The organism is Brevibacillus sp. 7WMA2 (assembly GCF_010748895.1).
Classification (GTDB): Bacteria; Bacillota; Bacilli; order Brevibacillales; family Brevibacillaceae; genus Brevibacillus_B; species Brevibacillus_B halotolerans.
On record NZ_CP048799.1, the window covers coordinates 4,956,200 to 5,013,870 of the forward strand.

General features: G+C 42.6%; 52 protein-coding genes, 1 riboswitch and 1 other annotated feature (2 of these 54 running past the window's edge). Of the genes, 38 read left to right on the forward strand and 14 right to left on the reverse strand.

The window, feature by feature from the left end:
• The 6 genes from thrS to GOP56_RS21410 form a co-directional block, all read left to right on the forward strand.
• A protein-coding gene (thrS, locus tag GOP56_RS21385; protein WP_022584098.1) for a threonine--tRNA ligase crosses the window boundary here: on the forward strand, nt 1–1,360 show its 3' portion. It extends 554 nt beyond the left edge of the window; the window shows 1,360 of its 1,914 coding nt (coding positions 555–1,914); its start codon lies beyond the left edge, outside the window; its stop codon occupies nt 1,358–1,360.
• Nucleotides 1,361–1,426: 66 nt separating this feature from the next.
• Nucleotides 1,427–1,579 (forward strand) — a sequence feature (ribosomal protein L20 leader region).
• Between the two features lie 126 nt (nt 1,580–1,705).
• Nucleotides 1,706–2,215, forward strand: a complete 510-nt coding sequence (gene infC, locus GOP56_RS21390; protein WP_003335043.1) for a translation initiation factor IF-3 — start codon at nt 1,706–1,708, stop codon at nt 2,213–2,215.
• Nucleotides 2,216–2,239: 24 nt separating this feature from the next.
• Nucleotides 2,240–2,437 carry a 50S ribosomal protein L35 gene (rpmI, locus tag GOP56_RS21395; protein WP_003335042.1) on the forward strand — a complete coding sequence of 66 codons (198 nt, stop codon included), beginning with the start codon at nt 2,240–2,242 and terminating at the stop codon, nt 2,435–2,437.
• A gap of 101 nt (nt 2,438–2,538) precedes the next feature.
• Nucleotides 2,539–2,898, forward strand: coding sequence for a 50S ribosomal protein L20 (rplT, locus tag GOP56_RS21400; RefSeq protein ID WP_003335040.1), 360 nt, complete (start codon nt 2,539–2,541; stop codon nt 2,896–2,898).
• 129 nt (nt 2,899–3,027) lie between these two features.
• Nucleotides 3,028–3,136: riboswitch (SAM riboswitch) on the forward strand.
• Nucleotides 3,137–3,233: 97 nt separating this feature from the next.
• Complete coding sequence (locus GOP56_RS21405) at nt 3,234–4,397, forward strand: PLP-dependent transferase (RefSeq protein ID WP_003338960.1); 1,164 nt, start codon at nt 3,234–3,236, stop codon at nt 4,395–4,397.
• Nucleotides 4,394–5,560, forward strand: a complete 1,167-nt coding sequence (locus GOP56_RS21410) for an aminotransferase class I/II-fold pyridoxal phosphate-dependent enzyme (protein ID WP_163246586.1) — start codon at nt 4,394–4,396, stop codon at nt 5,558–5,560. Before GOP56_RS21405 ends, GOP56_RS21410 begins: the two co-directional genes overlap by 4 nt.
• Before the next feature lie 160 nt (nt 5,561–5,720).
• Here GOP56_RS21410 and GOP56_RS21415 read toward each other — a convergent pair whose 3' ends face one another.
• Both GOP56_RS21415 and GOP56_RS21420 read right to left on the reverse strand, forming a co-directional pair.
• Complete coding sequence (locus GOP56_RS21415) at nt 5,721–5,927, reverse strand: DUF3906 family protein (RefSeq protein ID WP_003335037.1); 207 nt, start codon at nt 5,925–5,927, stop codon at nt 5,721–5,723.
• Nucleotides 5,928–6,018: 91 nt separating this feature from the next.
• Entirely contained in the window at nt 6,019–7,644 is a 1,626-nt protein-coding gene (locus GOP56_RS21420; protein WP_163246587.1) for a nitrite/sulfite reductase, read from the reverse strand.
• 297 nt (nt 7,645–7,941) lie between these two features.
• Between GOP56_RS21420 and GOP56_RS21425 the strand changes: the two genes are divergently transcribed.
• From GOP56_RS21425 to leuB, 7 genes are all read left to right on the forward strand, one after another.
• Nucleotides 7,942–8,634, forward strand: a complete 693-nt coding sequence (locus GOP56_RS21425; protein WP_163246588.1) for a phosphoadenylyl-sulfate reductase — start codon at nt 7,942–7,944, stop codon at nt 8,632–8,634.
• A gap of 54 nt (nt 8,635–8,688) precedes the next feature.
• Nucleotides 8,689–9,861, forward strand: a complete 1,173-nt coding sequence (sat, locus tag GOP56_RS21430) for a sulfate adenylyltransferase (protein WP_254068502.1) — start codon at nt 8,689–8,691, stop codon at nt 9,859–9,861.
• An 853-nt stretch (nt 9,862–10,714) separates the two neighbouring features.
• Complete coding sequence (ilvB, locus tag GOP56_RS21435) at nt 10,715–12,439, forward strand: biosynthetic-type acetolactate synthase large subunit (protein WP_163246590.1); 1,725 nt, start codon at nt 10,715–10,717, stop codon at nt 12,437–12,439.
• Nucleotide 12,440: 1 nt separating this feature from the next.
• Entirely contained in the window at nt 12,441–12,941 is a 501-nt protein-coding gene (ilvN, locus tag GOP56_RS21440) for an acetolactate synthase small subunit (RefSeq protein WP_163246591.1), read from the forward strand.
• Between the two features lie 75 nt (nt 12,942–13,016).
• Nucleotides 13,017–14,039: a ketol-acid reductoisomerase gene (gene ilvC / locus GOP56_RS21445; protein ID WP_003335031.1), complete on the forward strand. Its 1,023-nt coding sequence runs from the start codon at nt 13,017–13,019 to the stop codon at nt 14,037–14,039.
• Between the two features lie 79 nt (nt 14,040–14,118).
• Complete coding sequence (locus tag GOP56_RS21450) at nt 14,119–15,654, forward strand: 2-isopropylmalate synthase (RefSeq protein ID WP_163246592.1); 1,536 nt, start codon at nt 14,119–14,121, stop codon at nt 15,652–15,654.
• Between the two features lie 110 nt (nt 15,655–15,764).
• The gene (leuB, locus tag GOP56_RS21455) at nt 15,765–16,862 is read left to right on the forward strand and encodes a 3-isopropylmalate dehydrogenase (RefSeq protein ID WP_163246593.1); all 1,098 of its coding nucleotides are present in this window, start codon (nt 15,765–15,767) and stop codon (nt 16,860–16,862) included.
• 62 nt (nt 16,863–16,924) lie between these two features.
• Here leuB and GOP56_RS21460 read toward each other — a convergent pair whose 3' ends face one another.
• The gene (locus GOP56_RS21460) at nt 16,925–18,271 is read right to left on the reverse strand and encodes a TrkH family potassium uptake protein (protein WP_163246594.1); all 1,347 of its coding nucleotides are present in this window, start codon (nt 18,269–18,271) and stop codon (nt 16,925–16,927) included.
• A gap of 282 nt (nt 18,272–18,553) precedes the next feature.
• A complete protein-coding gene (locus tag GOP56_RS21465) occupies nt 18,554–18,925 on the reverse strand; it encodes a hypothetical protein (protein WP_003338947.1) in 372 nt (123 codons plus the stop codon).
• A 263-nt stretch (nt 18,926–19,188) separates the two neighbouring features.
• On the opposite strand from GOP56_RS21465, the gene GOP56_RS21470 reads away from it, so the two are divergent.
• The 6 genes from GOP56_RS21470 (at nt 19,189) to GOP56_RS21495 (ending at nt 24,801) form a co-directional block, all read left to right on the forward strand.
• Nucleotides 19,189–19,890: a pirin family protein gene (locus tag GOP56_RS21470; RefSeq protein WP_003338946.1), complete on the forward strand. Its 702-nt coding sequence runs from the start codon at nt 19,189–19,191 to the stop codon at nt 19,888–19,890.
• 241 nt (nt 19,891–20,131) lie between these two features.
• Complete coding sequence (locus GOP56_RS21475) at nt 20,132–20,644, forward strand: MogA/MoaB family molybdenum cofactor biosynthesis protein (RefSeq protein ID WP_003338945.1); 513 nt, start codon at nt 20,132–20,134, stop codon at nt 20,642–20,644.
• Between the two features lie 33 nt (nt 20,645–20,677).
• Entirely contained in the window at nt 20,678–22,453 is a 1,776-nt protein-coding gene (locus GOP56_RS21480) for a B12-binding domain-containing radical SAM protein (protein ID WP_121473587.1), read from the forward strand.
• A 229-nt stretch (nt 22,454–22,682) separates the two neighbouring features.
• Nucleotides 22,683–23,309 (forward strand): DedA family protein, encoded by a 627-nt coding sequence (locus tag GOP56_RS21485; protein ID WP_121473588.1) that lies wholly within the window; start codon nt 22,683–22,685, stop codon nt 23,307–23,309.
• Nucleotides 23,306–23,686, forward strand: a complete 381-nt coding sequence (locus tag GOP56_RS21490) for a DUF1294 domain-containing protein (protein ID WP_022584108.1) — start codon at nt 23,306–23,308, stop codon at nt 23,684–23,686. Before GOP56_RS21485 ends, GOP56_RS21490 begins: the two co-directional genes overlap by 4 nt.
• 32 nt (nt 23,687–23,718) lie before the next feature.
• Nucleotides 23,719–24,801, forward strand: coding sequence for a M42 family metallopeptidase (locus GOP56_RS21495; RefSeq protein WP_163246595.1), 1,083 nt, complete (start codon nt 23,719–23,721; stop codon nt 24,799–24,801).
• A gap of 136 nt (nt 24,802–24,937) precedes the next feature.
• Here GOP56_RS21495 and sspI read toward each other — a convergent pair whose 3' ends face one another.
• Nucleotides 24,938–25,174, reverse strand: a complete 237-nt coding sequence (gene sspI, locus GOP56_RS21500; protein WP_003335017.1) for a small acid-soluble spore protein SspI — start codon at nt 25,172–25,174, stop codon at nt 24,938–24,940.
• A 136-nt stretch (nt 25,175–25,310) separates the two neighbouring features.
• Between sspI and GOP56_RS21505 the strand changes: the two genes are divergently transcribed.
• The 5 genes from GOP56_RS21505 to zapA all read left to right on the forward strand — a co-directional run bounded on the left by GOP56_RS21505 (nt 25,311) and on the right by zapA (nt 31,129).
• The gene (locus tag GOP56_RS21505; protein WP_003335016.1) at nt 25,311–25,964 is read left to right on the forward strand and encodes a potassium channel family protein; all 654 of its coding nucleotides are present in this window, start codon (nt 25,311–25,313) and stop codon (nt 25,962–25,964) included.
• A 4-nt stretch (nt 25,965–25,968) separates the two neighbouring features.
• A complete protein-coding gene (locus GOP56_RS21510) occupies nt 25,969–26,796 on the forward strand; it encodes a TrmH family RNA methyltransferase (protein WP_163246596.1) in 828 nt (275 codons plus the stop codon).
• Between the two features lie 437 nt (nt 26,797–27,233).
• Nucleotides 27,234–28,268, forward strand: a complete 1,035-nt coding sequence (gene pheS / locus GOP56_RS21515) for a phenylalanine--tRNA ligase subunit alpha (RefSeq protein WP_003335014.1) — start codon at nt 27,234–27,236, stop codon at nt 28,266–28,268.
• Between the two features lie 33 nt (nt 28,269–28,301).
• On the forward strand, nt 28,302–30,743 hold the full coding sequence (gene pheT / locus GOP56_RS21520; RefSeq protein ID WP_163246597.1) for a phenylalanine--tRNA ligase subunit beta: 2,442 nt from the start codon (nt 28,302–28,304) through the stop codon (nt 30,741–30,743).
• Between the two features lie 95 nt (nt 30,744–30,838).
• A complete protein-coding gene (zapA, locus tag GOP56_RS21525) occupies nt 30,839–31,129 on the forward strand; it encodes a cell division protein ZapA (RefSeq protein WP_003335012.1) in 291 nt (96 codons plus the stop codon).
• A gap of 167 nt (nt 31,130–31,296) precedes the next feature.
• Here zapA and GOP56_RS21530 read toward each other — a convergent pair whose 3' ends face one another.
• Complete coding sequence (locus tag GOP56_RS21530) at nt 31,297–31,650, reverse strand: phage holin family protein (RefSeq protein ID WP_003335011.1); 354 nt, start codon at nt 31,648–31,650, stop codon at nt 31,297–31,299.
• Nucleotides 31,651–31,853: 203 nt separating this feature from the next.
• Between GOP56_RS21530 and GOP56_RS21535 the strand changes: the two genes are divergently transcribed.
• The 3 genes from GOP56_RS21535 (at nt 31,854) to GOP56_RS21545 (ending at nt 36,234) form a co-directional block, all read left to right on the forward strand.
• Entirely contained in the window at nt 31,854–34,211 is a 2,358-nt protein-coding gene (locus tag GOP56_RS21535) for an endonuclease MutS2 (protein ID WP_003338937.1), read from the forward strand.
• An 18-nt stretch (nt 34,212–34,229) separates the two neighbouring features.
• Nucleotides 34,230–34,640 carry a DUF350 domain-containing protein gene (locus tag GOP56_RS21540; protein WP_003335008.1) on the forward strand — a complete coding sequence of 137 codons (411 nt, stop codon included), beginning with the start codon at nt 34,230–34,232 and terminating at the stop codon, nt 34,638–34,640.
• A gap of 295 nt (nt 34,641–34,935) precedes the next feature.
• Nucleotides 34,936–36,234: a nucleotide sugar dehydrogenase gene (locus GOP56_RS21545; RefSeq protein WP_003338936.1), complete on the forward strand. Its 1,299-nt coding sequence runs from the start codon at nt 34,936–34,938 to the stop codon at nt 36,232–36,234.
• 116 nt (nt 36,235–36,350) lie between these two features.
• On the opposite strand, the gene GOP56_RS21550 is transcribed toward GOP56_RS21545, so the two are convergent.
• Nucleotides 36,351–37,178, reverse strand: coding sequence for a M55 family metallopeptidase (locus GOP56_RS21550; protein ID WP_163246598.1), 828 nt, complete (start codon nt 37,176–37,178; stop codon nt 36,351–36,353).
• A gap of 179 nt (nt 37,179–37,357) precedes the next feature.
• On the reverse strand, nt 37,358–38,500 hold the full coding sequence (locus GOP56_RS21555) for a glycosyltransferase (RefSeq protein WP_163246599.1): 1,143 nt from the start codon (nt 38,498–38,500) through the stop codon (nt 37,358–37,360).
• Between the two features lie 174 nt (nt 38,501–38,674).
• On the opposite strand from GOP56_RS21555, the gene GOP56_RS21560 reads away from it, so the two are divergent.
• The gene (locus tag GOP56_RS21560; protein WP_163246600.1) at nt 38,675–40,183 is read left to right on the forward strand and encodes a glycosyltransferase family 4 protein; all 1,509 of its coding nucleotides are present in this window, start codon (nt 38,675–38,677) and stop codon (nt 40,181–40,183) included.
• Nucleotides 40,184–40,356: 173 nt separating this feature from the next.
• Here the strand turns inward: GOP56_RS21560 and GOP56_RS21565 are convergent, their stop codons facing one another.
• From GOP56_RS21565 to GOP56_RS21575, 3 genes are read right to left on the reverse strand one after another with little or no spacing between them, the layout of a single operon-like run.
• Nucleotides 40,357–41,190, reverse strand: coding sequence for a hypothetical protein (locus GOP56_RS21565; protein ID WP_068792035.1), 834 nt, complete (start codon nt 41,188–41,190; stop codon nt 40,357–40,359).
• A complete protein-coding gene (locus GOP56_RS21570; protein WP_163246601.1) occupies nt 41,177–42,823 on the reverse strand; it encodes a hypothetical protein in 1,647 nt (548 codons plus the stop codon). Before GOP56_RS21570 ends, GOP56_RS21565 begins: the two co-directional genes overlap by 14 nt.
• Nucleotides 42,824–42,843: 20 nt before the next feature.
• Nucleotides 42,844–44,124, reverse strand: coding sequence for an O-antigen ligase family protein (locus GOP56_RS21575; protein WP_022584118.1), 1,281 nt, complete (start codon nt 44,122–44,124; stop codon nt 42,844–42,846).
• A 130-nt stretch (nt 44,125–44,254) separates the two neighbouring features.
• Between GOP56_RS21575 and murJ the strand changes: the two genes are divergently transcribed.
• Nucleotides 44,255–45,781, forward strand: coding sequence for a murein biosynthesis integral membrane protein MurJ (gene murJ / locus GOP56_RS21580; RefSeq protein WP_163246602.1), 1,527 nt, complete (start codon nt 44,255–44,257; stop codon nt 45,779–45,781).
• A gap of 116 nt (nt 45,782–45,897) precedes the next feature.
• On the opposite strand, the gene GOP56_RS21585 is transcribed toward murJ, so the two are convergent.
• The gene (locus GOP56_RS21585) at nt 45,898–47,283 is read right to left on the reverse strand and encodes a zinc ribbon domain-containing protein (protein ID WP_163246603.1); all 1,386 of its coding nucleotides are present in this window, start codon (nt 47,281–47,283) and stop codon (nt 45,898–45,900) included.
• A 169-nt stretch (nt 47,284–47,452) separates the two neighbouring features.
• Between GOP56_RS21585 and GOP56_RS21590 the strand changes: the two genes are divergently transcribed.
• From GOP56_RS21590 to GOP56_RS21630, 9 genes are all read left to right on the forward strand, one after another.
• Nucleotides 47,453–47,815, forward strand: coding sequence for a thioredoxin family protein (locus tag GOP56_RS21590; RefSeq protein WP_163246604.1), 363 nt, complete (start codon nt 47,453–47,455; stop codon nt 47,813–47,815).
• Between the two features lie 35 nt (nt 47,816–47,850).
• Nucleotides 47,851–48,249 carry a hypothetical protein gene (locus GOP56_RS21595; RefSeq protein WP_254068504.1) on the forward strand — a complete coding sequence of 133 codons (399 nt, stop codon included), beginning with the start codon at nt 47,851–47,853 and terminating at the stop codon, nt 48,247–48,249.
• A gap of 29 nt (nt 48,250–48,278) precedes the next feature.
• Nucleotides 48,279–48,623 carry a hypothetical protein gene (locus GOP56_RS21600; RefSeq protein ID WP_163246605.1) on the forward strand — a complete coding sequence of 115 codons (345 nt, stop codon included), beginning with the start codon at nt 48,279–48,281 and terminating at the stop codon, nt 48,621–48,623.
• A 462-nt stretch (nt 48,624–49,085) separates the two neighbouring features.
• A complete protein-coding gene (locus GOP56_RS21605) occupies nt 49,086–50,273 on the forward strand; it encodes a hypothetical protein (RefSeq protein WP_163246606.1) in 1,188 nt (395 codons plus the stop codon).
• A gap of 59 nt (nt 50,274–50,332) precedes the next feature.
• Nucleotides 50,333–50,878: an RNA polymerase sigma factor gene (locus GOP56_RS21610; RefSeq protein ID WP_163246607.1), complete on the forward strand. Its 546-nt coding sequence runs from the start codon at nt 50,333–50,335 to the stop codon at nt 50,876–50,878.
• Complete coding sequence (locus tag GOP56_RS21615) at nt 50,859–52,436, forward strand: PepSY domain-containing protein (RefSeq protein ID WP_163246608.1); 1,578 nt, start codon at nt 50,859–50,861, stop codon at nt 52,434–52,436. Before GOP56_RS21610 ends, GOP56_RS21615 begins: the two co-directional genes overlap by 20 nt.
• A gap of 225 nt (nt 52,437–52,661) precedes the next feature.
• Nucleotides 52,662–53,666, forward strand: coding sequence for an ABC transporter substrate-binding protein (locus GOP56_RS21620; protein ID WP_022584126.1), 1,005 nt, complete (start codon nt 52,662–52,664; stop codon nt 53,664–53,666).
• Nucleotides 53,667–53,684: 18 nt separating this feature from the next.
• Entirely contained in the window at nt 53,685–54,755 is a 1,071-nt protein-coding gene (locus GOP56_RS21625; RefSeq protein ID WP_081476677.1) for a FecCD family ABC transporter permease, read from the forward strand.
• A 6-nt stretch (nt 54,756–54,761) separates the two neighbouring features.
• A complete protein-coding gene (locus GOP56_RS21630; RefSeq protein WP_163246609.1) occupies nt 54,762–55,673 on the forward strand; it encodes an ABC transporter ATP-binding protein in 912 nt (303 codons plus the stop codon).
• Between the two features lie 55 nt (nt 55,674–55,728).
• Here GOP56_RS21630 and GOP56_RS21635 read toward each other — a convergent pair whose 3' ends face one another.
• Both GOP56_RS21635 and csaB read right to left on the reverse strand, forming a co-directional pair.
• Nucleotides 55,729–56,577, reverse strand: coding sequence for a class I SAM-dependent methyltransferase (locus GOP56_RS21635; RefSeq protein WP_022584129.1), 849 nt, complete (start codon nt 56,575–56,577; stop codon nt 55,729–55,731).
• Nucleotides 56,578–56,608: 31 nt separating this feature from the next.
• A protein-coding gene (gene csaB, locus GOP56_RS21640; protein ID WP_003338915.1) for a polysaccharide pyruvyl transferase CsaB crosses the window boundary here: on the reverse strand, nt 56,609–57,671 show its 3' portion. The gene runs 41 nt beyond the window's last position; the window shows 1,063 of its 1,104 coding nt (coding positions 42–1,104); its start codon lies beyond the right edge, outside the window — the gene reads right to left on this strand; it ends in the stop codon at nt 56,609–56,611.

The following is a 57,671-nucleotide window of genomic DNA, read 5'->3' on the forward strand; positions in this document are numbered from 1 at the left end:
TGGACCGCATTTGCCTTCCACTGGAGTAATCAAAGCGTTCAAATTGATGAGTGTAGCAGGAGCTTACTGGCGTGGCAACTCGGATAACCAAGTATTACAACGCGTATACGGTACAGCGTTCCCGAAAAAGGCAGAACTAGATGAACACTTGCACTTCTTAGAAGAAGCGAAGAAACGTGATCATCGTAAATTGGGAAAAGAACTAAGCTTGTACATGTTCTCTGAAGAAGCACCAGGTATGCCTTTCTATCTGCCAAATGGTATGACGATCCGCAACGAGCTAGAGCAATTCTCACGTCGTTTGCAGGACCTAGCTTTATACGAGGAAGTTCGTACACCATTCATGATGAACCAACGCTTATGGGAGCAATCTGGTCACTGGGATCACTACCATGAGAATATGTATTTCTCTGAAGTAGACAATACAACGTTTGCCCTTAAACCGATGAACTGTCCAGGGCACATGCTGATTTATAAAAACGAGATGCATTCTTATCGCGATCTACCGATTCGTTATTCCGAATTTGGGCAGGTACATCGTCATGAGTTCTCTGGGGCACTAAATGGTATGCTGCGTGTTCGTACGTTCTGTCAGGATGATGCACACGTATTCGTGCGTCCTGATCAAATCGAAGCAGAAATCAAAGGCATGATCCAACTTATTGATAGAATCTACAGCGTATTTGGCTTTAAATACAGTGTAGAGCTATCTACTCGTCCAGAGGATTCCATGGGTTCTGATGAGCTATGGGAAATTGCAGAGAACTCTCTGAAAAACGTATTGGATGAGCTAGGAATGGAATACGAAATCAATGAAGGCGATGGAGCATTCTATGGTCCTAAAATTGACTTCCAAATTACAGATGCTCTGAAACGCAGTCACCAATGCGGAACAATTCAGCTAGACTTCCAATTACCTGAGAAATTTGACCTAAGCTACATTGGTCAAGATAACGAAAAGCATCGTCCAGTTGTCCTGCACCGTGCTATGTATGGTTCACTAGACCGCTTTATCGGTATTCTAGTGGAGCACTATGGCGGAGCGTTCCCAACTTGGCTTGCACCAATCCAAGCGCGTTTGATGACAATTAACGAAGTGCATGTTCCTTATGCAGAGGAAGTGCGCAAGCAATTGCTACAAGCAGGTATTCGTGTTGAACTGGATTCTCGCAATGAAAAAATTGGTTACAAAATCCGCGAAGCTCAAATGCAAAAAATCCCGTACATGCTGGTTATCGGGGAAAAAGAGATGGAAGAGGGAGCTTTATCCGTACGCAAACGTGGAGAAGGCGATCTAGGCAGCAAGCCAGTTGCTGAGGTGTTGGCTCATCTTCAAAACGAGATTTTAGAGAGAAAATAAGCTGCAAAGCTTGACAAACACCTAATTGTTATGTAAAATTACTGGGTGTGATAACTTCACATTTCGAGATTGAAGCAGAAGCGCCCAGCTTCTCACCTGAATCGACGTCTAGCTGGACAGTTGACGGGTCTAACGTATGCAAAGCCTCCGATTGATTCGTTGTTTTGCTAAAGGTGAGATTAAATGCGGGCGCTATAGCGTCCGCATTTTTATGTATGTGGCGGTTGATGATGATTGATCGCCACATGCTTATGAAAAGCTTTCAACTATGCAAGAACAGCTTTTCTATTATCCGTTTTTGCTCTCGAAAGACTATGGAGGTGGCAAATCATTAGCAAGGATCAAATGTTGGTAAATGAGGCGATTCGTGCTCGAGAAGTACGCTTAATTGGTGCTAACGGTGACCAACTAGGTGTAGTACCACTAAGAGAAGCATTACGTATTGCACAAGAATCTGATTTAGATCTTGTAAACGTAGCTCCTACAGCAAAACCTCCCGTTTGCCGTATCATGGACTTTGGTAAGTTCAAGTATGAGCAATCGAAAAAGGAGAAAGAAGCTCGCAAGAATCAAAAAATTGTTGAGCTGAAGGAAGTTCGTTTTTCCTCTAACATTGAGGAGCACGATTTCCAAACGAAACTTCGCAATGTGCTAAAGTTTCTGGGTGAAGAACACAAAGTGAAATGTACGATTCGTTTCCGCGGTCGTGAAATTACCCACTCTGAAATCGGACAACAGGTGCTGGAACGTGTAGCAGCCGCTTGTGAACAAGTAGCAACGGTTGAACGCAAACCAAAAATTGAAGGTCGTAGCATGATTATGATCTTAGCTCCAACTCCGAAATCGGAAAAATAGGATACGAGACAGGAGGATTTCCCAATGCCTAAAATGAAAACTCACAGTGGAGCAGCAAAACGCTTCAAAAAGACTGGTAGCGGTCGTTTGAAACGTGATTCTGCTTACACGAGCCATTTGTTTGCTAACAAGAGCACTAAAGCGAAGCGTCATCTTCGCAAAGGTGGAATGGTTTCTAAAGGAGACCAAAAACGCATTGAGCAAATGATCACTTACTTGTAAGATTCATTTCTGCTCATTTTCCGCAACGAAAAATTTTCTAGCATGAGCCCCATAAGCGTCTATAGAGAGACCGCCATGCTACAGATCAGGAGGAATTGATTATGCCAAGAGTAAAAGGTGGCATTGTGACACGTCGTCGTCATAAGAAAATCTTGAAATTAGCCAAAGGTTACTTTGGTTCTAAACACCGTCTGTTTAAATCCGCTAATGCACAAGTAATGAAGTCCCTGATGTATGCTTATCGTGACCGTCGTCAGAAAAAACGTGACTTCCGCAAATTGTGGATCACTCGTATCAATGCACAAGCTCGCATGAATGGTCTTTCTTACAGCCGTTTAATGCACGGTTTGAAACTAGCTGGTGTTGAAGTAAACCGCAAAATGTTGGCTGATCTAGCTGTTAACGATAAAGCAGCTTTCAACGACATTGCAGCAGTTGCTAAAAGCAAATTGAACGCGTAATACCGTTCTTTTAGAAAAAGGCTGTCGAATTTATTCGGCAGCCTTTTTTGATTGATGCGAAAGAAAACCACTTGACATCGTTTAAAGTGTCTGATAATTTTAGAATCAACACAAATTGAATAGCATGACTTCTTATCCAGAGAGGCGGAGGGACTGGCCCGTTGATGCCCGGCAACCACTTGTTTATTGCAAGATGGTGCTAATTCCTGCAGGACAATTTTGTTCTGAAAGATGAGAAGGTTTGCTTACGGATTTCTTTGCGTAGCCAAAGCCTTCTTTCATCGAAAGAGGGCTTTTTTGTTTGGAAATAAGGCGAGATAGAGGAGTGGAACAGGATGCATATTGACACACGTTTGGCACAAATCGGGGTAGGGAAAGACAAAACAACAGGATCGCTCAGCTTTCCGATCTATCATGCAACAGCTTACCGACATCCAGCATTGGGGGAAAGCACAGGTTTTGATTATACGCGGACGGCTAATCCGACGCGAGCGGTACTTGAGGAAGCAATCGCTAATCTAGAGGGAGGAGACGGTGGCTTTGCCTGCTCTTCCGGAATGGCAGCGATACAAACAATAGTAGGCTTATTCTCCTACGGCGACCATTTGGTTGTTTCGCTTGATCTATATGGCGGGACATATCGATTATTCGAGCAAATCATGAAACGATACGGTATAACCTGCACGTATGTTGATATGTGTCAGCCAGAGCTAGTGGAGGCTGCTATTACTAGTCAAACACGCGCTTTGTTCATCGAAACCCCTACCAATCCCCTTATGCAAATTACAGATTTGAAATGCATGATTGATATTGCCAAACGCTATCAATTGCTATCCATTGTTGACAATACATTTATGACCCCCTATTATCAGCGACCGTTGGAGTTAGGAGCAGATATCGTCTTTCATAGTGCTACGAAGTATTTAGCTGGACATAATGATGTGCTATCTGGCTTGATCGTGACGAAGGGTGCTGATCTGACCGAAAAGATCGGTTTCTTGCATAATTCTATAGGAGCAGTGCTTGGCCCGCAGGATTGCTGGTTGGTGATACGTGGATTAAAAACATTGGCATTACGCATGGAGCGTCATCAATCAAATGCTTTTGCTGTGGCTGCATTTTTGCAAACTCACCCAGCGGTGTCAGAAGTCTTTTACCCTGGATTACCTACTCATCCGGGATATGATAGTCAGACGAAACAAGCAAGTGGCTACAGTGGAATGGTTTCCTTTCGCATTAAGGAACAATCAATGGTCGCTATCTTTTTAGAGCAATTACGAGTGATTTCATTTGCAGAAAGCCTAGGCGGTGTAGAATCCTTATGCACCTATCCTGCAACACAGACACATGCCGATATACCAGTAGAAGTACGGGAGCATGTAGGAGTCTGCAACCGATTGTTGCGTCTATCAGTAGGAGTTGAACATCCAAAAGATTTGATCGCTGACCTAACCTTTGCCTTGGATAAATGTTTACAAATAGAGGAGTGTATCCGATGAACTTTGCAACCAAAATCCTTCATGGTGCGTGTGGAATGGATCGTATAACGGGAGCTTCAAGCATCCCAATCTACCAAGCCTCTACTTTTCATCAACAAGATATTGATCAGCCTGGTACCTACGATTATGCAAGATCAGGGAACCCTACGCGGCAGGCGTTAGAAGAGACGATTGCCGCGTTAGAGGGGGGAGAACGGGGTTTTGCTTTTTCATCTGGAATGGCTGCCATTTCCAGCGTATTTCTTTTATTTTCAAGTGGCGATCACTTGGTAGTGGCCGAGGATGTCTATGGCGGAACATTTCGCTTTTTAACAACCGTGCTTGAACGGATGCAAATTGAAGTGACCTTTGTGGATACAACTCAACTGTCTTTCGTGGAGGCAGTGATTCAACCAAATACGAGGGCCATATTTTTAGAAACACCCTCCAATCCGACATTAAAGGTGACTGATTTGCGTGGGGTGATTGCAATTGCTAAACGACACGGGCTATTGACGATCGTGGACAATACTTTCTTGACTCCCTACTACCAGCGACCGCTGGAGTTAGGAGCTGATATTGTGTTGCATAGTGCGACCAAGTTTATCGGTGGTCACAGTGATGTGGTTGCAGGTCTGGCAGTGACAAAAACAAAGGAGCTAGGACAAAAATTATATGCGATTCAAAATGGATTTGGCGCCATTCTTGGCGTGCAGGATAGCTGGCTAGTAATGCGGGGCTTAAAAACCTTAAAGGCACGTTTGGATATTTCAACCCGAAATGCTGCCATTGTAGCAGACCATTTAGCAGAGCATCCTTTGGTCAAAAATGTCTACTATACGGGTTTGCCGACTCATGCTGGCCACAAAATTCAAGAGAATCAAGCAAATGGACACGGGGCTGTGCTTTCGTTTGACCTGGGAAGTCGAGCGCGGGTAAAGGCTTTATTTGAAAATGTGCAATATGCTCTCGTAGGAGTTAGCCTTGGAGGAGTGGAAAGTATTTTATCCTATCCAGCGCAGATGTCACATGCGGCGATGCCGAAAGCGGAGCGAGAAAAGCGTGGCATTACAGATGGATTAGTAAGGCTATCGCTTGGTATAGAGGATGTAACGGACGTATTGGCAGACCTAGAGCGTGGCTTGAAGGCGGGGGAGAGAATAGAGGAGCAGGTGAATGTGTAGGAATGAGTAAACGTAGTAAAAAGTTCGGATTTATCGGAGTAAATAACCATTCTGTTTACCAAAAATAGGGTAAATCATGTATGAAAAAAAGAAATGAAAGCAAAAAGAAATCCAGCCTTTCTCTGACCTCCTATCAGATGTAGCTGGATTTCTTTTTGTGCTAGGAAATAGCAAACACGTATCCTTTCCCTTTTTCTATATACTTTTTTTCAAGTAAGGTACTAGTTTTGATAGTGGGAGTTGGGTGGAATTGGCGCTTGGTAAGAGCATGAGCGGTGTGAAAGGCTGCTTCCTCCGTTTCCGCAATAACGGCAGCTACCAGATTTTTTTCCTCAGTTGTTACAATCTCGACATGATATAGATACATGATATTCCCCTCTTTTCATACTTGCTGAGCTCAAATGAGGGTTCTAACAATACCCGCATTAGATGACTCTAGCTAATCAAACCAGTATTCTCTACACATTCACACTAGCAATAATCTGTGTAAAATGCTCCTGAATGTTAGCGACTCCGAACCTACGAGCGAACTGGTGAAACTTTTCTCCCGATTCACGGTTGGTTTTAAACAACTCCACTAGCTGAGCGATGACAGGAGCTACTCGATCAGCGACAACGCGTCCTTTTAAACGGCTGTTAAATTGGGCATCTGGACCAAGACTGCCTCCGACGAAAAAATCATAGGCGTCCACTGTGCCTTCTGCCGTTTTAACCAAAGAACCCTGTAGTCCAATATCGGCTATCTGTTGCTGACCACACGAATTGGGGCATCCGATCATGTGAATTCTTATGGGGGTATCGATTTCCACATGTTCATCTAGCCAGTGAGCGATAGAAGTCATCCGCGCTTTTGTCTCAACGATTGCCAGATTGCAAAATTCATTGCCCGTACAGGAAACAGCGTGCCCAATAAATGTTCGTGGCGTCGGGGAATAACGAGTGAGTAAGGCTTCTGCAAGCAAGGAATCCAGATGTTCATCGGGAATGTTTGACAGGATGATATTTTGGGAATTGGTAGTCCGTATCGAGCCGTTTCCATAACGATCGGCTAAATCGGCCAGCTCAGCTAAATCCTCAGCAGTGAGTCGTCCTACAGGCAATAATAGTCCCACATAATGTAAACCGGGCTGTTTTTGTTTATGGACACCAGTAAAGTAGCCTGCATTCCAGCCAACTGTCCGATCGTCTCCATGCTCTTCTAATGGCCCAGTCAATTCGAGTAATTTCTCAGTAAATTTTTCAGGACCCCAATCTGCCATTAAAAATTTAAGACGAGCCTGATGTCTCTTTTCGCGATAACCATAATCTCGAAAAATACGCGTCACAGCATCTGCCACCTTTACAACCTCTGTGGGCAAAACAAAGATAGGGAGCTGCTTTGCTAGATAAGGCTTAGCTGACAAACCGCCGCCTACCCAGACATGAAAGCCAATCTGTTCCTGACCATGTATGATTTTAGAGGCTGGCGTAAAGGCGAGATCATTTATCTCTGCATGGCCGGTATTATAGATATTTGCTGAAATGGATAATTTATATTTGCGTGGGAGGTTTGAGAATTCAGGGTTTAATAAAAAATGCTCTTCTAGTTGTTGTACTAGGGGTTCGGTATCCATGAGTTCGTGAGGGTCAATACCTGAGAGTGGATTTCCGACAATTGTACGCGGAACATCTCCGCAAGCCTCATAAGAGAATAATCCTACATGCTCTAAGCGATCAAATATATCAGGGAGATCAGGTGTTGTCAGCCAATGAAACTGCACCGCCTGTCGGGTTGTGATATCTACTAGATTTCGCCCATATTCCCGACTGATCTCTGCGAGAGCTCTTGCTTGATCTGCTCGTAAAATCCCTCCTGGAATTCGGACTCTCATCATAAAAAAACCATTGCCTTTAGGTTTTTGCTCATAGATTCCTGCCCATTTAAAAAAGGCGAGATCGTCAGCGGAGAACGCTTGGTAGCCCTTTGAACCTAGTTGTCGAATCTTCTCGATAATATCCAAGCCGTCTCGTTCTAATTTGGTTAGTTCAAACGCATTTAATTTGCTCTTATCTGCTTCCCAAGGGCGAGATTGTTGATTGCTCATTTTCAATGATCCTCCCTTAATTCATATTGATTTTGTCGGAATACTTTGAACTGAGTATAACCGCTGGAAACAACGAGGTCAACGATAAAAAACGAAATAGTTTGAATTGACACAACAAAAAGAAATGACTATCATGTAGGGCAAAAGCTTCTAAATCCTACTTTTCAACTTGGTTTTAAGTCTCAGGAGCTTATCGATTCTCTGGTAAGTGTCTGAGCAATCTCAGTAGGCAAGCATCCCCAGGGGAACGTGCTACATAAGATGAGTAGGTGATAGCTGAGGAGGAGAGATAGAGCAATGAACAAATTGACCTTACCCGAGATTGGATCGTTGGCCAATCGGTTCGAGCATGCAAAAGCAGAGGAATTATTGACTTGGGCAACGCAAAACTATGGTGCCGGCATTGTACTTGCATCTAGCTTCGGGGCCGAGGATGTGGTGTTAATTGATATGCTGCAAAAAATTGCGCCAAAAACGCCTGTGTTTTATCTGGATACAAATAAACATTTTAGAGAGACATATGAAACGCGTGATCGACTTGAGAAGCATTATGCCACCTCTTTTATTAGGGTGTCACCGTTACTGACCCTAGAAGAACAGCGTATCCAGTATGGAGATGAGCTGTGGAAAAGCAATCCTACAGCCTGTTGTAACATTCGCAAGGTAGAGCCGCTAAAACGTATTTTGAGCAACTACGAGGCTTGGATTACAGGGATTCGCCGCGAACAGGCTCCAACGCGTGCCAACAGCAAAAAGATAGAGTGGGACGAAAAATTTGGTCTGCTAAAATGCAATCCGCTAGCAGCATGGACGAGTGAGGATGTATGGACATATATCCGCAAGCATGATGTTATTTACAATCCGCTACACGATCAAAATTATCCGAGCATCGGTTGTTCAGTCTGTACCCGCGTGGTGCTCCCCGGGGAAGATTCCCGTGCCGGACGTTGGTCAGGTTTTGAAAAAACAGAGTGTGGTTTACACAAATAAATTCCCTGCATAAAGACGACAGTGAGGAATGTTTAGAAAGGAATGAGAATAATCGTGGCAGAACACTATCTAGCTCATGGTGGGACTCTGGTAAATCGTTTGTTATCTCCTGTATTCGTAGAAGAGAATAACCAACGCTTACTTCCCTATCGTTTCGTTACTGTGGATGAATGGACTTTGTCTGATATTGATTGTATAGGGATTGGAGCCTTTTCTCCGCTAAAGGGTTTTCTAACAGAAGAAGAGTATGATTCAGTGGTAGAGCACATGCGCTTGCCTGATGGAACGGTTTGGTCGGTACCGATCACATTGGCAGTACCTGAAGAGTTTAGCGATTTAGCTGTTGGTGAGAAGCTGGTGTTACGCGGACAGGATGGTAAGAATTATGCTGTCCTTACGGTTCGGGATGTCTACCTGCCGGACAAAAAGAGAGAAGCTCTTCAAGTATATAAAACGACTGATCTAGCTCACCCTGGAGTAGCTAAGCTATATCAACGCCCTGCTTTTTACGTAGGTGGGAGTATACAGGTAATTCAACGTCCACAACCAGAGCTGTTTGCCAATTATTATTATACCCCAAGTGAAACGAGAGATTTTTTTAGAAGGCTTGGTTGGAAAAGTATCGTAGGCTTTCAAACAAGAAATCCAGTACATCGTGCACATGAATATATTCAGAAGGCGGCTTTAGAAATTGTGGATGGGTTATTTTTAAATCCGCTGGTAGGTCAAACAAAATCGGATGATATACCTGCCTCTGTAAGAATGAAGAGCTATTTTGTTTTACTCGAAACGTACTATCCGAAAAATCGTGTTTTTTTGGGAGCCTTTCCAGCGGCAATGCGTTATGCCGGGCCAAGGGAAGCTGTCTTTCATGCCCTAGTAAGAAAGAATTATGGATGCACGCATTTTATCGTGGGACGAGATCATGCTGGTGTTGGCGACTATTATGGCACATATGATGCACAACATATTTTTTCAGAATTTACCCCAGAGGAGCTGGGAATAACGCTCCTGTTTTTTGAGCATAGCTTTTTCTGCCAAGCATGCCAAGGAATGGCTACGACGAAAACATGCCCGCATGACAAAGCGCATCACGTTGCATTATCAGGGACTAAAGTACGGGAATTACTCCGAAATGGCATTACTCCTCCACCAGAATTTTCACGTCCAGAAGTAGCGCAGGTGTTAATACAAGGTCTTCGCGAACGAGAAAAAATGCAAGGATAAACTGTGAACACACAGAAGTAGAGGAATACGAATTGAGAGGGAAAAGTGGATAAATACAGTGAAAAATAGACATACGCAGAGAAATGATAGCTTCTCTGCGTTTTTTTTATGCATTTGGATACATAGGGCGTATGGGGAATAAAACAGCAGATAACTAGGTCGACTATGAATGAGTAGGTATTGAGAAAATAACGAACATTATGTATTTGTATCGTTTTGAATGTTAGTGATTTGTTTAGTTCTGCTTTTAAGGAATATTCGTGTGGGACAAATGCTTCAAAGAAAATTCTTTTTAAAAAAACAGGTATGTGAACAAAAAATCTTGTATGCGCTTTCAGTTATGATCCATAAGAGCCTGATCAATTCTAGTGAGCAATCGTTCGGGAAAAAGTTTAATAAAAAGAATTTGATTTGATTGACACATATTTTCGGGCTGGCTATAATCAGTCATAACAATTATTTTCAGACAATTCACATGACACTTTAAACTGAATTATTTCGATTTGAGAGAATATTTCGATGGCTTTGATGAGGACATGATTGGTTACTCATTCTTTCACAGAGAGTCCGGGATGCTGAGAACCGGATAGGAACGTAATGAATTGCTCGCCTCTGAGCTGTTAGCTGAACGATTTAGGTCTAGTAGGTGTAACCGCTTAGCGCCCGTTATCGCGCTGACAGTCAGAGTTATCACTGACCTGTCCAAGGCTGATCTTCCGCGAGGAATCAGCAAATTTGGGTGGTACCGCGAATCCCTTCGCCCCAATCAGACATCTTTCGTATGTCGGGGTGATGGGATTTTTTTATGCAAAAAAAGACTTTTACTTGCTAAAAGGGATAGGGAGGAGAGAAGATGATCGAGACCGCAGAACAGACGCGGATGTTACCTGAAATGAGATTTGGCGAAGAACTGACAGGGGCAGAAACCCTGTTGCGTTGCCTATTGCTAGAAGGTGTTGAGCATATTTTTGGTTATCCTGGAGGAGCCGTTCTGCCAATTTACGACTCACTCTATGGCAGCCGTTTAAAGCATATTTTGGCAAGGCACGAGCAAGGGGCTATTCACGCAGCCGATGGATACGCAAGAGCAAGTGGAAAAGCGGGAGTAGTAATGGCAACATCAGGGCCAGGGGCTACCAATTTAGTCACAGGCATTGCCACAGCACAAATGGACTCCGTACCGCTCGTCTGCATTACCGGAAACGTTGCCCAAAACATGATTGGAACAGACGCTTTTCAGGAAGCAAACATTACAGGAATTACCATGCCGATTACCAAGCATAACTATTTTATTCGTGATATCCGCGATATTCCGCGCATCATAAAAGAGGCCTTTTATATTGCAACGACAGGTCGTCCAGGTCCGGTGCTGATTGATATTCCCAAGGATGTTTGCAATAGCGTAGCACCGTTTCACCCGCTTGAGGGTGTTAGCGTTCGCGGCTATTCACCTACTTTGATACCCTCAGACGATGAGATGGAGCAATTTATTACAGCGATCAATAAGTCTACACGCCCAGTCATTTTAGCTGGAGGGGGTATTTTAGCTGCTAACGCTCATCAGGAATTACTTGCTTTTGCAGAACTGACCCGCATCCCTGTTATCAGCACATTTATGGGACTAGGAAACTTTCCTGGAACACATGAATTATCACTTGGTATGCCGGGCATGCACGGGAATTATACGGCTAATCAAGCTTTAATTAATGCAGACTGTGTGATTGGTTTAGGAGCACGTTTTGATGATCGCATTACGATGGGGCGCACGAAGGAATTCGCACCAAACGCCACAATTGTCCATGTGGATATCGATCCGGCAGAATTAGGCAAAAATGTTAAAACAGCAGTCTGTGTAGCAGGAGATATCAAAAGTACGTTAGAAAAAGCATTATTACTAGCTAAATCGCTCCAAACCAGTGCATGGCTGAAACAATTGCATGGATGGAAGAAGGCGCACCCGTACAGCTATAAAAAAGATGGTCAGCTTAAACCGCAGGAAGTAATCGAAATGCTTTATGAAACAACAAATGGTGAAGCAATTGTGACAACGGATGTTGGGCAGCATCAGATGTGGAGTGCCCAATATTACAAGGTCAAAAATCCGCGCTCATTTATTTCATCTGGTGGTCTTGGCACGATGGGCTTTGGTTTTCCAGCAGCGATTGGAGCGCAGATTGCTTATCCTGGCCGTACTGTAATCAGCATCGTAGGAGATGGGGGATTCCAGATGACCAATCAGGAGCTAGCGATTTTAGCCCAACACAAGCTTCCTGTCAAAGTGGTTATCATAAATAATCAATGTCTAGGCATGGTGCGGCAATGGCAAGAGATATTCTACGATCAGCGCTATAGTTCGATTGATTTAACATGTAGCCCTGATTTTGTGAAATTAGCAGAAGCCTATGGTATCAGAGGAATGCGAGCTACTACCTCAGCAGAAGCTCGGTCTGTCTGGAAGGAAGCATTGGAATTCAATGGACCTGTAGTAATTGATTTTAGAGTAGCAGCTGGAGAAAACGTGTACCCAATGGTGGCAGCGGGATGCACGCTAGATCAAATGATGCTGGGGGATGAGTAACATGCAGCGACATACATTAGCCCTTTTGGTAAACGACCATCCCGGTGTTCTGACTCGAGTAGCCATACTGTTTGGCCAACGCAATTTTAATATCGACAGTATTACTGTAGGCTCAACAGAAGAAGCAGGTTTGTCCCGAATGATTATTTCAACAAACGGAGATGAGCATCAGCTTGATCAATTGATGAAACAATTGTGTAAGCTTATTGATGTTATCTCGGTAACCCATCTGAGTAAGGACCCGATGGTAGCAAGAGAAATTGCTTTAATTCGAGTTCATGCCGAAGCTGGTCAGCGGACCGAGCTCACTGGTATTGTAGAACCGTTTCGAGCCTCCATTGTCGATATCGGACCCACATCCATTATTATTCAGGCAACTGGTGATAGTGAGAAAATCGATGCTCTGCTAGCTTTGCTATCTCCTTATGGAATTGAAGAATTAACACGCACAGGAAGCGTGGCAATGGCTCGCGGTCTAAGTCTGGAATTAATGCAAGTTTAATCAGTTAATTTAATAGAAATTGAATTTTTAAAATTTACAAATAAAAACAACCGAAAAACTAGGAGGAATTTACTTATGATGAAAATCTATTATGAACAAGATGCTAATCAAGCTGCTCTTTACGGAAAAACTATCGCGATCGTTGGGTACGGTAGTCAGGGTCATGCACAAGCCCAAAACCTACGTGATAGCGGATATCGAGTAATCATTGGTCTACGCCCGGGGAAATCCTGGAAACAAGCTGAAAACGATGGTTTTGAAGTGTACACAGTAGCAGAGGCTACCAGTCAGGCAGATGTTATTCAAATTCTGCTTCCGGATGAGCATCAGGGCCGTGTCTACAAAGAAGAGATTCAACCGAATTTAAAAGCAGGAGCGACCCTTTCTTTCTCACACGGATTCAATATTCATTTCGGTCAAATTGTAGCGCCTGACAATGTAGATGTCATTATGGTCGCACCTAAGAGTCCTGGTCACCTTGTTCGCCGTGTATATGTAGAAGGCTTTGGTGTACCTAGCTTGGTAGCTATTCATCAGGATCATAGCGGAAAAGCATTAGAAACAGCTCTTGCTTATGCAAGCGGAATTGGCAGCACCAAGGCAGGGGTTATTGAAACCACGTTCCGTGAAGAGACAGAAACAGATCTGTTTGGTGAGCAGGCTGTATTGTGCGGTGGCGTATCTGAGCTAGTAAAAGCAGGATTTGATACGCTAGTAGATGCAGGCTATCAGCCGGAAATCGCCTACTTCGAGTGTTTGCATGAATTGAAGCTGATCGTTGATTTGATGTATGAAGGTGGCTTAGCTCGTATGCGCTACTCCATCAGTGATACAGCAGAGTATGGTGACTATAGCACAGGGCGTCGCATTGTAACAGATGAAACACGTCAAGAGATGAAAAAAGTCCTTGCAGAAATCCAAGATGGAACATTCGCACGTAATTGGATTCTCGAAAATCAAGCGAACCGTCCAGGCTTCAATGCACGCCGCCGCCTAGAAAGTGAGCATGGCATTGAGCAAGTGGGTGAAAAATTACGCAATATGATGGCTTGGATTCAAAAAGAAAAGAAAGAGGAGCAAGCTCCAGTAAAAGCCTAAGATATCTGATTACGTCAAAAAGCACTCAATATATTTATTGAGTTATAAACAAAATGGAGAGCTGGGAGGAGGAAGTGTAATGCGTACTATCGAGATTTTTGATACCACATTGCGTGATGGAGAACAATCTCCAGGAGTGAATTTGAGCATGAATGAAAAGGTGGAGATTGCTCTCCAACTCGAACGTTTGGGTGTTTCTCGAATGGAGGCTGGCTTTGCCGCTGCCTCCCCCGGTGATCTTCGGTCGGTTGCTGAAGTCGCTAAACGAGTAAAAAATGCAACAGTTGTCAGCCTAGCCAGATCTGTATCAGGTGATATTGATAAGGCCTACGAGGCGCTACGTGATGCTCAAAATCCGTGCATTCATGTTTTTCTGGCTACGTCTCCAATTCATCGCGAGCATAAATTAAACATGTCAAAGGAACAAGTGATTGAACGAGCGGTAGCAGCGATCAAGCATGCGAAAAAGTACGTATCTAACGTACAGTTTTCCGCTGAAGATGCTGGTCGTACGGAGCTTCCTTATTTGGCAGAGGTAGTGAGGGCTGTTATTGCGGCTGGAGCCAATGTTATTAATCTGCCTGACACAGTGGGCTATTTAACACCGCAGGAATACGGAAACATTTTTCGCGAAATGATTATTCGTGTCCCTGAAACGGCGAGTATTAAGCTAAGCTGTCATTGTCATGATGATTTAGGAATGGCTGTTGCGAATAGCTTGGCCGCGATTGAAGCAGGAGTAACGCAAGTGGAAGGTACAATCAATGGAATCGGTGAGCGAGCAGGTAATACGTCGCTAGAAGAAGTTGTGATGGCCCTGGAAACAAGAAAGAGCTTCTATCAGGTAGAAACAAAATGGCAGTTGAAAGAAATTGCCCGTACCAGCCAATTGGTCAGCCGTCTAACGGGGATGATTGTGCCTGGTAACAAGGCCATTGTAGGTGCAAACGCGTACGCACACGAATCGGGTATCCATCAAGATGGCGTATTAAAAAATTCGGAAACCTACGAAATTATCCGTCCAGAAACAGTAGGGTACAAGTCTAATCTATTGGTACTAGGCAAGCATTCAGGGCGACATGCCTTTAAGGATAAGCTTGCAGAGCTTGGCTATCATTTGGAGACGGAGCAGATTGATACGGCTTTCCAGGCATTTAAAGTGCTATGTGATAAAAAGAAAGAAGTTAGTGACGACGATATTTTGGCATTAATTGATGCGAAAATGGCTGATAGTGAAGAAATGTATCAGCTTGATTCCATTCAGCTTTCCTATGGCAATCAAAGCACCCCCACAGCCAGCGTACGCATTATTCGCACAGATGGTGAGACTTATGAAGAAGCTGCTTGTGGCAATGGTTCGGTCGATTCCATTTACAAAGCTATCGATAGAGCGATCGGTGAAGATGTCACATTAATTGATTATAAGATTATCTCGGTTACACACGGGAAAGATGCTCTAGGAGAAGTGTATGTTCGTCTGCAGCAAGGAGATGAAATTTCTCAAGGAAGAGGGCTAAGTACCGATGTTATGGAAGCGAGTGCGATTGCCTATGTGCGGGCAATTAACAAGCTGATTCGGGCACGCGGAGAGGTACTTGACGCACAACCAGTCTAATGACCAGTTTACAGCCAAAAGTCCAATGATTCGGATTGAGGAAACAGAGAGAGAATTGCAAATGACCGGGAGTACCAGTTAGTTAAGAAGCGAAAGAGAGAGATCGAGATATGACAAAAACCTTTAATGTGGCCGTTCTTCCAGGGGATGGAATTGGGGCTGAAATTGTTGCCGAAGCGGTTAAAGTATTAGAAGTAGTTGCTGAGCAAACAGGTCACTGCTTTCAGTTTACTTATGGAAAAATCGGCGGTTGTGCGATTGATGAAGAAGGAACACCGTTGCCTGAGGAGACAATCCGCATATGTAAAGAGGCGGATGCTGTATTGCTTGGTGCAGTTGGTGGCCCAAAATGGGACCAGAATCCGGGCCACTTACGCCCGGAAACAGGTCTTCTGGGGATTCGCAAAGCCTTAGGTCTGTTTGCTAATTTGCGACCTGCAACCATGCATGAAAGTCTCGTAGAAGCATCCTCTTTAAAACCAGAAGTAGTGGCAGGCGTTGATTTAATCGTTGTACGTGAATTAACAGGTGGCATCTACTTTGGTGACAAGAAGCGCTATATCGGAGAGGATGGTCAGGATACAGCAGAGGACTTGTTACTATACCGTGAGGAAGAAGTGGAGCGCATCATACGAACCGCTTTTGACATCGCTCGAAAACGGCAAAAGAAGCTTGTCTCCGTGGATAAAGCAAATGTATTGGAAAGCTCACGTCTATGGCGAAAGGTGGCTGATCAGGTTGCTACCGATTACCCTGATGTAGAACTTTCACATATGCTGGTTGACTCTTGCGCCATGCAGCTAGTGCGTGCACCAAAGCAATTTGATGTGATTGTAACGGAGAATATGTTTGGGGATATTTTAAGTGACGAGGCTGCCATGCTGACTGGCTCTATCGGCATGCTGGCTTCTGCGAGCCTTGCTTCAGGTAGCTTTGGCTTGTATGAGCCAGTACATGGGTCAGCACCCGATATAGCCGGGAAGGGCATTGCTAATCCGCTAGCTACGATCTTGTCTGTAGCGATGCTACTGCGTTACTCATTGCATTTAGATGAAGCCGCAGACCGAGTCGAGCAAGCGGTATGGTCTGTATTGGAAGCAGGTCATCGTACAGGTGATCTGGCAGCCAATAAAGCAGAAGCGCTTAGTACGATAGAAATGGGGCAGTTGGTTGTTGCTGAACTAAGGAAGGCAGTCATTGCTAAATAAAATGGAAAAAAGACCACTACAGAAAATAAGTTTTTCTGAGTGGTCTTTTTGTGTTTTTCGCATTACCCGATCATAATTTTTCCTTTTGGATAGCGGAAGTATTCCTTTCGATTTCGCTGGGCTAATGCAAAGGCGATAGTTAACGGTCCTACACGTCCAGCAAACATGGTCAAGGAGATGACAATTTTTCCGATATCAGATAAATCAGGGGTAAGTCCCATTGATAAACCAACCGTTGCAAAGGCAGAGACACTCTCAAAGAGAATCATTAAAAAATCCTTGCCTGGCTCAGTAATCGTCAAAATCATACTTACTATAATTACGATAAATAAGGCAGTCATCGTTACGGTTAGGGATTTATAAATCATATGCGGCAGAATACGTTGACGGTAGAAAATAACATCTTCTCTCCCTTTTATTTGCGCCCATACTGCTCCTAATAGGGTGGCAAAGGTGGTAGTTTTAATACCGCCACCTGTAGATCCAGGTGAAGCCCCGATAAACATTAACACAATCATAAAGAACAAACTCGACTGATGCATATCGCCAATGCTTATCGTATTAGAGCCAGCCGTTCTAGCCGTAACAGATTGATAGAGCGCTCCAAAAAACTTACCAACAGGAGACAATGGCTGTAGCGTTTTGGGATTCGTAAACTCTAGGATAAAAATGGCTAGCGTACCTAGAATAATCAAAATGGCTGTGGTAGTTAGAACAACCTTTGTATGTAATGATAATCGTTTCGTATCTCGATACCCATATACCTCTGCCATCACAATAAATCCAATCCCGCCTAAAATAATCAGCAAACAAACTGTTATATTAACGATGGGATCACTCACATACTTTGTTAAGCTACTGAATTCGCCCATGAGATCGAATCCGGCATTGTTAAAGTTAGATATGGAATGAAACATACCGTAATACAAAGCTTTCGCAAACGGCATATCAAAGGCAAAGCGTAGTGTAAGCAAAATTCCCCCTGTCAATTCGATCAAGCCTGTAAAGATCAGAAGCATCTTGGCAAGCCTGACTACCCCCTCGATAGAAATCTGGTTAAGAGACTCCTGCAACAAGAGACGCTGTTGTAAGGATATTTTTTTCCCCATAAGAAGAGCAAAAAAAGTAGCAAGAGTCATGAATCCTAAACCGCCTACTTGAATGAGTGCTAAAATCACTAGTTGCCCAAACAGTGTAAAAGTTGTTCCAGTATCTGTTACTACTAGTCCTGTTACGCAGGTAGCAGACGTAGAGGTAAACACGGCGTTGATCAAAGAAAGCCCCTGGCCGTCGTTCGTTGCAATAGGAAGAGTTAATAAGATGGAACCAATTGCAATGATAAGCGCAAAGCCTAAGACGAGCACCTTGGGTGGGCTTAAATGGGATTTTTTAATTAATTTTACTAACATCGCAACCTCTTCCTTTGCCTGACATTACCTTTTAAGGAAATACGTCGTTATTGATAGTATAACCATTAAAAGTAAGGTCTTACTTTGGTTTGTAGTGGAAACTGCTCACAAGCGTAGCAGAAAATCAATTGTTCATCAATAAGAAAAAGTACCGAAATTCCAATAAATGTAACGTTAAAAAAAGAGTCCGGCATAAGTAGTAAAAGATTAATAAACATGAAGAAGGAGAGCGGTAATTGTGCTCTACAAACAGCTCAAAATAAAAAAAGGCCCAATCAAGGCCTAAAGAGAGTTCCTTTTCGTGCAAGGTGGCCATTGTATTTGGGCTTGAGGATAATGCTCATGTAAACGGCTTTCCATTAGCTCATAGTCTAAAGACAATAGTTCTTCCGTAGTAGGCTTGGTTAAGGTTAACACGATCCAGTTTACATGGGAGGGTTTACCTGGTTCTGAGTATTTTTCCCCTTCATATACCGCCTTTTTATACGTTAAAAGCAGATTTTGTCTGATATTACTTGGCGTATCTAATAAATGAAACGTACCTTTTCGTCTAGCTTGCCTAAATGCACGTAAGGGATGAAATAAACGACTCATAAAATACCAACAAAGAAAGAAGCAACCAATAGGTAAAAGTATTTTTAGTAATAAAGCCATAAGGATGGGATGCCTCCTTTTCTCGATATTTTCCTTGATCTATATGAATAGGAAGTAGTGTTTTTGCATGAAAAAATAATCGACATAAAACTTCGATTTATTCTGTATACGGAGGTAGAAGATATAAGTTTCAAAAAAGGACTCGATTCATTTTGTTTTCAATAAATAATTAGTTACTTTACAAAAGTTAGTTACTTTGATACGATGGAAACAAGAATATATCGTTACAATACCCACAAACTAAAGCTATGAGGTGAGCTACTATGATAAAAATTTTTCCATCAGATTCTCGTTTCCAAGCGAATCATGGCTGGTTGAAAACACAATTTAGTTTTTCCTTTGCAGAATATTATGATCCAGACAATATGAACTTTGGTCCCATGAGAGTGCTAAATGACGATACCATCCAAGCTGGATATGGTTTTGGAACACATCCGCACAAGGAGATGGAGATTGTTACGATCATGCTAGAAGGTGTTCTGCGCCATAAAGACAGTACAGGAAATGAAGAGGAGCTTAAGCCGGGCGAAATTCAACGTATGTCTGCTGGTACAGGTATTTTGCACTCTGAGTATAATGGCTCCACTACGGAGGAAGCGAAGCTGCTTCAATTATGGTTTGAACCGAAGGAGTATGGCTTAACGCCGTCATACGAACAGTTTGCTTATGATCAAAAGGCGATGCTAAATGCCTTGTTGCCTGTCGTATCGGCTAATCAACAAGAGCATCGTGTTGCACATATCCATCAAGATATGACTATTTATTTGTCTCGTTTAGAAGCAGGCAAGAACATCTTGTTCCCACAGCAGACGAATAGACGAACGTTCCTATTTATCATGGAGGGACAAGTAGAGGTCAACGGACAAGTATTAGAACGACGTGATTCAGCGCGAATTACCGATTTGGATAAGCTGGAGCTAGTAGCAGGACAAGACTCCTATTTTATGCTGATTGATTTGCCATAAGTGCTTTTCATTTATGTATGAATACAAGGCAAGAGATATGTAAGTAAGTTATCATCCATTAGCCCGAACTTTGTGGTCTAGAGTGCCATAGAAGTGTCGGGCTTTTGCGCTTGGAAAAAGAAGGGTATGATAGGAATTACAATCTAGTTTTTTCGTTGCTTGTCTCTATAATCTGGCTTATGATCGAGTACAATGGAACTGTAGCGTTTTGAAAAAGAGGTATCCGAGGAGGAATAATGAAATGAGCACAACCGAACATAAAGCAACTGCACCTAAAAGTGTGGGGGTAATGGTTGTCACCGTATCTGATACAAGGGACGAAGAAACAGATAAAAGTGGAAAGCTAATGAAAAATCTTTTGGAAGAAGCGGGTCATACCACTCTTCTTTATTATATTGTAAAAGATGAACCAGCGCAGATACAGGCTGTAATTGAGCAAGGTATAGAGCACCCAGAGGTAGATGTAATTTTGCTTAACGGAGGAACTGGTATTGCTCCTCGTGATCATACATATGAGTCGGTAAAAGGATTGCTTGATAAAGAGATGCCCGGGTTTGGCGAGATTTTCCGCATGCTAAGTTATACCGAGGATATTGGTTCCGCATCCATACTATCTAGAGCAATAGCGGGCACCTATAAGGGAAAAGCGATTTTTTCCACACCAGGTTCCACAGGAGCGGTTAAACTAGCAATGGTCAAATTAATCCTGCCCGAACTAGGACATGTTGTCAGAGAATTGCGCAGAACAGTATAATGAAGGGCGTAGAAAAAGGAGTGACCATATCTAATGAAAATTTTACTTGCAACCCTTAACGCCAAATATATTCATTCTTCTTTGGCTTTACGGTATTTGCGTAGCTATGCAAAGCCTCATTATCCAAATATCGAACTGGTCGAATACACCATTAATGATGTTTTGATTAATATTGTGGGGGATATTCATAAGCGTCAGCCTGATATTATTGCATTTTCCTGTTATATCTGGAATATTCGTGAGACGCTGGACGTAATTAATAATGTAAAAAAGATTTGTCCAAATGTGCCGATTATATTAGGAGGTCCAGAAGTCTCGTACGATACAGACGAATGGATGAAAAATTATCCTGCCATTGATGTAATTGTAATGGGTGAGGGTGAAGAGACATTTCTGGAATTATGTCAGGCTTATGACCGGGCAAAACAAACCGGTGACGCTCCGCTATTAAAAGAAGTACCAGGTATTGCTTATCGGGATGGGGAACGTGTCCGTTTTTCGATGCAACGTATACAAACGAAGGATTTAAACCACTTACCATCTCCTTATGAAGAGGATTTAGATGAATTAAATAACCGTGTCGTTTATTTTGAAGCATCTCGCGGTTGCCCTTTTCGCTGTCAGTACTGTTTGTCCTCCATTGAAAACGGAGTTCGCTATTTTGATCTAGATCGGGTGAAGCGCGATTTGAAGCGTTTAATAGATCATGGAGTGAAAACCATTAAATTTGTGGATCGGACATTTAATATTAATAAGCAGTATGCTATGGAGATCTTTCAATTTTTAATTGATAACCATAATGGAACCATTTTTCAATTTGAGATAACAGCCGACATCCTGAAGCCAGATGTAGTGGACTTTTTAGCTGAGAATGCGCCGCCAGGTATTTTCCGCTTTGAAATTGGGGTTCAATCAACCAATGACGAAACAAATCGTCTTGTACAGCGCCGACAAAATTTTGAAAAATTAAGTTATACCGTGCTGAAAATCAAAGAATCTGGTAAAATTGATCAGCACTTAGACTTAATCGCGGGATTACCAGAGGAAGATTATGCATCCTTCCGCAAGACGTTTAACGAAGTATTTGCTTTGCGTCCGGAAGAGTTGCAATTAGGCTTTTTAAAAATGCTACGAGGTACAGGTGTGAGGGCTCGTGCTGCAGAACATGGGTATATATTTATGGATCAGTCACCCTATGAAATTCTTGGGAATAACGTACTTTCCTTTAATGACATGCAGCGCATTAAGCGTACGGAAGATATTTTAGAGAAATATTGGAATGCTCATAGAATGGACAAGGCGTTTGAATGGATTATGGCTCATCATTTTGCGACGCCATTTGATTTCTTTCAAGAGTTTGGCGATTATTGGGAAGAGCAAGGCTGGGGACGCTTTGGGCACCAGCTAGAAGATTTGTTTATTCGTCTCCAACGTTTTCTTGAAAGGAAAGCTCCTAATCAAACAAGTCATTCATTAAGTATGTTAAAGTTTGATTACTTATTAAGTCAGAAATATCGGCCGCGTAAAATCTGGTGGGAAGATACGGTCAACAAATCAGAATTACAAGCGATTTATCAAAATGTAGCAAGTAAACGTAAAGATTTACGTGCAGATTTTGCCCTACACGCTGAAACAGAAAAGGAATATGCGAAACATACTACAGTAGCGCATGTCTCATTTAATGTAGAACACTATATAAAAACGGGTGAAATGGTTGAGGGTAATTTTGTTTTGGTGATGTATTATCCATTTGTGGAAGGGGCTTCCAATACATTCGTCTGTGTACCGGTACCACAAACAGTTGCCTAGACAGTACCCAGAAGGAAACAGACAGTAGTATAAAGTGACCTAGGTACGCGATCCACACTGCTATTTTTGCACCATGCCCAAAGTAGTTCTTACACATGACGAAACCTTTATTGCCTAAACTTTTCCTGCGAATTCGATGAGGAATGTAACGAAAATGATAAGTAAATCGTAATACCAACGATAAAGACGTTTGGATCTCAGATAAGACAAAAGGGGAGCTTCTTTGGACATGAGTGTGGATGTGTTACTTCATTTTATTGAACAATATGGATATCTGGCCATCTTTTTCCTCCTGTGGCTGGGCATTGTGGGTTTGCCTGTTCCTGATGAACTGGTAGTAGCAACAGGTGGACTAGTGGCTGCTCTTGGTTACTTGAATCCGTACTATGCCTTTTTTGCTGGCTATTTGGGAGTGGTTTCGGGTCTGTCTATCGGCTTTTTTTTAGGACGTTGGGTAGGTCCACCTATACTTACTCGGTTAGCTAAGAAAAAGAAATTTGGACCTTATATAGATCGATCGACCGCACTCATTCAAAAATATGGTACGTTTTCACTGTTTATCAGCTATTTGCTGCCAGTTGTACGTCATTTAGTGCCATATGTTGTTGCAGTCGGAGGTATGACTTTTCGTAAATATGCGCTATATTCCTACTCCACTGGTCTGATTTGGGCATTGGCGTTCTATTTTTTAGGTTATTTTTTTGGTAACCATGTCGATCATATTATCGCTGTGAGCCGTCATTATGGTTTTATCACATTGTGGGTGATAATAGCCCTAATTATAGGCTTGATTCTTTATCGCTTTTGCTGCTTTAAAAAACGTTCGAATAAAACACCAGAGGGGGATCAAAAGTGATCCCGAAAAAATTACAGGCTCATAAGCGCCAGAGAAATAGTATTTTTCTAGTAACATTGGTTATGCTGTTAATTGGAGTTGTATTACATCAGCTTCTGCTTATTTCAATAGCGATTGGATTCATCAATCTTTATGCGCTGTGTGCAATGGGATGGGACAAACGTCTTGCTCGCAAGCATAACTCTTGGAGAATACCCGAGGCTACGTTTTTTTTGCTAGCTGCGCTTGGAGGTGCTGTGGGCGTAGGTTTAGGGATGCTCTTATGGCGTCATAAAACTAAGCATCCGTCTTTTTGTGTTCTGATACCACTTTGTTTATTATGGAATGGTGGGGCTTTGTATGTGATGTGGTATTATGTGATACCATATTTCGTATGATACAACACGCAACGCAGAAAGGAATGAAAGATATGGATCAAAAGACTGAACAAATGCTACGTGATCTAACAGAGGCTCATGGTGTACCCGGTTTTGAACAAGAAGCTCGTCAGGTTATGAAATCATACATAGAACCGTACGCAGATGAAATTACTTATGATAATTTAGGGAGCCTAATCGCTAAAAAAACAGGCGATGCTAACGGGCCTAAAGTGCTTATCGCGGGACATTTGGACGAAGTTGGCTTTATGGTAACGCGGATTACAGATGAAGGTTTTCTGAAATTTCAACCGCTGGGTGGATGGTGGCCGCAGGTTATGCTGGCACAGCGCGTACATATTCAAACCAAGGATGGCTTCCTAGATGGAGTAATTGGCTCTATTCCGCCTCATGTTATGCCAATGGAAAAGCGCCGTAAAATGGTTGAAATCAAAGATATGTTTGTGGATATTGGAGCTTCCAGTATAAAAGAAGCAGAGGAATTCGGGGTTCGCTTGGGTGATCCGATTATTCCGGTGTGTCCATTTACCGTATTAAAAAATCCAAAAATGCTAATGGCGAAAGCATGGGATAATCGCATGGGTTGTGCTGCTGCTATTGACTTAATGAAGAGGCTTCAAGGTGTGGAACACCCTAATACCTTGTATGCAGCAGGAACTGTAATGGAGGAAGTTGGTACTCGCGGAGCTTTCACCGTAGCTAATTTGGTAAAACCGGATATTGGTATTGCAGTAGATGTGGGGATCGCTGGTGATACGCCAGGCGTCAGCAAAAATGATGCACCATCCAAAGCAGGTGCCGGGGTTGAAATTGGGCTATATGACGCTCGCATGATTGCACCGCAAAAATTACGTGATTTTGTTATTGAGACGGCTGAAATGGAAAATATACCGTATCAATTAACTTCTATTCCAGGTGGGGCTACAGACGCGGCGGCGTTTACTCTTACGGGTAGTGGGGTACCATCCATTGCGCTTTCTGTAGCAACGCGTTACATCCATAGTCATGCTTCTGTGCTTCATTATGATGATTATGAGAATCTGGTAAAATTATTGATTGCTTTGGTGAAGCGCTTAGATAAAGAAAAAGTAGCCGAATTGACTTCTTTTGAATAAGTAAAAACAAGGTGGGCTTTGGTTGTAAACCAAGGCTCGCTTTTTTCTATGCAAAAAAGACAACGGTAACTTAACTTGCAAGTCCCCATTGTCTTTTGGTAAAAAAGAAGTAGCAAAGTAGCGTTAAGTTCTTACTTTATACAGGAGAGTCTGTATTCGCTGGAATATGCTCGGAAATGGTAGTGACCATTTGTTGTTGCAGATCGGAACCGCTGTTTTGCCATAGCACCTCAAATAATACGCCAAGTCCTGGTAAGGTTTTTTCCATACGACTTTGAATCGCATCATTGATTGTTTCTTCTACGGATGCAGGACTGGAACCTTGCATTTTATACATGATAGCTTGACGAAGATTTAACGCATTAATATTCACCTGTATAACACTCCTTTTTACATCAAAAATATAGATGATCTCTTTTATTAGTATTCGTTGAACGCTACATTTACATTCCTTTTGTACTGTTTCAGCGCTATGTTATAATCTAGTAGGACAAATGGGAGGTTGAATCATGTCAAAACAATTTGCCGTTATCGGAATGGGACGCTTTGGTTCCAGTGTGGCTCATGCTTTATACGAAATGGGTTATGAAGTGATGGGAATCGATGAAGACGAAGAGCGTATTAATGAAAATATCCAAAATGTAACACATTCGGTTGCTGCCGATTCTACTGATGAAATGGCATTGCGAGAAATTGGGATTCGTAACTTTGACGTTGTCGTTGTATCCATTGGCGCTGATATTCAAGCCAGTATCTTGACTGTACTGATTTTAAAAGAAATGGGCGTTAAAAAAATTGTAGCAAAAGCCCAAAACGAGCGTCATGGGCAGGTTCTATATAAGGTCGGAGCTGATCGAGTGGTTTTCCCTGAGCGTGATATGGGAATACGTGTGGCTCATAATTTAATATCAGCTAATGTACTGGATTTTATCGAGCTTGCTGAAGATTATAGCGTGGCTGAGGTCGTCGTATCTCATTCGATGGTTGGACAGTCTCTACGCGACATTGACGTTCGTGCCAAGTATGGGGTAAACGTTATTGCTATTAAGAGTAACCAATCGTTTAACATTTCCCCGGGTCCAGACATTGTTTTGCAGCATGACGATGTATTGGTGGTTATTGGTCATAATATGGATTTGAAAGAATTCGAGGAGAAGGCATAAATACATGAAAGTAGAACATATACAATCCTTGCAAAATCCTTTCGTAAAGCGATTGAAGGAATTGCAAACTAAAAAAGGTCGAGAAGCGGCAGGGCGTTTCCTCATAGAGGGAGAGCATTTGGTGGAGGAAGCTCTATTGTCAAATATGGAAGTGGTGACGCTCTTATTTGACGAGGGCAAAGGTTTGCCTGCTACAGTGATGAGAGCGCTTGAAGCATTCTCTGACCATGTCAAATGCATATCTACAACGGATGTCGTGTTAAGTAAATTATCTGAAACGAAGACACCGCAAGGAATCGTAGCAGAAGTGAAAATGCGGTCTAATGATTGGGATACAGAATGGGAAAAAATGAGAAAATATGATTTTCTCATACTTATTCTTGATGAATTACAAGACCCTGGTAACGTTGGCACGATTATGCGGACAGCAGAGGCGGCTGGTGTAGATGCTGTTTTAATGGGACGAGGCAGTGTCGACCTTTATAATGGTAAGGTATTGCGTTCAACGATGGGTTCATTCTTCCGTATGCCTGTATTCACTTGTGATGTAAAAGCTGTATCGGAGGAAATAAAAATGGCAGGCGGACGTATACTAGTGACAGCTCTTGGACAACAAAGCCGAGAGTATGACGAACCGGTATATAGCGGAAAAGTTGCCATAGTGATTGGGAATGAAGCACGAGGCGTGTCTGATTCTGTGCTTTCTCAAGCAGACGAGCTGATTCACATTCCAATCTATGGACGTACAGAATCGTTAAATGCCGCTGTTGCCACCGGTGTAATGTTATATGAGGCGGTACGTCAACGTAAAGCAGATTGTGGTTGCGACTAATTTTTGGGTATTATCTGGTTTTCTTTTGCAAGTGACCCCCATTGTGAGGTATAATTAATCGCAAATTCTAAAATAATTGTCATAAATGCTAGGATTGAGACTAGTACATAGAACAGATGACGTGTTCAGGGAAAAGGTGCCGCATAAAAGCGACTGGAAGCACTTTTACGTGATCTCTATGGAATTCCCTCATGAGCAGACCTCTGAACTCAAGATTGAAAAACTGTGATCAAATGCTTGTGGTTTAACTGGCTACGATCAAAGTAACAATCGAATTTTCAAGTAGGAGGAACCGGTTTATCCACGTTACGGATGCGAAGGTGAGACATAATGAGATGTCTAACTAGGGTGGTACCGCGGAAATTAAACTTCGTCCCTTTTTTTAGGGAGGAAGTTTTTTTGTTGTATTTTTATTTGTAAACAAAGGAGAGATTGTTGTGCAAACGCGTTTACAACAGTTAAAAGAAAATGCACTTGCTTTATTGAAACAAGTGGGCGAGGGACAGGAGCTTCAGGATCTTCGTGTTAAATACTTAGGTAAAAAAGGCGAATTAACAGAAATCTTACGTGGTATGGGTGGATTATCTGCTGAAGAGCGACCAAAAATTGGCCAGCTAGTGAATGAAGTTCGTCAAGTGATTGAAGAAGCGATTCTTTCCAAACAGCAGGAATTTGAAGCACGTGTACTAGAAGCCAAGCTAAATAAGCAAACCATTGATGTGACACTGCCAGGTCGTCCTGTACCGACAGGAACTATGCATCCTTTGTCCCGTATTATTGAAGAATTGGAAGACATTTTTATTGGACTAGGCTATGAAGTAGCAGAGGGACCTGAAGTGGAGCTGGATCATTTCAACTTTGAAATGCTCAATTTGCCAAAAGGACATCCAGCACGCGATATGCAGGATTCCTTCTACATCACAGAAGAGCTGTTATTGCGTACGCATACTTCGCCTGTACAGGCTCGTACCATGCTAAAAAAAGAAGGAAAAACGCCACTTAAAATCATTTGCCCTGGAAAAGTGTATCGCCGCGATGATGATGACGCGACACATTCCCACCAATTTACTCAAATTGAGGGACTTGTGGTTGGAAAAGACATCAGCATGAGTGATTTGAAAGGAACCTTGCTTACATTTGCTAAGCAAATGTTTGGAGAAGACCAGCAAATTCGTCTTCGTCCTAGCTTTTTCCCATTCACAGAGCCAAGCGTTGAGGTAGATATTCAGTGCGTAATCTGTCATGGAGAGGGTTGCCGTATTTGTAAACAAACGGGATGGATTGAGATTTTGGGTGCTGGAATGGTTCATCCTCGCGTTCTTGAAATGGCAGGCTATAATCCGCAGGAAGTTAGCGGTTTTGCATTTGGTATGGGAGTAGAGCGCATTGCAATGCTGAAGTATGGTATTGAGGATATTCGTAATTTCTATACAAATGATGTGCGTTTCCTACGTCAATTTAACCGTTCCTAGTCGGTTCGCCAAAGAAAGGGGATTATGTAAGCAATGAAAGTATCATATCAATGGTTAAAAGAATATGTCGATCTAACAGATATAACACCGCAGGAATTAGCGGAAAAAATGACTCGCAGTGGAATTGAGGTTGAGGGTGTTGAATCCCTTAATAAAGGTGTAACAGGTGTTGTTATCGGTTATGTTCAGGAACGTGAAAAGCATCCTGATGCAGACCGTCTAAGCGTTCTAAAGGTAGATGTAGGTCAAGAGGAGCTATTACAAATTGTCTGTGGGGCACAAAATGTGGCACAAGGACAAAAAGTTCCAGTAGCGATGATCGGTGCAGTGTTACCTGAGAACTTTAAAATTAAAAAATCTAAGCTTCGCGGTGTGGAATCCCAAGGGATGATTTGCTCAGCAAAAGAACTAGGATTAAACGATAAATTGCTTCCGAAGGACCAACAGGAAGGTATTCTCGTTTTACCAGAAGATGCTGAGCTGGGTGCAGATGCGATTGAGTATTTAGGATTGAATGATTACGTGTTGGAATTGGGCTTGACCCCGAATCGCTCTGACTGTTTAAGCATGCTAGGAGTTGCTTACGAGGTAGCAGCGCTTTATGGACGTGAGGTTATATTGCCAGATACATCAGTAACAGAGGATGGAGGAGCAAATCCTGTTACGGTTGCAATTGAAGCTAGCGAGCAATGCTATGAATTTGTAGGTAGACACTTCACTGACGCAGTGATTACAAGCGCACCACAATGGATGAAGAATCGTCTGATGGCAGCAGGGACTCGTCCAATCAATAATGTAGTGGATATTACCAACTATGTATTATTAGAATACGGACAGCCATTGCATGCGTTCGATGCCAAAGAAGTATCCGATCAACAAATTATTGTTCGCTTGGCACAAGAAAATGAAAAGCTAACCACGCTAGATGATCAAAAACGTACTCTTGATCCAGAAGCATTAGTTATTGCTGACAAAGTAAAAGGCTTGAGTATCGCCGGCGTAATGGGAGGAGCGAACTCCGAGATCGTCGACAATACGAAGGAGATTATTTTGGAATCAGCTTACTACACGCCAGCTTCTATCCGCCGTACATCTAAAATGCTGAATCTGCGTACAGAAGGCTGTGTTCGTTGGGAGAAGGGCGTGGATCAATCACGTGTTTCTGTTGCATCCGATCGCGCTGCACACTTAATTCAAAAGCTAGCCCATGCCAAGGTATCGAAAGGGGTAGCTAAACAAACCATCACGGTAAACCAATCTGCTGTGGTTTCTGTCTCCCTTGCAAAAATTAATCAACATCTAGGTACAAGTATTGCAAAGGAACAAGTGGCAGAAATCTTTACTCGTTTACAGTTTACATTTGACCAGACAGAGCAAGCAGAGGAAACATTATTCACTGTAACGGTTCCTACTCGCCGTGGCGACATTACGCTACCTGAGGACTTAATTGAAGAAGTTGCACGCCTTTATGGATATGATCAAATTCCGGTAACATTGCCAACTGGAGAATCACTCCAAGGCGGGTTAACCAAAGAACAGCAATTACGTCGCATTACACGTCATCACTTAATTGGTGCTGGACTGTCTGAGACAATTTCTTATGCATTATTGCATCCTGATAAACTGGCACAATTTAGCGGATTGCAAGACGAACGTAATCTACACCCTGTGCCACTAGCTATGCCAATTAGTGAAGAGCATAGCGTATTACGTACCAATTTGCTAGCAAGCCTTGTAGAAACGGCTACGTATAACAAGAATAGACAAAACCAAGATTTAGCTTTCTTTGAATTAGGCCATGTCTTCTTATCCGAACAAGAACAATTAACAGAACAACCTGAGCAACGTTTGTATCTGGGTGGCCTTGTAACAGGTCAGTGGATGCCAGTAAATTGGATGGGTGTAAAAGCTCCTGTTGATTTTTACACGGTGAAAGGGCTGGTTGAATCCTTGTTTAGCCGTTTAGGAGTAAAACCTCTTGCTGTAACATATTCCGCGAATAAAAATCGCAAAGGAATGCATCCTGGACGTACAGCCGATGTCATCGTTGAAGGTGAAGTGATCGGTTATATGGGACAGCTTCATCCTAAGACAGAGAAGGATCATGATTTGGATGAAACTTATGTATTCCAATTTGATTTACAAAAACTGTTCAGCTTCGCGGCAGATCTTACTGATTACAAACCACTTCCGAAATTCCCTGCTATTACTCGTGATTTAGCGTTAGTGGTAGAACGTAGCTTGCCGGTAGCACAATTAGAAGCAATCATTCGTGAAGAGTCAGGGGAATTGCTTGAGTCAGTTACCTTGTTTGATATTTATACAGGAGAGCGTATTGCTTCTGACAAAAAGAGTGTAGCTTACTCTATTGTGTATCGCCATTCAGAGAGAACCTTGCAGGATGAAGAAGTGCAAGAGATCACTGGAAAAGTGATTGAAGCATTGACCAAGGTCGGAGCAGAATTACGTTCCTAGTAAATACCTCCATCAAATTCCTTGACGAATACAGTCATTTTCAGTAACCTAGTAGTAATGAGCGTATAGTCGGGCTATTCAAGGAGGAAGACTCCGTGCAGGAAGATGGGAAAAATCGTTTATCAGTCGAAATCTATGGTCAGCAGTATCGCCTGAGCGGGAAGGCTAGTAGTAGCCACATGCGGATGGTAGCCAGATATGTTGACGATAAAATGAAAGAAATCGCACAGGGGAACTTTCGGCTAGATACGGCTAAAATTGCTGTATTAAGCTCAGTAAACATTGCTGACGAATATTTCCGGTTGCGACAGGAGTATGAGGAGTTGCTCAGACTGCTCCAGGAAGATGCCAGTAAAATGCCTTCAAATGATAAACATACAACATAGACCGTATGAAGTTACAGGGCTGTTGAGATAATTTCTCAACAGCCCTTTCATATACCGCAGGCGAGATGAGCATCAGCATGCAAAAAGACCGCCATGGGCAGTCTCTTTTGCTAAACATGCGAGTATGTGTTGTTTTCCAAGCAGGCATTGCTTTACAGTAGGCTTCATTAGTCACCGTTGCGCATATCCATCTTATTTTTAATTGGGATAAACAAGTCAATAATACCGATGACTAAAGCAGCAAGCAAGGCGCCAAGAACAGTAACGCGGAAACCCGGTACCAAAAATTGTGTTAGGTAAATGACGATAGCACTTACGATGAAACCGACAATCCCACGATTATAGGGAGAGATTTTATCACCAAAAATGCTTTCGACACCCCAACCAATAAGGGCAATAACAACTGCTGCAAGCAAGGCAGTCCAGAAACCATTTACGGCAAAGCCCGGTACTAGGAAGCCGACGAACATCAGAACAATTGCAGCAACGATAAAGCGAATAACGTGACGCATAAAACTCATTAACGAGTCCTCCTTGTAGTAGGATAGGTGTACGTTTTCATTTTGGCTTACTAGGAAATAAAGTATGTACAACAAATAGCATGTAATTATTTCAATGGGCAACCTATCCAAATAGAATTGGATTTTTCATGAAATGGTTTTTTGTAAATTTAATAGCACGACATGGTATAATAAAATGATTAGATAAGAAGGGGGCAGCATACGTGGAGCGAAGGATTTTACGAACGCTGGAATTTAACAAAATCATCGCCATGCTGATGGAGAAAACCACATCAGAGCTCGGACGAGAACTGGCTGAGTCACTTGAGCCTTTTAATCATATAGATGCTGTTCGTCATGCACAAAGACAAACAGAGGAAGCAAGCACGGTATTACGTGTTAAAGGAAGCGTGCCTTTGGGCGGTATTCGCAATATCCGTGGGCCAATCCAGCGTGCTCGGTTGAACTCGATCTTAGCACCTCTGGAACTTCTTGATATTGCTACTACTTTGCATGCGGGACGTCGTCTTAAACAGTTTATTACTGATATTTCCGAGGAGCATGAGCTATCCATTTTGCAAAGCCTGGTAGATAGAATTGAGGGCCTTCGGGACCTAGAAACGGAAATTAAACGCTGTATTGATGATAACGGTGAAGTAGTCGATAGCGCCAGTCTTGAATTGCGTCAGATTCGTCAGGAGATTAGAAGCTCTGAAGCACGGATTCGCGAAAAACTTGACCAAATGACTCGTTCCTCATCTACACAAAAAATGCTGATGGAAAACATTGTCACCATACGTGGAGATCGTTTTGTTATTCCAGTCAAACAGGAGTATCGTTCGCATTTTGGCGGTATTGTACACGATCAATCTGCATCAGGGGCTACATTATTCATTGAACCTGAAGTGATTGTGTCGATGAACAACAAGCTACGCGAGGCTAGATTAAAAGAAGAACATGAAGTGGAACGCATTCTTTATACGTTAACCGTACTAGTAGCAGATCATGTGGAGATGTTATTGGAGAATCTTTCCGTGTTAGCTGAGCTTGATTTTATTTTTGCAAAGGCGCAGTTAGCATACAGCATGAAAGCCATTAGTCCAAAATTAAATGAAGAAGGCTATATTTTGCTTAAAAAGGGACGTCATCCGCTGATTGATCCAAAGGTAGTCGTTCCTCTAGATGTAGAATTGGGTAAAGGGTATACAGGTATTGTAGTCACAGGTCCCAATACTGGGGGTAAGACTGTATCCATCAAAACATTGGGCTTATTGTCCTTAATGACAATGGCAGGTCTTCATATACCAGCACAAGAAGAAACCGAGATGGCAGTCTTCTCATCTATTTTTGCAGACATAGGCGATGAGCAGTCCATTGAGCAGAGTTTATCTACATTTTCTAGTCATTTAACTAACATCATCCGCATATTAGATCAAATGGATGAAAAAAGCCTTGTGCTGTTTGACGAATTAGGAGCAGGAACAGACCCTACGGAGGGCGCAGCGCTTGCAATGTCCATTTTGGATCATGTGTTAGCCAAAGGGGCTAGGCTAGTAGCTACAACGCATTATAGTGAGTTAAAAGCCTATGCATATGATACTCCAGAGGTAGTGAATGCCAGTGTAGAGTTCGATGTACAGACGCTACGTCCAACCTACCGATTACTGGTTGGGGTTCCTGGGCGTTCGAATGCATTTGCGATTGCATCACGTCTTGGCCTAAATGAGCAAATCATCGATAAAGCTCGCCGTTCCGTGTCTAAAGAGGAAAATCAGGTTGAGAAAATGATTGCCTCTCTGGAATCCAATAAGAAAACGGCAGAAAAAGAACGTGAAGACGCTGAAAATATTCGCAAGCAAGCAGAAGAGTTACGTCAGCAATTAGAAGAGGAGCGTCGTCAATTCGCTGAGGCAAAAAATCGCTTGCTAGAAAAAGCGGAGGAAGAAGCGCGTGTCGCCGTGCAACTAGCCAGTGAGGAAGCGGAAGTAATTATTCGTGAGTTGCGTCAGATGCGCAAAGAAGGCGTTGATTTTAAAGAACACCGTCTCATTGATGCTAAAAAGCGGTTAGGAAATGCAGTGCTGGAGCTGGAAAAAGAAAAGGTGAAAAAACCAGCCAAAGCAGTTCGCGCCACTCAAATCAAGATTGGTGACGAGGTGATGGTAGATAGCTTTGGACAAAAGGGAACCGTTTTGGATAAGGTATCTAGCACTGAATATTTAGTTCAGCTTGGCATCATTAAAATGAAAGTCAAAAAAGACGATATGCATGTGGTGAAGGAATCAGTACAGCCGAAGAAACCGGTACAGTACACGACCATTAAGAGAGAAGCGAATAGCGTTAAATTAGATCTGGATCTACGCGGTTACAATGTAGAGGATAGTATTCAAGAAATAGATCGTTATCTGGATGATGCGGTATTATCAGGTTTCCACAAGGTATCCATTATTCATGGGAATGGTACAGGAGTTTTGCGCAAAGGTGTTCATGAATTTTTGCGCCGTCATCGCAGTGTGAAATCGTTCCGCTTAGGTGGCCAAGGTGAAGGCGGCGTGGGCGCTACCATTGTAGAATTGAAATAGCGGGGAGGAGAGCCTTTTATGGCGATCTTATTTCAAAATACGTATCTGGCCACAGCTACCTATTTTGCTGTGACAGGTCTTGCAATGATCCTGTTTATCTCTATTTTTGAATTGGTTACAAAGTATCGGGTCTGGATCGAATTAAAAAAGGGAAATCTTGCTGTAGCCATGGCAACAGGTGGGAAGATATTTGGGATTGCTAATATTTTCCGGTTTTCCATTCAGCAGCATGAGAAGCTAGGGGCATCCCTTTTACATGCTAGCTACGGATTTTTATTGATGTTACTTGCCTACTTTATCTTTGAATTCATGACACCAAGTCTAAAAATCGATCATGAAATCGAGCGAGATAACCGCGCAATCGGGCTGATTTCCATGTTTCTATCCATCGGTTTTTCATACATCATCGGAGCTAGCTTGGTGGTGTAGGTATAATTCTTGCTGGTAAGACTTTACATGTAAGAATTCATGAAATTAATTCAAAGCGTGATCAGGACGGCAATTTTTGTGAATGGCTGTCCTTTTTACGTTAGGCAGGGTATAATATGGCTTTGAGAAGGGTAGAAAGAATCTCTCATAGTGAGGGGGCAGCAATTTGGATAAACTGTACAAAGCGTTGTTTATTTGCGGCCTTGTTTTTCTGGGGTTAGGAATTTACTATCTATCGTAGTTACTACATACGTAGCATATATACGTGGAGAAACAAAGGAAAGAGGAGATTATTATGACACATCCTATTCGTGTCGCGGTTGTAGGCCTTGGTTTTGTAGGTTTGCCACTTGCGCTAACCTACGCGATGAAAGGTGCAAAGGTAGTCGGAATCGATGTTTCCAAACAGCTTGTAAAGGAAACAAACGAAGGAAAATCTCACCATCTGGAAGCATATAAAGGCAAGACATTGCCAGAAATTTTACAAGAACAGGTGGAGGCAGGTCGTTTTCATGCCACCACTTCCTATGAGGAAGCACAACAACAGGTTGACCACTATATCGTAACAGTAGGTATCCCGGTTAAAAATGGCGACCCTGAGTTGCAATATTTAAAAAGTGCTGCTCAAACATTAGGAAGCCAACTCAAAAAGGGCGATCATGTCATGATTCGCAGTACTGTGATTCCTGGAACAACGGAAGAGGTTGTGAAGCCAATACTTGAAGAAGCAAGCGGCATGAAGGCAGGCGAGGAGTTCTATCTTAGCTATTGCTCTGAACGTATTGCAGAAGGACGGGCTTTTGAGGAGTTTATTCATATGCCTCTAGCATTAGGCGGTATTAATGAAGCGAGTGCTGCCAAAGGTAAAGAATTGCTTTCCTTTATTAGTGAGACAGAGATTACTATTACAGATATTCGTGTAGTAGAAGCCTCCAAGGTTATTGAGAACATTCAGCGTGACGTTAATATTGCGATGGTTCAAGAGTTTGCAAGATTTGCGGAAGCAGCAGATATTGATGTTTTTGAATTAATTAAGGTTGCTAATACCCATACTCGCGTCAATTTATTAACGCCAGGTCCTGGTGTAGGCGGTTACTGTTTGCCGAATGCCCTTTATTATTTGGCTCCAAAAGCAAAGGAGCTGCATGTTGACCTACCGCTTTTGACTACTGCACGTAAAATTAACGATGGCATTCCTTCTGTGCTGGTTGACATGCTGGAGCAATCACTACAATCTGTTGGTAAACGTTTGGCTGACAGTAAGGTAGCTGTGTTTGGCTTAGCTATGAAGGATTTTTCCAATGATGATCGCATTAGTCCTGTGCACGATTTTATTGAGCTATTGCTAGCGAAAGGGGTAGAGGTTACCTCTTACGATCCTGCTGTCCATACGCCATATGCTCATAAAAAAGACAGCCTAGAAGCTGCTGTATCTGGAGCTGATGCTTTGGTGCTAGCCGCGATGCAGCAAGAGTTCACCGGGCTTGATTGGGCTGAGGTAACTGGAAAAATGGCGTCATCCCCTGTGGTCTTAGATTTAAAAAACCGAATTCCGCGTACGCTTGATGAGCAAGTGAAAGTGAAGCGAATTTAGAATGTAGATAAAGTTTTGCCAAGGAAAAGCATATAAAAAACGTCCTGTCCCAGTCGTAGCTGATGAAGGGGGCAGGACGTTTTTGTATCTTTAGGAGCTAAGAGCTAAGAGCGATGTTAACAGAAAGGGACTGAACTAGCTAAGTTCATCATCGCACGCATGGTTTTATACATATCAGACTGATTTTTTGCGTAGTAGGTAACTTCCGTGGTGTTCGGAATGATTACTGTTTCTGGAACAATTGCGGCCATTTCAGCTTGGCCGTAATGAGAGAATTCTATTTTTAATTCAAGTGGCAGCTTTGTAGTAAGCGGGACTATTTCCTTACAACGCTGCAAAGCTAGGCTTGCTTGCTCTTGCAGAATTGCACGGCTTTCTTGTAGCGAAAGGCAGATTGCGGAAGTGCGAGACGTTGCATATTTAACGATAGCGGTCTGGATGTCAGGAATGAGCCCTAGAGCTTCCTCCGCGATGAGGTTGTCACCAGATACCAGGCAGACTGGTACGCTGTATAAACCGGCATAGATGGCATTAAAGCCAAATTCGCCAACAACTTGACCATTTATATACATGTTTTTAATTACGCGTGACATCGTATGGCTAAGAACCCCTGGAACGCCGTGACGGGTGTGATAGCCGATTAAAAAAACGGCATCATAGGTTTCATCTAGGCCATGCATCATAGAGTGATCGCGTGGGGTTCCGCGTAGCAGGCGAGCTTGTGGATGCAAATCCTCCAAATGAATGTTATTAAGATTTTCATGGCTATCTGCTACCAAAATTTCAGTAGCGCCAGCGGCTATGGCACCTTCAATGACAGCATTCACATCGTGAGTCATATAAGCACGGCCTCTTTGATAATTACTGCCTGTTTCGGGGTTAATATAAGTAGGATCGGTAATGCCCGAGATTCCTTCCATATCGCAGGATATAAATACTTTCACGATTACGCACAACCTTTCTATGTAGTTCCATTTCTATTGTACAAGGATTCAGACAATGAAACAAAGAAAAAACGACTTTATTCCCTTAGCTGGACGGGAAGAAGTCGTTTTTGCAAATGAATGATGGGGATAAGCATGGATGCTTACGTTATTTCAAGTCATGATCGATTTTTTGTCGATTATGGCTTTCGTTTTTGCTTGTAAAGGTGAATCGTTTGTTCCGCCATTTGCTCAATTGTAAATTCACGGTCGATCATTTCAGTGCTGTTGTTAACCAAGCGGAGCTGAAGCTCATGATCCTGCCAAAGTCTGAGCATGGCCTGTGCTAAAACGCCCGCTTGAGCTGGTGGAACTAACAGCCCCGTTTCTTCTGAAATGACAAATTCACCTACACCTCCAACATCTGTAGCTATTACAGGTAGAGATGCAGCCATTCCTTCAGCGATCGTATAACCTAGTCCTTCGTACAACGCTGCGTGCACATACATATCTAATGCTTGAAGACAACGAGGGACATCGGTACGGAATCCAACGAAGCGAACTCGCTCAGCAATTCCAAGCTGACGTGCTTGATCTTCAAGAGCTGGGCGGTCTACACCATCCCCGATTATGGCTAGATAAAGGTTAGAATGGTTTTGCGTGCTAGCTAACACCTGAGCAAAAGCTTCAAGTAAATAAGGAAGTCCCTTGATTTGAACGATACGCCCGACGTTTCCAAATACAAAAGCATCAGCGGGGATTTTCCACTCTTCGCGTAGTGTGGCACGCACTTCTGCTTTATTTTCGATACGGAACGGGGTAATATCCATTCCATTAAAAATGACACTTGTTTTTTCTTGTGGGATGCCATCTTCTATTAAAACGGTTTGGAGTGCCTTACTTACCGCTATAAAGTGATCCGTCCAGCGACGTGTTTGTTTTTCCATAAGAGTTGCGCCAAAAGAAGCTAGTGGACTCACATAATCATATTTTAAATTACTATGGACTGTGGTAAATGTTGTGCAGTCCAATGAACGAGTCGCCAATCTTCCCAAAAAGTTAGCTTTAACTCCGTGCGTATGCACAATGTCTGGATTCATAGCGATAATTTCCTGCTTTAATCCCTGCAAAATACGGAAATCGAAGCGTCCATATGTATGTAATGTTGTCACTTTGATACCAGCTTCACGCAATTTTCTCGCAAATAACGCATCGTAAAAGCATACGACGGCTGCCTCTACTTGCTTCTTAGAAAAAGAAGTAAGCAGATTGAGAATATGCTGTTCAGCTCCACCAAATTCTCCACCGCCGATTACGTGGAGGACACGTAGTTTGCTTGTCATGTAATCCACCCGAACCTTTCCAACAGACCATTTCAAATATACCAGATGAAGCGGTGATTCGCAATATGACCGTACTTATGGTATGGTAAACGTGACATTTTTTTATAGACTTGTTTTCGCTTTAACAAGTGAATAATTGGGTTAGAAACGTGAATAAGGATGAGGAAAATAGATATGGACAAGCGACATAATGTATTAATACTCTCGTATATATTTCCACCAATTGGAGGCGGTGGTGTTCCACGTCCGCTTAAAATGGCTAAATATCTAGGGGAATTCGGCTGGGGTGTACATGTGCTTACTGCGGACCCGAGCTATCATGCTACCCTTGATCCTAGTTTACTGGCAGATGTTCCTACAGATGTGCACATCCATCGAGCAAAGGAGCTGACTGCGAAATTCCGTAAACCAGCAAACAATACGCAAGCATCGTCTGGTAAGCAAGCTGCTGCTAAGCAGGCCTCCAGTAATACTGCGGCAAGAAATAATGTATCCGATTCGAATTCTGATCGTGCAAAAGAACAAGGGGAAGACGACAGCAAGAGGGCTGTCTCAAAAGCAGAAAATGTCGCATTAGCTTCAAGACAACAGACTGAGGGAAGCGTTCAGCCTTCCTTGGTGGCACGGCTTACGAGCACATTATTTCAAACAGCCAAAAAAATAAAGCCGTACCTGCTTATCCCGGATGATCAAATATTGTGGTATCCTGAGGCATTGAAGGTGGGGCGTGAGATCATGCGCAAGCACCGCATTGATGTGATTTTCTCTACATCTGGTCCCGTAACAAACCATCTTGTCGCTCGTAAGCTAGCAGCAGAGTTCGGCTGTAAATGGATTGCAGACTTCCGAGATCCTTGGACTCAAAATATGCATCGATCAGGTATTGCTTGGCGTGAGCGTCTGGAAGAGCGAATGGAAGCAAAGGTCATGAAGCAAGCTGATGTTATTACAACAGTGACGGCTACATTTGCTGAAAATTTCCAAACGAAATATCCAGCTACCGCAAACCGAATGGAGCTCATTTATAATGGCTTTGACAAAGCCGATTTTGCAAAGCTGACTCCTGCACATACGGCACCCGATCGGTTTCATGCCGCTTATGCAGGTATTTTATATCAGAAACGCAATCCACGTTTATTGCTGGGTGCGATCAAGGAACTGATTGATGAAGGTCTAGTTGACCAACAGGAGATATGTCTTTCATTTGCAGGGGTCTTTGACTATCCGGGCTATACAGAAAATCGAGATTGCGTAGAGCAGCTTGGTTTGCAGAAAGTAGTCAGAGTGCTAGGCAATCTACCTCATAAAGAAGCACTAGGCCTGATGAGTGGTGCAGATACTCTATTGATGATCGGAGACGTGACTCCTGATGCGGGAGCTTATATCCCTGGTAAGCTTTATGAATACATGGGGGTTGGTAAGCCTATTCTAGCGTTAAATATGCCAGGTGAGGCGACGGAGATCATCCAACGCTTTGGTTTAGGGGAGGTAGCCAATCCTACTGATAAGGAAGCGATGAAGCGAGCGTATCTACATCTGTATCAGAATTGGAAACAGCAAAAGGAGAACGGGGCTAGTCCGCAACGCGATGAGAGCTTCTATGATCGTGTTAAGCTGTACGAACGCCGTGAACAAGCAGGCCAGCTAGCACAGGTTATGAATGAGCTAGTAGACGGGTACTAGGGAAGCTAAGAAAGCAGGTCCTGTGCAACAATAAACGAACAGCAAAAGCGTGTTGGAGTGTCACACACTCGCACGCTTTTTGTAATGGATCAGAACAAATACAAAAAAACTCTCTATCGGTCAGTAACTGACAAGCAATAGAGAGTTTTTATTTGTAATGCTGATCCTATAAATTAATCAAGTAAATATTTTTTCACTTCTTCTGGATCTTTCATTTTAATGTTTTCCCCATATTTAAAGAAAGTGAACTTAACCTCCTGATCCATGTAGCCACCACCTGGGATCGGCAGGATGATCCAGGTTTGATAGCTATGAATCAATCCATCGTCCTTCCCAATGCCCACAGTCATCTTAATGGTGGTGTTAGCCAGAATCTCATTGATATCAGGACGATCCTGTAATTGCTCCTTAAAGGCTGCAAAAAGATCGCTATCAGCCTTCTCTACCCATTCCTTACCCGTAATTTTGATCTGATACGGAATAGTCTCTGTGCTAATCACCTTTTCATCAGGCATCTGCACTGCTTTATCTAAGAAAGGTAACCAGGCTTCATAACCACGAAATACATCGATAGGAAGTGGTTCCTCGCGTGCAGTGATCCAATTGCCGCCTTTGAAAATATAGCGTTCGTCACCCTTACGGTAGTAAACAAATTCCTGACGAGCGATGCGACCAGTCACCTGATAAGCATCTGGGCCTTCCACGATACCATCAAACATACTTGTGGTCTCACGTGACATCATCCGATTTTTCACGTAGCCGCTAAACCAGTATTTACTAGGATCGACCTCTGTTTTGACACCATTTTTCATCATCTCAAAGGAAGATTTCCCCTTTTCCAAAGCAGCACGCAAAACGGCAGCAGGATTTTCAGCAGGGGTAATGCCGGCAGGAGCAGTATCTTCAAGCTTTACGAACTCCTTTGGAGCAGATTCATACGTACAACCGGAGAGGAGAGTGAGCGCAGTTATGCTCGCCAGCAACCATTTTCCCTTATTTTGAAGCATAACGAACCCTCCTCACGATACCAAAAGCAAACAGTGCTATGGTGATGCCAACAGCAATTGGGAAGACAGGGATCTGATGGCGTTTGAATACTAGAATACGATGATTATCGTACATCGTAGCAACCAGCTCGTTCTCCTGATCTCCGTCAATGTCTCCAACTTGCATTTTAATTAATGGTAAATAAATCTTCCAATTCTGCTTCAGACCATCCTGTGTATAGTCAAAGCCGGAGAGATAACGACGATCAAAGCTACTCACCCAGCTTTTTGCTTGGGCAATCAGCTCTGCATGTTCGTTTTTACCAATGCTTGCATAATTGGTTAATCGGAAGCTTGTATCTTTTTCGCTGCTTGCAAATAGCATCTCCCATTTACCGTCCGCGGTTGGGCGTAGGATATACGAAGGAACGCCGCCAATCAACAGCTCGTCCTTATTATCATGGTCGATGTCCGCTACCATAATATCGCTCATTGCAAGTCCACCCTTGAGGGATTTGCGATTTAAGCGGTAGCTTTCTTCCACAGTCGCATCAGGTTTAACGGTAATAACAGCTAGGTCTTCGTCCAATACCAGAAGTCCTTCTTGTCCATCAGGAAGGCGCATCGTGTCTAAAATCTTGGTACCACGAGTCTTGTACTGGAAGGAGATTTGACCATAGGAGCCAGTTAAAAATCCATTTTTAATTTCCACATCATGGAATTTGGTTAGCTTATTAAATTGATTGGTTTTATACGTATAACCATCTTGGTCAGTCAGCTTTTTATCCACCTGTGCTAGATCGAGCAATAAGGCGCGGAATGGCGCTGTACCGGACTGCATCATTGCTTCTGTGTAGCTTTGACGCTGTACGGTAGGAACTAATTGCTTCTCCGTTTGTGCGTAATATGGGAAACCAGGGTAGTCCGTCGGCATTTGTGCCAAAGCATTTTTCCACTGCTGTGGCGTAAACTGATCTTGCTTTAACCGTACAAGCTTGCCGTCTTTCCATTTTAAAACATAAAGCGAAAGAGGCTCATCTTTTAAATAGAGAAGCTTTTCGGCAGTTGCCTTTTTTTCTTCCGGTGTTTCTGGAATTTTATCTTCTTCTACATCTGCAACTTCATCTGCGTTACCATATGTCAGAATTTCCTTTGTTCCATCACCGTCAATGTCATAGAGGGTGATTGGGAAGTAGTCGACCCATTCCCCTTTATACAGACGGTCTGTTTCTGCTTTTAATACAAAATGATTAATCGCTGCCAGATTATCACGCGCATAGGTGAAATTAGTCAAGCAAGCTACTGCAACAAGTGCAAAAACAGCGTTCCATTTCACTTTCCCGTAAAACTTAACCAGTAAAGCAATGGCAATAATCGCTCCAATCGCGCCTATTACATATTTGACCATGATACGATCATCTAATGTGGTCAATGCTTTGTCTAACAGCAAAAAACCAATGGTAAAAATAATCACCTGACGCCGTTCCTTCTTATGAATAAGGAAGTACGTCCCAATAAGCAGTGGCACAAAGATCACGAGTGCAATCCATGACAGATCAATAAAAGCGACCTTGACCACCAAGTTATAAGCGATAAACAGGGCAAAGGCATAAACTGCCCAGTATAAGGTTTGCAGCCTAAACAGCTGTCGCATACAATTCACCTTTTTCTCGTTTAAGATCTGGAGCCAATTTTGCGGTTGGCGTACCGGAAGTCAAGAGTGGCTAGCGCCGCTACCATTCCGCCTAAGAGCCAGAAGAAGGTAGACATAAACGGCACTTCAAAGATGTTTTCCACAAAATTATGGAAGAACACTGCCAGAAAACCGCAGAATAACCCTAAGCCAGTATAGAAATACGGCGTGTTTTTCCAGCGCAGGGTCGCCTGAGCCGCATATTTAACAATGGCAAGCATCATGGAAACCAATAGAGTCAAGCCAATGATCCCTGTTTCAGCCAACGTTTTAAACATATAGCTGTCAGTATAGATGGTTCCAAAATAACGGGAACCCACGGCTCCGCCCCAATGACCAGGGCCAGCGCCAAATAATGGTTCTAGTCGCATCCGGTGGTAAGCATTCGTCCAACGCGCGACGCGGCCGCTTTGGCTACTCTTTTCCCAATAGTCCTCGGTAAACAGAGTAGTAATGCGGTTTTGTACCTTACCGATGACAGGAGTTGTCTCTGGTACAGCCAATAAAACAACACCGCCAATTATGGCTACGGCTACAATGGATAAGAAAACTTTCCGGTTCACAAAAACAGAGCCAATAACTAATACAGCTAAGAGAGCGAACCAAGCTCCGCGCGAGCCTGTTGCAATAAGACAAACCAGCATGATCAGGGATGTCAGCCCCCAAAGAAGCTTTTGCTTTTTCGTTATCCCTTGCAAAAATAAGCCGACTGCAATTGGGATGGTAAGGATCATGTAGCTACCCAATACGTTCGGGCTTGTTACAATGGAGAATGCACGTCTCTTCATTGATTCGTTTTCTCCTGTCCAGGAGCTGTTTACTTCCACCCCAAGCACAACCTGCATTACGCCAATCAAGGCTACGAATAGACCAACTAAGGTGAAGGCTTTCAAGAAACTCTGCATTTGTTCTTTCGACTCAATGAGATAGAAGCCGATTAATAATGCAACCATATATTGGAATATAGCTCGAAAACCTTCTACGCTAGCATTAAAATTAGTCATATCCATAAACATAAGTCCCAGGCCAAATATCAAAAAGGCAAGGAACGCATGCTTAATGCCAGGCATGGTACGGTGGCCTTTTGCATACGCAATAAAGGTAAACAGAAGGAGGACAGTAAGTACGCCTTCATCCCACAAAGAAACAATAAATCCAATCGGGATAAATTTACGCATTGCGTAATCAATGATAGGATAGGTGAGTAATAAGTAAATCCAGTTGGTAGGATTCATAACCAACTTTTTTAGATTCGTTTTCAAGCGAAGTCCCCCTACACATATGTTCGACCCTACCATTATAATGAATCATAAGATAGGGTAGCAAGGAAAAGAAATCTAGCGTTGTTAACTAACAGATAAGTAGCGCGCAAGAATTAGGAGATTACAAGCTGTGAATTTACTAAAAACTGCATCCATGATAGTAGTAATAACATTGATAGGACGCTTGCTAGGCTTTGTTCGCACACTCTATGTTTCACATTTGTATGGAACAGGAATGGAGGCGGATGCCTACTTTCTTGCCCTAACGATTCCCATGACCTTGTTCATGATCATTCCAGGAGCGATCAATGCAGTGATGATCCCCACTATGCGAGGAATACTAGAAGAGAATCAGACACAGAAGGCTTCTGTTCTCTACCATAAAATGCTTGCGCTCATAACCTTTAGCTTTTTTGCTCTGACTGTGGCCGGTTATTTCCTTTCTCCTCAGATTGCTCTGATGTATGGAGTAAGCGGTGAGAAAGCGGCACTTACCATCCGGCAATTACAGTTGATGTGGCCGTCTGTTTTCTTTATTGGTCTAGCTGGATTATGGGCAAGCGTCTTAAATGCACATCATCATTTTTTTACATCTACATTAGGCACGGTAGCGAACAGTGTTATTGTTATCCTTGCCATGGTTGCTTTAGTACCAATTGTTGGAGTAGATGGTTTATCAATAGCTACCACTCTTGGTTACGTAGCTGCTTTAGTCGTGATGTGGCCAGCCATGCGTAAATATGGCTATAGTCAACGGTTTAACCTGCAATATCGTCAGGATGCTGAATTGCGAAGCATGGGTGAACGGGTTGTGCCAATCCTCATTGGTTCCGTTATCTCGCAAACCACCACCTTTCTGGAACGTGGATTAACTACGGGGCTTGGAGATGGAAAGGTTGCGGCACTTTCTTATGCTAATCAGATTGCTCAGCTACCAATGGCTATCTTTGTTGGGGCGTTTACATTACCGTTGTTTCCACTGCTAGCCAATTACGTAAAGCGTAAAGAAATGCATTTAATGAAAGCTACACTGGAAAAAGGATTGTCTTATTTATTGATTTTGTTGTTTCCAGTGACAATTGGCTTCATTTTATATGGCGAAAATTTGATTAGTCTTCTATTTGTTCGCCAATCGGGTGCTTTTAATGAAGAAGCATTATCTTGGACTGCCTTTGGTCTTATTTTCTATGGCATGGGTCTTTATTTCCTAGCGGCCCGCGATTTGATTACACGTGCGTTTTATGCCTTAGAAAACACCCGTACACCTGTGATTGTGGGAGTGATAGGCATCGGAGTTTACGTGTTGACTGCCAAAATGTTCACCCCGCTTTTAGAGCACGGCGGTGTAGCATTAAGTGCTTCAGTATCTGCAATGGTGCAGTCCATCCTATTGTTTGTGTTACTCTGGCGCTCCATTGGTCAGCTTCTTACCTGGGACTTCCTTTTGACAGTAGCAAAGGTTTTGATTGCCTGCGCAGTTATGTCCGTTGTCGCCTTCATTCTCCGAGTTCTGATGCTGGAATCGGGTAGGCTTCTCGATTTACTGGTAGGCGGTACTGTGTCTACAGTCATTTACTTTACAGTGTTGTTTATTTTACGCGAACCGCTTGTGAAAGATATTGTCGGCAAGATAGCTGGACGCTTTATGAAGAAGTAGGAGACATTCTCTATCAAATGACGATTAGCAAGAGAAAAGGTTTCTTTCTATATAGAAAAAGGCATTCACTGTATTGTTTACGGTGAGTGCCTTTTCTCATTTCTATCACGTTTTGCCTACTTTAATTTCTTCACCTGATTAGGATTAAGACCAAAGCGGGACACTGATGCAGCACGAGTAGAGGCTAGCTGCCACTTATCTTTTATTTTGTGCAGCTCATATTCCCAGCATTGCTCATCCTGCCCGTGATCATCTATTTGATTCGTGCTAAGATTTTTCCATTTATCTTGATAAACTTCTCTGACCATTACTTTTAAATGGGTGTCATCTACTATTTCTAAAGAGCCAAAGTCAATTTCTAAATGAAGCAATTCACCTACAAAGACTTGTTTTAGAATGTCTGGTGTAGTTTCAAATTGCTCAACCTCACGCTCATAACTCTGTTTCTCATCGCCGTTTGGGGAGAGATAAGGTAAGAGAGGGTCAACGGTCGTTTTCGTCTTGGCATATTGCAGCCATGCTTTATTATAATTTGTAAAGAAAGCGGAGACATCGCCTTCAATATTACCTGCTTGAGAAATTTGGAGCGGTAAATCAATAAATGTATCTTGTTCGCCCAAGGTACCCGTCTTCGTTACCTCGCCGAGTGGTGTAGATGCTTTGACCGTAAATTCAAGAGCTTTTTTGGGAGCGTTTTTGATTAAAGCATCGTAGCCGGTAAAGCTCTTTTCAAAGGTAACGGGAATAGCCTGACCGTTATGGAATAAGGCAGCGTTTTTAACATTGGTGTACACCTTAATGTCACGAACAGGGAAATTCACTTTGAATCGTTTAGAACGACCATAATTAACATCAAATTTGATTTCGGTAGTCACTGTGCCGAGCAGGGTAGGTAAACTACCATTCATAAAATGCTCTCCCGGGAAGAAGGGGCCTACCTTGAAAGTAACTTGGTCTTCTTCGACATCCTGTTCAGATGTCTGTTTTTTCGCTTGTTTTTGATCAGACGGTTCTGATTGAGTCTCAGGAACAATCTCTACACCTTGCTCTCCTGTTGCTAGTTTGGTTCCTTTTGGTCCCATTAATTTCATGTAGATGGGACGTACCTGTACCTTGTATAAGCTACCTTCCTTTTTTAATACTAGTAAAGAATTTGCTTCTTCAGCATCGTCTAGGGCCTCTGGCTTATATGAGGGATTCGTTTGATAGCTCACAGCTTGATCGGCAAGGGAGCCTATGTATGTTTTCCAGGTTTCGGTATGCTGTGATAAATTTTCAATAATGCCAACTGCATTTTTGTCAGTCAATACGGCTTTGACACCAGTTGGAACAGTAGTCACTTGTAAGAAGACATCTGCTTGCTTCTGCTCTACCGCCTGTTTAAACAGCTTCACGACTGTTTCTGGATTTTTGTACACAGCACTACGTTGTTGATTAAAAACAAGAAAGCCTACAGCAACTATAAGTAAAATGGCAATAGGAATTATGATTTTCCATTTCATAGGAATCCTCCTTCTAAAAGAACCTTCTTCTTTTATTCTAGGTGATTATTTTCACACGTCAATGCAGGAAGTGGTTCATTGTAAAGAATGTTACAATATAAGTAAGACGAAACGCCGATAAAGAGGAAGAGAGGATTATGAATAAAAATGCTTAGGAGGAAAACTGACGATGAAAGAATACGTGACCCTAGAAGAATTGGAACAGGCGCTACAAGCATTTCCGCTCTGTCTAATTCTCCTTACCTCTAAGAATTGCGGTGTTTGCGAGGCTGTGCAACAAAAGCTACATACCTGGCTGTCAAAGGATCAGCCCTTACATCCTGAAGAACAGCAACCTCATATACTTGAAGGCTTTCATGTAAGCAAAGCTTCTATTGATAAGCTTCCTGAGCTGTCTGGAAGGTTCTTGGCATTTTCTGGACCCACCATACTTGTATTTGCCTATGGGAAAGAAATATATCGACAAGCGAGATTTATTCATATGCAAAAGCTAAGCGAGGCGCTCAAGCAAGCTAAAGTTATGATAGAATAAGAGAAGGTTAAACATGAAGAGAGAGGTAAGAAAAAGTGAAATCAGGTACCGAAGAGAAGGGATTGCCGAAAAGAATACGCCTTTGCGGACGTTACCAGATTAAAAAAATGATTTCGCAAAGCGAGCTGTCGATTGTGTATACTGCACGTCAGTTTGGCAGTAAGCATACGCGTGTTGTGAAAGAGTTTTTTCCGAGAGCACTTGCCTTACGTGATCTTGATCATAAGACAGTTTTTTGTCGGATGCCTTCTTTGCAGGAGAAATATAACGATCTATTACAGGCATTTATACGAGAAGCAGAAATCATAAAAGGACTGAATCATCCTAATTTTGTGTCATATGTAGATTCCTTTGAAGAGAATGGTACGGCTTACTTAGTAATGAATGATTGCCAAGGCAAACCAGTAAATCCGCTATTCCTTGAAGAGTTTTAGAGTAAATTATATATTTAAGGTGGGGAATCTTGGCAAAATTCTCTTTAGTACTTAACTCTAATATTAACAGTAGCTTGCTAATGACAATAAAGAAATACACAGGTGTATCTTTTTCTGAAATTAAAACCAATATTGCTGATAAGAAACCGATAATGGTCGTAAATCGCTGCAATAAAGAGGAACTAGAAAAGATGAAAGATTTAATCCAGATACTATCTAAGCATAAGGTCATATTCAGAATTCTAAAGCAAACTGACAGTGGGACTGAGGAATTAACACTAGAATTGTTCATGAATAGCTTTGAACGATCACGTCAAATTGCAGAAGATAGGGAACGTTTGGATGCGATTTTAGTAGAAGAGGACAGCGACTAATTAACAAGTAGTGTTTTCTGTTATTTCTTTTTTGTGTAACCATCGATTAACCTTGATTGGCTTCGTGCTTTACAAGGTTCCTTATCTAGTGACGGAAACCTAAATACTATAATGTAAATTTAGACAGGTTGAATTAATGTCGAGACATCTTTCTTGCCATGATCAACCTGTTTTTTCATATTTTTATTATGGAATATCAAATAAAAAATTCAATTTCAATATGCTATTCGGCAAAATATGATGAGGTTTTCGTACATTACGTTTTTCACAACAGATCTAACCCTGAGCCGACTTTGAACAACCCGGGGCTATTCCACGAGACGCAAAACGAACTCATCTCCCCACACCAATTCAATTGTATACATATCATTTTCCTAATAAAAAAAACAAAAAAGCTGTAACCATTTCCCGCTTGGTTCGACTAATAGAGGTTAAAAAAGGTAGAGATTGAGGAGAGATAAAATGAATACCCCCAAAAACAAAACGATGTCAGTACCCAGATATATAGCAATTGCTTCAGCTATAACACTACTTTCTGTACCGATCTCACCGGTTTGGGCTATAGATACGAAAACTACTGAGAAAAAAGTCACCTCTACACAAGGAGAGATCACCCAACAAGCTGATATCAATCGTCAGGTAAAGAGTGTGATAGATAAGCTAACGCTAGCCTTTCCCGAAATCAAGGAATATAAAAATCAGAAGATTGATCTTACAAAAAGGTGGAGTAAATTAATCAACGTAGAATTAAGCAAGAATGGTGCGGGTAACACGCCAATCGTCACTATTCAATTAGACAGACAAACCGGAGAATTATTATATTTCGGCTTTTTTGAACGAACAGAATATCCCAAGGGGACAAGTGTTTACACTTCCTTAAAGGGATCAGAAAAACAAATCACCGATGAAACAGCTAAACAACAAGCAGCCCTTTTACTAGAAAAATTGTATGGAGAAAAGGCAAAGAATTCTGTGCCTATTTCTATATGGAGAGAAGCCAAAAAAGAAGGGGAAGGCAAGCTAATTCCAGCTAAAACCCTGCCACCAGTCGTTAATTTCCGAATCAGCCTTCCAAATAAGAAAAATCTAACAACTTACGTTTCGGTACGTTTCGGTGAAAATGGTAGAATTGAAAGCTTGGATGCTGTAACAAAACCAATTTTATTTGATAAATGGTATGCGGCTGACCTCGAAAATCGGGACATGCCAAATGACGAGCTGACAAAGCCGGCACAGGCTATGTTTGATCGGATGCACGTACTTTACCCGGAATTAAGAGATTATCAAGTAAAAGAAATTAGCCTATCAACATATAATTCTTTTTATGATATTTCTTTTAAAAGGTCAAAGACTGATAAAAAAGAAGAAGTCAGAATGCAAATAGACGAAGAAACAGGCAAGCTTGTCTATATGCAATTTGAAAAACGCCCATCTGGGAAAGGAGCATCCCCAGAACTGGCCAAACAAAAGGCATTTGATTTCTTACAGCGTGTCCAAGGAGGCAAAGTAACAAGCTACACAGTTGGAAATATCATCATGCCGGGAACAAATGGAGTAACGCTAGTCATCCTAGATGGTCCAGCTCCTGAAAAAGAGCATTATGCCTTTGGGGTGGGGGCAGACGGTAAAATATACAGCTTCGATGGCTAATTGTTACTCAAATAGCCTGAGAGACTTATCAACAAGAGATTTTGAATGGAGGAACTGCATTGTATGGCGAAGATGTAAAACAGCAGGTGCTGTTCATTTATGAGCAGTATTATTTGGATGTCTATCATTTTCTGCTCTATTATACTGGCAATCAAAATGACACAGAGGACTTGACACAGGAGGTTTTTGTCCGTGTGATCCGTGCCTTGGAACGCTATGAGAGCAGGGCAAATATCAAAACATGGCTATTTGCGATAGCAAAGCACATTGCTATTGATTATCATCGCAAGAAAAGATGGAAAAGTCTGTTTTCCATTGATGTGCTAAAAAAACATGTGTCTTCAGATGGTTTGCCAGAAAAAGAAGTAGAAAGCTGGGAGGAGGAGCAGGAGTTGATCCGAGCGATCCAGAAGCTCCCACAGCATTACAGAATGGTTGTCATACTAAGAGGAATTCAGGGATACAGCGTCAGAGAAACCGCCTCCATCATGGATTATTCGGAATCACAGGTGAAAGTTACCTTGCATCGAGCATTAAAGAAGCTTGAAAAGGAATTAGCAGGACGGATAGGAGGGGAGCTGTACGATGGATTGGCAAAAAGATAAGGAATTGCTTGTTCGCTTAAGAAGATTACATACAAAAAACAAACCAAGTAAAGACTTTGTGGAAACGTTACGTGCCCGTCTAGAGTATCAGACGAATCTTGTGGTGCATAAAAGAAGCCGATTATTTCGGCCAATTCAATACGGACTGGGATTAGCAAGCATATTCGCACTTTTATTGTACCTATTTGCGCCTTCAATGCATAAAGAGGCTTTGCCACCTATGTCCAGCTATCCTACGAAACAGGAGTTTATTGCGAAGCCCCCTGTTGAGGTAGCAGATAAGCAAAAGCAACAGCAGGAACAAAAACAACAGCCCGTATCTAAGCAACCGATTTCTCTAAAGGATTCCCCTATCCAGAAACAAACGACGAAAGGAAAAGAACAAAACGATGTGACAACTCCAAGATCAGCAACAAAAGAGAATAGACAAGAACCAAACAATCCTACCCCGAAGGAAAAGGCATTGACCTATTTGCAAGAGCTCGGTGGCGAGGATGTAAGGGGATATCAAATAAATCCCGCACTGTCTGCTCCAGCTCGCGGATACATTTTCATGAACCGGATGGTAAATGGAATCCCTTTTTTGGCGGACAGTTATAAAGTGGAATTAGATGAATCAGGGCAAATAGAACAATCTACCATTACCAAAAACACAGATACGAATCTGAAATTTCCGTTGCCACAGCAAGCTATATCTAAAGCGACTGCTACACAATTATTTATGAAAAATATGAGGCTAGTCTACCAAGGGGATGAAAAGCCGCGTCTAACCTATGAATTTAATTTTTCGGGCTATATAGATGCGGTTAGCGGGCAAGTAAGAGAAGCGAAGGAAGAGGAGCAAGGTCAACAATCTAGTAAGCCTATTCCGATCGTAGCCCAGAGTAAAAAACTAATTGCTCATACCCCAGAGGAGGTTGTGAGAATCCTTCAACAGGAATTTGGCATCGCTGTATTTGGACCTAATGCGACAGATGATGCTGGATCTACGGAAAACTACAAACAATATTCCTGGCAAATGGAAGAGGGAAAAATACTTAAGGTTGAGACCCTTGATGGACAAATAATGGGATTTAGGATTAGTTCACCAGATGAGAAGGATGCGAATGCTTCTACCAATGCGATTCACAAGGAATTAACTGGAACGGCGACGAGGATCATCGAAAGATATATGGATGCCAATACGAAAGAGCTTCAATTAATCGACGTTAAAAAAGCAGGTTTGACTCAAACCTATCAATTTATAAGGTCGCATCAAGGTATACCCGTTATTAACCGAAGCTATTCGGTAACGCTTGATACCATAACAGAGAAGGTAATTGGACTTGATCTAGGCTATAGCCTACAAGGCCCTGCTACACTACCAGACAAATCGAAAGCAATGACGCCAGAAGCAGCAGCAGCTATTTACTTGAAAGAACGACCGCTATCTTTAGTCTATACCATGCTAGAGGATAAGAAGCAACAAAAAGTAACTCCTCACTTGGTTTATCAGATATATTATCATGACACACCTAGGCTATATGTGGATGCGGTGACTGGTGAAGTAATTAGATAGTAAGGTGATGTTACCTTCTATACCAGTTTTCTTGTAAGTTCGCTTTCTTTCTCCTATAATTAAATACGATAGTTTCTTTTACGAGATAATTGCATTCTTTATGTCAGATGGAGGAAAGCAGTCCTCCCGTTCAAGAGGCGACACCATCCCTAATCCGTCTGTTTGAAGGATTGGGGATTTTTGGTACATATGATCGATTAAAATAAGGAAAGAGAGGATATTTCCATGAACAAAATGAAACATCGTCTAACAGCATTGCTAACCGTATGCTTAGCTGTTTCGCTAACTGCGTGTTCCGGTGAAACAACACCAAAGGAAGGAGTACAGCCGTCCCCAAGCCAAAACCAAGCGACTGATTCTGCTGCGGATCATCAAGCGTCAGATGCTTCTCTAAAAACCATCTATCCGCTTAAGGTAAAAGATGTGACGGGAGAAGAGTTCATCTTCGAAAAAGCCCCGGAGCGTATTGTATCGGTATCGCCTGCCGAAACGGAAACCTTATTTGCTCTTGGACTTGAACAACAAATTATGGGTGTTTCTGACTACGATGATTACCCAGCATCAACTAAGGATAAACCGAAAATGGGGAGCATTATGGCACCGAACGTTGAATCTATTTTGGCTGCCAAACCGGATATTGTCTTTACAGGAATTTCAATGAAAGAAGAAACAGTGAAGAAATTCCGAGAGCTTGGTGTAAAAATCTTTAAAGTAGAGCCGAAGACCTATGATGACGTGATCGCCAATATTGAGTTGTATGGTAAAATCACCGATCATCAGGCTGAAGCAAAGAAAGCTGTGGACGAGCTACAAAAGACTCTTGACGAGGTTTTAGCTGTTGTTAAACCTATCAATCAAAAAAAGAAAGTGTATCTTGAATTTTCTCCTGGCTGGACCGTTGGTAGCGGAGAATTTTTGAACCAAATGATCGAGCTTGCTGGCGGAATCAACGTAGCTGGTGACACGAAAGGCTGGGTACAAATTAACGAAGAGACCATTATAAAACAAAATCCTGATGTCATTCTTTACACACAGGGTGTGGTAGACTCAAAAACCAACCAATCCTTAGAGGATATTATTCGCTCCCGTAAAGGCTGGAGTGGGATCGAGGCGATTAAAAACAACACAGTCGTAGGACTTGACCAAAATATCATTAGTCGTCCGGGACCTCGCCTTGCTCAAGGACTGAAAGAAATGGCGAAAGCAATCTATCCTGATAAATTTAAGTAAGTGGGGCTGACCTCTAGGATGAGTACAAATAGCGCTTACGGACAGATGAACGGGAAAAAAAGAATGGCAGCAGGAGCAGTGGGAATCATACTGCTCCTGCTGTCTGTTGTGGCTAGCTTGGCCATTGGTTCGGTTATGCTGCCGATGGATGAGATAACCCGCATTTTACTACACCAGATTCCTGGAATGCATTCCGTTATTCCCGTTACATGGGATGAATCCTCTACACAGATTATGCTAAACGTAAGATTGCCGAGGGTAATCCTGGCTTTGTTAGTCGGAGCTTCGCTTGGAATAGCGGGAGCGGCGTTTCAAGGTGTTTTACGCAATCCTTTAGCAGACCCTTTTACGTTGGGAGTATCCTCGGGTGCTTCAGTTGGGGCGGCGATACTTATCTATTTTGGCCTGCAATATGCTTGGTTAGGGCAATGGACAGTGCCATTGACTGCCTTTGTGACTGGAGTTTGCACATTAGTGATTGTGCTACAGATGGCAAGAGAAAACGGAAAGATTCCTATTGAAACCCTGATTTTATCCGGGGTAGTCATGCAAGCATTTCTAGGCTCGATCGTTTCATTTCTTGTGGCAATGTCCAAGCAAACCATCAATGAAATTTTATTTTGGGTGATGGGAAGTTTAGCTATGCGAGGCTGGTCATATACGGGAATCCTCTTGCCTTACCTAGCTATAGGACTTCTTGTTTTATTTGCATATGCTCGTCCCTTAAATATGCTTGCCTTAGGAGAAAGACAAGCGGGACACCTAGGCTTGCATGTAGAAAGGACGAAATGGATTGTACTATTGACAGCCACTCTTGTAACGGCAGCCGCTGTATCCGTGTCAGGTGTGATCGGTTTTGTCGGATTGGTCGTTCCGCATCTGCTACGGATGATCATAGGAGCTGATTATCGTTTATTGATTCCCATGTCTGCTTTAGGTGGTGCTGTTTATGTGTTGTGGGCAGATACCATCTCCCGCACGTTGCTTGCTCCGACAGAAATACCGCTTGGAGTAGTAACGGCCTTTATTGGTGCACCGTTCTTTGCCATGCTACTGATCCGCAATAAACGGAAACGTAGGGGAGGATGATTGCTGATGACGAACAGAGGACAACAACAGGTAATAGCAGATAAACAACAGCAAAGCCGTGGCTTTTCCCGACATTTCAATACCCAGCAGACCTTGCAAAAGGATCAGAATGCACCAGTCATTTCAGTCTGTGATGTCTCACATCGATATGGAAATCAAGCGGTTTTACATCAGGTGAGCATTGAAATTGGGGCGGGTGAGTGGCTAGGTATTATTGGACCGAATGGTAGCGGTAAATCAACCCTGCTATCGTTGATGTCACGAGCAGAGACACCATCTGCTGGACAAATTCTTGTATATGGAAAAGACATTAAATCATATGGGAGAAAAAAATTGTCCCAGCATATGGCTGTCCTCCAACAGGAAACAATTCCTCCGATTCATTATACGGTTCAAGAAGTCGTAGAAATGGGACGTTTCCCATATCAATCCTGGTGGGGAACAGAAGCAGAGGATAGCGGACCATTTATTGATAGTATCATGGAACGATTGCAATTAAAGAGGTTGGCAAACAAAAGGCTAGATCAATTAAGCGGCGGACAACGACAGAGAGCCGCGTTAGCTAAGCTCATGGCTCAGTCGCCTAGCATCGTTTTGTTAGATGAACCTACTACTTATTTAGATATTCATTATCAAGTGCAATTCATGGATGTAGTGCAGGAATGGCAGCGGGAGTGCGGGGTAACGGTCGTGTCTGTTTTACACGATCTGAATTTAGCTGCTCTTTACTGTGATCGGATTATTGTACTACATGATGGAAGGATTTCGGCTGAGGGAACACCAACGGAAATGATGACCACAGAACGACTTTCTGACGTTTTCCAAGTAAACACAGCGATTATCAGGCATCCTCAAACAGAGCGACCTCAAGTGCTAGTTTGCCCGAAACAGCAAGCAGAAAAGCTGATAATTGAATAGGCACATCGTAAGAAAACCCCAAGCAGAAGTTGACGATCTGCTTGGGGTTTTTGTCTTATTTCTTTTGATATACGCAAACAACCATCTTCACAAAATACTCGCGGAACAAAGATGTTTTTGCTAAATTCGCTACCACATTGCGCAAAGGGATTTCTTTTTGATATACAGCAGGGTAGTGAACGCCTTTTTGAATGTTGCGGAAACGTCTGATTGTCATGTGATTGATATACGAGAAGTACTCGGAACCATCTGGACGTTTGCTGATACGAAAGCCTAAACGATCTTTCCCGTCTGGCAAATCCTGCACGAGCTTACGATAGGCATCAATCAGGGTTTGTTCAGAAAAGAAGGAGTGAACCCAAGGGAATCCGATTGCATCTGACAAGTGAGCGCCGTATGGATGATAATACGGTGGGAAGTTAATGTAGAGATGACCGCCCTTTTTTAACACACGGAAGCATTCCTCCAGCGTTTTCTCTGGGTTATCTACATGCTCCATCGCATCATTCATAATAATTGTATCGAACGTCTCGTCTTCAAATAACATTTTGGATGCATCACCGGTCATGAAGGAAGCGATGTGATCCAAGCCTTTTTCCCTAGCAAAGGCATTACCTTCTTCTGCATAATGAGGGACAATGTCAATTCCGATAATCTTTTCTGGGCCAAATGTAGCGTAGTAGCAGGTTTTACCACCACCGCCACAGCCAATATCTAGCACGGTCTTATTTTTGAACATTTCTTCCTGAGAATGGAATGGCAGGAAGAATTGAATGGTCTGATCACCCTTGCGAAATTGCCATTCGGTATAACTCATTTTACCGTCATTCGCTAGATTGAACGGGTGGACCGGCAAAGGAAACATTTTGTTTAATGCGATAAGTAATGACGAAGAGAGTGACAAGGTATTTTGCCTCCTTACAAACAAACGACAGTTATTTCTTGCTGGCTAACGCTTGTAATACGAGCTCACTACTTTTCATAGCTTCCGCTTTGAGCAAGTCAGCCCTTTCACGGATGATGGCTTGCTCCCGATCTAGATGTAGCATACGATCGTCAAGTAGTGTAAGCAACTGCTCTGATGTTAAATCCTTGATATGGCCCGCACAGGTCATGCCTGCACGTTCCACAAAACGATCAATTTTAGGATCATAGGAAATCCCGATAAACGGAATGTGAAGCATACAAGCAAGGATCAAAGAGTGAAGCCTCATCCCCACCACGTAATCTGCTTGCTTCAGGATGCACATAATGTCATGAAAAGAGACATGGTCCTTGAGCATTGCCGCACCCTTATGCTGCATCGCCTTCAGAATATCCTCAGAAGGGGCGATATCGCTTGGAAAATGCATGGGTAGAAACAAGACGTTCCAACCACGTTCCTGATAATAATCCGCAGCATCGGCAATCACCTGTTTGAAACGCTCTTCCGTTTTCCAATCACGAACAGAAAAGATCACAAGCGGTCGGGATGAATCTTCGAACATGGGTGATACCAGCTCAGCCCCGCGTTCATCCGAAATGTCCTCAGGATGAATAGTGAGGGCAGGGTCCGCTGTAACATATAACGGTGCCTTGGTTACCCCACAAGCTTTAAAATCTTCACCTGATTCATGATCGCGTACAGTAATGACATCTACATGATTCACGACTGTTTTAATCATGGAACGGCTAAAGGATTTTAGGATAGGACCGAAGCCTTGCGCATAAAATACGACGGGCTTGCCTAATAATTTGGCAATTGTAACGATCCCGAGATAATAGAGTACACTGCGGGGGCTGGTAACGTCCTGCATGAGTGTACCACCACCCATTACCAACAGGTCGCTTTGCTTTAATTCTCGCACAATCGTGGAGAGCTTCCAACGATTATGGGCGGATATCCCAAATAGCGATGTTGTCCGCTCAGGCGTATTTGACAACACGGATAGGGAAATATTCGGTTGTTCTCGTCTGAGCGAGGTAATGATTCCGTATAACACAACATCGTCCCCGGCA

Excerpts from the sequence above, each read along its gene's own strand:
- ilvB (WP_163246590.1), top strand. The coding sequence starts at position 10,715 with ATGATCGAGACCGCAGAACAGACGCGGATGTTACCTGAAATGAGATTT.
- GOP56_RS21620 (WP_022584126.1), top strand. The coding sequence starts at position 52,662 with ATGAACAAAATGAAACATCGTCTAACAGCATTGCTAACCGTATGCTTA.
- infC (WP_003335043.1), top strand. The coding sequence starts at position 1,706 with ATGTTGGTAAATGAGGCGATTCGTGCTCGAGAAGTACGCTTAATTGGT.
- GOP56_RS21415 (WP_003335037.1), bottom strand. The coding sequence starts at position 5,927 with ATGTATCTATATCATGTCGAGATTGTAACAACTGAGGAAAAAAATCTG.
- GOP56_RS21485 (WP_121473588.1), top strand. The coding sequence starts at position 22,683 with ATGAGTGTGGATGTGTTACTTCATTTTATTGAACAATATGGATATCTG.
- GOP56_RS21565 (WP_068792035.1), bottom strand. The coding sequence starts at position 41,190 with ATGCTTCAAAATAAGGGAAAATGGTTGCTGGCGAGCATAACTGCGCTC.
- GOP56_RS21475 (WP_003338945.1), top strand. The coding sequence starts at position 20,132 with ATGAGCACAACCGAACATAAAGCAACTGCACCTAAAAGTGTGGGGGTA.
- GOP56_RS21560 (WP_163246600.1), top strand. The coding sequence starts at position 38,675 with ATGGACAAGCGACATAATGTATTAATACTCTCGTATATATTTCCACCA.
- leuB (WP_163246593.1), top strand. The coding sequence starts at position 15,765 with ATGACAAAAACCTTTAATGTGGCCGTTCTTCCAGGGGATGGAATTGGG.
- GOP56_RS21425 (WP_163246588.1), top strand. The coding sequence starts at position 7,942 with ATGAACAAATTGACCTTACCCGAGATTGGATCGTTGGCCAATCGGTTC.
- ilvC (WP_003335031.1), top strand. The coding sequence starts at position 13,017 with ATGATGAAAATCTATTATGAACAAGATGCTAATCAAGCTGCTCTTTAC.
- pheT (WP_163246597.1), top strand. The coding sequence starts at position 28,302 with ATGAAAGTATCATATCAATGGTTAAAAGAATATGTCGATCTAACAGAT.
- GOP56_RS21410 (WP_163246586.1), top strand. The coding sequence starts at position 4,394 with ATGAACTTTGCAACCAAAATCCTTCATGGTGCGTGTGGAATGGATCGT.
- GOP56_RS21555 (WP_163246599.1), bottom strand. The coding sequence starts at position 38,500 with ATGACAAGCAAACTACGTGTCCTCCACGTAATCGGCGGTGGAGAATTT.
- GOP56_RS21450 (WP_163246592.1), top strand. The coding sequence starts at position 14,119 with ATGCGTACTATCGAGATTTTTGATACCACATTGCGTGATGGAGAACAA.
- GOP56_RS21545 (WP_003338936.1), top strand. The coding sequence starts at position 34,936 with ATGACACATCCTATTCGTGTCGCGGTTGTAGGCCTTGGTTTTGTAGGT.
- GOP56_RS21405 (WP_003338960.1), top strand. The coding sequence starts at position 3,234 with ATGCATATTGACACACGTTTGGCACAAATCGGGGTAGGGAAAGACAAA.
- rpmI (WP_003335042.1), top strand. The coding sequence starts at position 2,240 with ATGCCTAAAATGAAAACTCACAGTGGAGCAGCAAAACGCTTCAAAAAG.
- GOP56_RS21530 (WP_003335011.1), bottom strand. The coding sequence starts at position 31,650 with ATGAGTTTTATGCGTCACGTTATTCGCTTTATCGTTGCTGCAATTGTT.
- GOP56_RS21590 (WP_163246604.1), top strand. The coding sequence starts at position 47,453 with ATGAAAGAATACGTGACCCTAGAAGAATTGGAACAGGCGCTACAAGCA.
- GOP56_RS21570 (WP_163246601.1), bottom strand. The coding sequence starts at position 42,823 with ATGCGACAGCTGTTTAGGCTGCAAACCTTATACTGGGCAGTTTATGCC.
- GOP56_RS21510 (WP_163246596.1), top strand. The coding sequence starts at position 25,969 with ATGAAAGTAGAACATATACAATCCTTGCAAAATCCTTTCGTAAAGCGA.
- GOP56_RS21495 (WP_163246595.1), top strand. The coding sequence starts at position 23,719 with ATGGATCAAAAGACTGAACAAATGCTACGTGATCTAACAGAGGCTCAT.
- GOP56_RS21420 (WP_163246587.1), bottom strand. The coding sequence starts at position 7,644 with ATGAGCAATCAACAATCTCGCCCTTGGGAAGCAGATAAGAGCAAATTA.
- ilvN (WP_163246591.1), top strand. The coding sequence starts at position 12,441 with ATGCAGCGACATACATTAGCCCTTTTGGTAAACGACCATCCCGGTGTT.
- rplT (WP_003335040.1), top strand. The coding sequence starts at position 2,539 with ATGCCAAGAGTAAAAGGTGGCATTGTGACACGTCGTCGTCATAAGAAA.
- GOP56_RS21460 (WP_163246594.1), bottom strand. The coding sequence starts at position 18,271 with ATGTTAGTAAAATTAATTAAAAAATCCCATTTAAGCCCACCCAAGGTG.
- GOP56_RS21480 (WP_121473587.1), top strand. The coding sequence starts at position 20,678 with ATGAAAATTTTACTTGCAACCCTTAACGCCAAATATATTCATTCTTCT.
- GOP56_RS21585 (WP_163246603.1), bottom strand. The coding sequence starts at position 47,283 with ATGAAATGGAAAATCATAATTCCTATTGCCATTTTACTTATAGTTGCT.
- GOP56_RS21615 (WP_163246608.1), top strand. The coding sequence starts at position 50,859 with ATGGATTGGCAAAAAGATAAGGAATTGCTTGTTCGCTTAAGAAGATTA.
- GOP56_RS21625 (WP_081476677.1), top strand. The coding sequence starts at position 53,685 with ATGAGTACAAATAGCGCTTACGGACAGATGAACGGGAAAAAAAGAATG.
- GOP56_RS21630 (WP_163246609.1), top strand. The coding sequence starts at position 54,762 with ATGACGAACAGAGGACAACAACAGGTAATAGCAGATAAACAACAGCAA.
- GOP56_RS21505 (WP_003335016.1), top strand. The coding sequence starts at position 25,311 with ATGTCAAAACAATTTGCCGTTATCGGAATGGGACGCTTTGGTTCCAGT.
- GOP56_RS21470 (WP_003338946.1), top strand. The coding sequence starts at position 19,189 with ATGATAAAAATTTTTCCATCAGATTCTCGTTTCCAAGCGAATCATGGC.
- GOP56_RS21605 (WP_163246606.1), top strand. The coding sequence starts at position 49,086 with ATGAATACCCCCAAAAACAAAACGATGTCAGTACCCAGATATATAGCA.
- GOP56_RS21540 (WP_003335008.1), top strand. The coding sequence starts at position 34,230 with ATGGCGATCTTATTTCAAAATACGTATCTGGCCACAGCTACCTATTTT.
- GOP56_RS21465 (WP_003338947.1), bottom strand. The coding sequence starts at position 18,925 with ATGGCTTTATTACTAAAAATACTTTTACCTATTGGTTGCTTCTTTCTT.